This is a genomic window from Candidatus Pelagibacter communis (assembly GCF_012932795.1).
GTDB lineage: Bacteria > Pseudomonadota > Alphaproteobacteria > Pelagibacterales > Pelagibacteraceae > Pelagibacter > Pelagibacter ubique_S.
Map to the genome: position 1 here is coordinate 320313 of NZ_LANA01000001.1, position 57671 is coordinate 377983.

55 protein-coding genes and 2 tRNA genes (2 of these 57 cut by a window edge) are annotated in these 57671 nt (G+C 29.4%); 25 read left to right on the plus strand and 32 right to left on the minus strand.

Translation table 11 applies throughout. The features are described from left to right. Window positions 1–3840: the 5' portion of a glutamate synthase large subunit gene (gltB, locus tag VP91_RS01690; protein WP_169035711.1), read on the minus strand. 666 nt of this gene lie to the left of the window's left edge; 3840 of the gene's 4506 nt are visible here — the first part of the coding sequence; its start codon is at window positions 3838–3840; its stop codon lies beyond the left edge, outside the window. Further along, window positions 3840–5279: an NAD(P)-dependent oxidoreductase gene (locus tag VP91_RS01695; protein WP_169035712.1), complete on the minus strand. Its 1440-nt coding sequence runs from the start codon at window positions 5277–5279 to the stop codon at window positions 3840–3842. The genes gltB and VP91_RS01695 overlap by 1 nt, the downstream gene beginning before the upstream one ends. Window positions 5280–5463: 184 nt before the next feature. Here VP91_RS01695 and VP91_RS01700 point away from each other — a divergent pair, with 184 nt between their 5' ends. Continuing rightward, window positions 5464–6234 (plus strand): undecaprenyl-diphosphate phosphatase, encoded by a 771-nt coding sequence (locus tag VP91_RS01700; protein WP_169035713.1) that lies wholly within the window; start codon window positions 5464–5466, stop codon window positions 6232–6234. Here the strand turns inward: VP91_RS01700 and VP91_RS01705 are convergent. From VP91_RS01705 to VP91_RS01720, 4 genes are all read right to left on the minus strand, one after another. Beyond that, window positions 6231–7118 (minus strand): DMT family transporter, encoded by an 888-nt coding sequence (locus VP91_RS01705; protein WP_169035714.1) that lies wholly within the window; start codon window positions 7116–7118, stop codon window positions 6231–6233. The two genes, VP91_RS01700 and VP91_RS01705, sit on opposite strands and share 4 nt — an antisense overlap. Window positions 7119–7124: 6 nt before the next feature. Then, window positions 7125–8396 (minus strand): 2-oxo acid dehydrogenase subunit E2, encoded by a 1272-nt coding sequence (locus VP91_RS01710; RefSeq protein ID WP_169035715.1) that lies wholly within the window; start codon window positions 8394–8396, stop codon window positions 7125–7127. A gap of 1 nt (window position 8397) precedes the next feature. Beyond that, the gene (aceE, locus tag VP91_RS01715) at window positions 8398–11436 is read right to left on the minus strand and encodes a pyruvate dehydrogenase (acetyl-transferring), homodimeric type (protein WP_169035716.1); all 3039 of its coding nucleotides are present in this window, start codon (window positions 11434–11436) and stop codon (window positions 8398–8400) included. 208 nt (window positions 11437–11644) lie between these two features. Further along, a complete protein-coding gene (locus VP91_RS01720; protein ID WP_169035717.1) occupies window positions 11645–12835 on the minus strand; it encodes an acetyl-CoA C-acetyltransferase in 1191 nt (396 codons plus the stop codon). A 75-nt stretch (window positions 12836–12910) separates the two neighbouring features. Between VP91_RS01720 and VP91_RS01725 the strand changes: the two genes are divergently transcribed. The 6 genes from VP91_RS01725 (at window position 12911) to VP91_RS01750 (ending at window position 17812) form a co-directional block, all read left to right on the plus strand. Beyond that, a tRNA-Arg gene (locus tag VP91_RS01725) sits at window positions 12911–12987 on the plus strand. Between the two features lie 121 nt (window positions 12988–13108). Then, entirely contained in the window at window positions 13109–13504 is a 396-nt protein-coding gene (locus tag VP91_RS01730) for a PaaI family thioesterase (protein WP_248289195.1), read from the plus strand. A 266-nt stretch (window positions 13505–13770) separates the two neighbouring features. Then, a complete protein-coding gene (locus tag VP91_RS01735) occupies window positions 13771–16254 on the plus strand; it encodes a helicase-related protein (RefSeq protein WP_169035718.1) in 2484 nt (827 codons plus the stop codon). Continuing rightward, on the plus strand, window positions 16247–16675 hold the full coding sequence (locus VP91_RS01740; protein WP_169035719.1) for a TerB family tellurite resistance protein: 429 nt from the start codon (window positions 16247–16249) through the stop codon (window positions 16673–16675). The genes VP91_RS01735 and VP91_RS01740 overlap by 8 nt, the downstream gene beginning before the upstream one ends. Then, window positions 16672–16998, plus strand: a complete 327-nt coding sequence (gene fdxA / locus VP91_RS01745; RefSeq protein WP_169035720.1) for a ferredoxin FdxA — start codon at window positions 16672–16674, stop codon at window positions 16996–16998. The genes VP91_RS01740 and fdxA overlap by 4 nt, the downstream gene beginning before the upstream one ends. Then, window positions 16940–17812: a CarD family transcriptional regulator gene (locus VP91_RS01750; RefSeq protein WP_169035721.1), complete on the plus strand. Its 873-nt coding sequence runs from the start codon at window positions 16940–16942 to the stop codon at window positions 17810–17812. Before fdxA ends, VP91_RS01750 begins: the two co-directional genes overlap by 59 nt. A gap of 355 nt (window positions 17813–18167) precedes the next feature. Here the strand turns inward: VP91_RS01750 and VP91_RS01755 are convergent, their stop codons facing one another. Next, window positions 18168–19871, minus strand: a complete 1704-nt coding sequence (locus VP91_RS01755; protein ID WP_169035722.1) for an AMP-dependent synthetase/ligase — start codon at window positions 19869–19871, stop codon at window positions 18168–18170. A gap of 6 nt (window positions 19872–19877) precedes the next feature. Further along, a tRNA-Leu gene (locus tag VP91_RS01760) sits at window positions 19878–19962 on the minus strand. A gap of 67 nt (window positions 19963–20029) precedes the next feature. Here VP91_RS01760 and VP91_RS01765 point away from each other — a divergent pair. The 3 genes from VP91_RS01765 to VP91_RS01775 are packed head-to-tail and all read left to right on the plus strand — an operon-like array spanning window position 20030 to window position 21630. Further along, complete coding sequence (locus VP91_RS01765) at window positions 20030–20626, plus strand: YqaA family protein (protein WP_169035723.1); 597 nt, start codon at window positions 20030–20032, stop codon at window positions 20624–20626. 1 nt (window position 20627) lies between these two features. After that, on the plus strand, window positions 20628–21110 hold the full coding sequence (locus VP91_RS01770; RefSeq protein WP_169035724.1) for a disulfide bond formation protein B: 483 nt from the start codon (window positions 20628–20630) through the stop codon (window positions 21108–21110). Continuing rightward, window positions 21097–21630 (plus strand): demethoxyubiquinone hydroxylase family protein, encoded by a 534-nt coding sequence (locus tag VP91_RS01775; RefSeq protein ID WP_169035725.1) that lies wholly within the window; start codon window positions 21097–21099, stop codon window positions 21628–21630. Before VP91_RS01770 ends, VP91_RS01775 begins: the two co-directional genes overlap by 14 nt. Here the strand turns inward: VP91_RS01775 and VP91_RS01780 are convergent, their stop codons facing one another. Together VP91_RS01780 and VP91_RS01785 are read right to left on the minus strand one after the other, a co-directional pair. Beyond that, on the minus strand, window positions 21631–22197 hold the full coding sequence (locus tag VP91_RS01780) for an HNH endonuclease (RefSeq protein WP_169035726.1): 567 nt from the start codon (window positions 22195–22197) through the stop codon (window positions 21631–21633). A gap of 50 nt (window positions 22198–22247) precedes the next feature. Then, window positions 22248–22904, minus strand: coding sequence for an alpha/beta hydrolase (locus VP91_RS01785; RefSeq protein WP_169035727.1), 657 nt, complete (start codon window positions 22902–22904; stop codon window positions 22248–22250). A 50-nt stretch (window positions 22905–22954) separates the two neighbouring features. Here VP91_RS01785 and VP91_RS01790 point away from each other — a divergent pair, with 50 nt between their 5' ends. Next, window positions 22955–23158: a twin transmembrane helix small protein gene (locus VP91_RS01790; RefSeq protein WP_169035728.1), complete on the plus strand. Its 204-nt coding sequence runs from the start codon at window positions 22955–22957 to the stop codon at window positions 23156–23158. On the opposite strand, the gene VP91_RS01795 is transcribed toward VP91_RS01790, so the two are convergent. After that, entirely contained in the window at window positions 23155–23670 is a 516-nt protein-coding gene (locus VP91_RS01795; RefSeq protein ID WP_169035729.1) for a TlpA family protein disulfide reductase, read from the minus strand. The two genes, VP91_RS01790 and VP91_RS01795, sit on opposite strands and share 4 nt — an antisense overlap. Before the next feature lie 24 nt (window positions 23671–23694). Between VP91_RS01795 and argH the strand changes: the two genes are divergently transcribed. From argH to VP91_RS01810, 3 genes are all read left to right on the plus strand, one after another. Next, window positions 23695–25089 (plus strand): argininosuccinate lyase, encoded by a 1395-nt coding sequence (gene argH, locus VP91_RS01800; protein ID WP_169035730.1) that lies wholly within the window; start codon window positions 23695–23697, stop codon window positions 25087–25089. A 112-nt stretch (window positions 25090–25201) separates the two neighbouring features. Continuing rightward, complete coding sequence (lysA, locus tag VP91_RS01805; protein WP_169035731.1) at window positions 25202–26416, plus strand: diaminopimelate decarboxylase; 1215 nt, start codon at window positions 25202–25204, stop codon at window positions 26414–26416. 12 nt (window positions 26417–26428) lie between these two features. Continuing rightward, window positions 26429–27130, plus strand: a complete 702-nt coding sequence (locus VP91_RS01810; protein WP_169035732.1) for a lysophospholipid acyltransferase family protein — start codon at window positions 26429–26431, stop codon at window positions 27128–27130. Here the strand turns inward: VP91_RS01810 and dnaN are convergent. The 4 genes from dnaN to mutM all read right to left on the minus strand — a co-directional run bounded on the left by dnaN (window position 27127) and on the right by mutM (window position 31129). Further along, entirely contained in the window at window positions 27127–28239 is a 1113-nt protein-coding gene (gene dnaN / locus VP91_RS01815; RefSeq protein ID WP_169035733.1) for a DNA polymerase III subunit beta, read from the minus strand. The two genes, VP91_RS01810 and dnaN, sit on opposite strands and share 4 nt — an antisense overlap. Then, window positions 28229–29641: a chromosomal replication initiator protein DnaA gene (gene dnaA / locus VP91_RS01820; protein WP_169035734.1), complete on the minus strand. Its 1413-nt coding sequence runs from the start codon at window positions 29639–29641 to the stop codon at window positions 28229–28231. Before dnaA ends, dnaN begins: the two co-directional genes overlap by 11 nt. Before the next feature lie 313 nt (window positions 29642–29954). Next, window positions 29955–30215 carry a 30S ribosomal protein S20 gene (rpsT, locus tag VP91_RS01825; protein ID WP_169035735.1) on the minus strand — a complete coding sequence of 87 codons (261 nt, stop codon included), beginning with the start codon at window positions 30213–30215 and terminating at the stop codon, window positions 29955–29957. A 50-nt stretch (window positions 30216–30265) separates the two neighbouring features. Next, complete coding sequence (gene mutM, locus VP91_RS01830; RefSeq protein ID WP_169035736.1) at window positions 30266–31129, minus strand: bifunctional DNA-formamidopyrimidine glycosylase/DNA-(apurinic or apyrimidinic site) lyase; 864 nt, start codon at window positions 31127–31129, stop codon at window positions 30266–30268. 35 nt (window positions 31130–31164) lie between these two features. Here mutM and ubiE point away from each other — a divergent pair, with 35 nt between their 5' ends. The 6 genes from ubiE to VP91_RS01860 are packed head-to-tail and all read left to right on the plus strand — an operon-like array spanning window position 31165 to window position 36293. Next, on the plus strand, window positions 31165–31869 hold the full coding sequence (ubiE, locus tag VP91_RS01835) for a bifunctional demethylmenaquinone methyltransferase/2-methoxy-6-polyprenyl-1,4-benzoquinol methylase UbiE (protein ID WP_169035737.1): 705 nt from the start codon (window positions 31165–31167) through the stop codon (window positions 31867–31869). Continuing rightward, window positions 31869–33437 carry a 2-polyprenylphenol 6-hydroxylase gene (gene ubiB / locus VP91_RS01840; RefSeq protein WP_169035738.1) on the plus strand — a complete coding sequence of 523 codons (1569 nt, stop codon included), beginning with the start codon at window positions 31869–31871 and terminating at the stop codon, window positions 33435–33437. Before ubiE ends, ubiB begins: the two co-directional genes overlap by 1 nt. Before the next feature lie 8 nt (window positions 33438–33445). After that, on the plus strand, window positions 33446–34651 hold the full coding sequence (gene coaBC, locus VP91_RS01845) for a bifunctional phosphopantothenoylcysteine decarboxylase/phosphopantothenate--cysteine ligase CoaBC (protein WP_169035739.1): 1206 nt from the start codon (window positions 33446–33448) through the stop codon (window positions 34649–34651). 6 nt (window positions 34652–34657) lie between these two features. Then, window positions 34658–35095, plus strand: a complete 438-nt coding sequence (dut, locus tag VP91_RS01850) for a dUTP diphosphatase (protein WP_169035740.1) — start codon at window positions 34658–34660, stop codon at window positions 35093–35095. Further along, the gene (locus VP91_RS01855; protein WP_169035741.1) at window positions 35092–35847 is read left to right on the plus strand and encodes a HesA/MoeB/ThiF family protein; all 756 of its coding nucleotides are present in this window, start codon (window positions 35092–35094) and stop codon (window positions 35845–35847) included. The genes dut and VP91_RS01855 overlap by 4 nt, the downstream gene beginning before the upstream one ends. Continuing rightward, window positions 35844–36293, plus strand: coding sequence for an SH3 domain-containing protein (locus VP91_RS01860; RefSeq protein WP_169035742.1), 450 nt, complete (start codon window positions 35844–35846; stop codon window positions 36291–36293). Before VP91_RS01855 ends, VP91_RS01860 begins: the two co-directional genes overlap by 4 nt. Here the strand turns inward: VP91_RS01860 and VP91_RS01865 are convergent. The 4 genes from VP91_RS01865 to VP91_RS01880 all read right to left on the minus strand — a co-directional run bounded on the left by VP91_RS01865 (window position 36286) and on the right by VP91_RS01880 (window position 39219). After that, the gene (locus VP91_RS01865) at window positions 36286–36879 is read right to left on the minus strand and encodes a DUF3501 family protein (protein ID WP_169035743.1); all 594 of its coding nucleotides are present in this window, start codon (window positions 36877–36879) and stop codon (window positions 36286–36288) included. The genes VP91_RS01860 and VP91_RS01865 overlap by 8 nt on opposite strands. A 2-nt stretch (window positions 36880–36881) precedes the next feature. Then, a complete protein-coding gene (locus VP91_RS01870) occupies window positions 36882–38213 on the minus strand; it encodes a (Fe-S)-binding protein (RefSeq protein ID WP_169035744.1) in 1332 nt (443 codons plus the stop codon). A gap of 56 nt (window positions 38214–38269) precedes the next feature. Beyond that, on the minus strand, window positions 38270–38686 hold the full coding sequence (locus tag VP91_RS01875) for a rubrerythrin family protein (protein WP_006997509.1): 417 nt from the start codon (window positions 38684–38686) through the stop codon (window positions 38270–38272). A gap of 104 nt (window positions 38687–38790) precedes the next feature. Continuing rightward, window positions 38791–39219 (minus strand): Fur family transcriptional regulator, encoded by a 429-nt coding sequence (locus VP91_RS01880; protein ID WP_169035745.1) that lies wholly within the window; start codon window positions 39217–39219, stop codon window positions 38791–38793. A gap of 73 nt (window positions 39220–39292) precedes the next feature. Here VP91_RS01880 and fabA point away from each other — a divergent pair, with 73 nt between their 5' ends. The 4 genes from fabA to VP91_RS01900 are packed head-to-tail and all read left to right on the plus strand — an operon-like array spanning window position 39293 to window position 43425. Next, on the plus strand, window positions 39293–39793 hold the full coding sequence (gene fabA / locus VP91_RS01885) for a bifunctional 3-hydroxydecanoyl-ACP dehydratase/trans-2-decenoyl-ACP isomerase (protein ID WP_169035746.1): 501 nt from the start codon (window positions 39293–39295) through the stop codon (window positions 39791–39793). Further along, window positions 39793–41004, plus strand: coding sequence for a beta-ketoacyl-ACP synthase I (gene fabB / locus VP91_RS01890; protein ID WP_169035747.1), 1212 nt, complete (start codon window positions 39793–39795; stop codon window positions 41002–41004). Before fabA ends, fabB begins: the two co-directional genes overlap by 1 nt. After that, complete coding sequence (locus VP91_RS01895) at window positions 41005–41790, plus strand: enoyl-ACP reductase FabI (protein ID WP_169035748.1); 786 nt, start codon at window positions 41005–41007, stop codon at window positions 41788–41790. It abuts the gene before it with no gap. A 60-nt stretch (window positions 41791–41850) separates the two neighbouring features. Continuing rightward, a complete protein-coding gene (locus tag VP91_RS01900; protein WP_169036151.1) occupies window positions 41851–43425 on the plus strand; it encodes a SulP family inorganic anion transporter in 1575 nt (524 codons plus the stop codon). 50 nt (window positions 43426–43475) lie between these two features. On the opposite strand, the gene pnp is transcribed toward VP91_RS01900, so the two are convergent. The 12 genes from pnp to VP91_RS01960 all read right to left on the minus strand — a co-directional run bounded on the left by pnp (window position 43476) and on the right by VP91_RS01960 (window position 56391). Further along, window positions 43476–45548 (minus strand): polyribonucleotide nucleotidyltransferase, encoded by a 2073-nt coding sequence (pnp, locus tag VP91_RS01905; RefSeq protein WP_169035749.1) that lies wholly within the window; start codon window positions 45546–45548, stop codon window positions 43476–43478. Between the two features lie 21 nt (window positions 45549–45569). Beyond that, window positions 45570–45818, minus strand: coding sequence for a 30S ribosomal protein S15 (gene rpsO, locus VP91_RS01910; protein WP_169035750.1), 249 nt, complete (start codon window positions 45816–45818; stop codon window positions 45570–45572). A 13-nt stretch (window positions 45819–45831) separates the two neighbouring features. Then, window positions 45832–46200 carry a 30S ribosome-binding factor RbfA gene (gene rbfA / locus VP91_RS01915; RefSeq protein ID WP_169035751.1) on the minus strand — a complete coding sequence of 123 codons (369 nt, stop codon included), beginning with the start codon at window positions 46198–46200 and terminating at the stop codon, window positions 45832–45834. A 2-nt stretch (window positions 46201–46202) separates the two neighbouring features. Next, window positions 46203–48416 carry a translation initiation factor IF-2 gene (gene infB, locus VP91_RS01920; protein WP_169035752.1) on the minus strand — a complete coding sequence of 738 codons (2214 nt, stop codon included), beginning with the start codon at window positions 48414–48416 and terminating at the stop codon, window positions 46203–46205. Window positions 48417–48426: 10 nt separating this feature from the next. After that, the gene (gene nusA, locus VP91_RS01925) at window positions 48427–49980 is read right to left on the minus strand and encodes a transcription termination factor NusA (RefSeq protein ID WP_169035753.1); all 1554 of its coding nucleotides are present in this window, start codon (window positions 49978–49980) and stop codon (window positions 48427–48429) included. A 99-nt stretch (window positions 49981–50079) separates the two neighbouring features. Then, the gene (metK, locus tag VP91_RS01930) at window positions 50080–51249 is read right to left on the minus strand and encodes a methionine adenosyltransferase (protein ID WP_169035754.1); all 1170 of its coding nucleotides are present in this window, start codon (window positions 51247–51249) and stop codon (window positions 50080–50082) included. Further along, window positions 51242–52780 (minus strand): apolipoprotein N-acyltransferase, encoded by a 1539-nt coding sequence (gene lnt, locus VP91_RS01935; RefSeq protein ID WP_248289197.1) that lies wholly within the window; start codon window positions 52778–52780, stop codon window positions 51242–51244. Before lnt ends, metK begins: the two co-directional genes overlap by 8 nt. Beyond that, window positions 52773–53243 carry an rRNA maturation RNase YbeY gene (gene ybeY / locus VP91_RS01940; protein ID WP_169035755.1) on the minus strand — a complete coding sequence of 157 codons (471 nt, stop codon included), beginning with the start codon at window positions 53241–53243 and terminating at the stop codon, window positions 52773–52775. The genes lnt and ybeY overlap by 8 nt, the downstream gene beginning before the upstream one ends. Beyond that, window positions 53236–54237 (minus strand): PhoH family protein, encoded by a 1002-nt coding sequence (locus VP91_RS01945; RefSeq protein WP_169035756.1) that lies wholly within the window; start codon window positions 54235–54237, stop codon window positions 53236–53238. The genes ybeY and VP91_RS01945 overlap by 8 nt, the downstream gene beginning before the upstream one ends. 3 nt (window positions 54238–54240) lie before the next feature. Beyond that, window positions 54241–55608, minus strand: coding sequence for a tRNA (N6-isopentenyl adenosine(37)-C2)-methylthiotransferase MiaB (gene miaB / locus VP91_RS01950; protein WP_169035757.1), 1368 nt, complete (start codon window positions 55606–55608; stop codon window positions 54241–54243). Continuing rightward, window positions 55586–55996, minus strand: coding sequence for a Fur family transcriptional regulator (locus VP91_RS01955; protein ID WP_169035758.1), 411 nt, complete (start codon window positions 55994–55996; stop codon window positions 55586–55588). The genes miaB and VP91_RS01955 overlap by 23 nt, the downstream gene beginning before the upstream one ends. Before the next feature lie 8 nt (window positions 55997–56004). Further along, window positions 56005–56391, minus strand: a complete 387-nt coding sequence (locus VP91_RS01960; protein ID WP_169035759.1) for a peptidase M22 — start codon at window positions 56389–56391, stop codon at window positions 56005–56007. Between VP91_RS01960 and VP91_RS01965 the strand changes: the two genes are divergently transcribed. Then, window positions 56384–57400, plus strand: a complete 1017-nt coding sequence (locus VP91_RS01965; protein ID WP_248289198.1) for a polysaccharide deacetylase family protein — start codon at window positions 56384–56386, stop codon at window positions 57398–57400. The two genes, VP91_RS01960 and VP91_RS01965, sit on opposite strands and share 8 nt — an antisense overlap. Here VP91_RS01965 and VP91_RS01970 read toward each other — a convergent pair. Next, window positions 57397–57671: the 3' portion of a glucosaminidase domain-containing protein gene (locus tag VP91_RS01970; protein WP_169035760.1), read on the minus strand. The gene runs 895 nt beyond the window's last position; the window shows 275 of its 1170 coding nt (coding positions 896–1170); the start codon falls outside the window, past its right edge; the stop codon is at window positions 57397–57399. The genes VP91_RS01965 and VP91_RS01970 overlap by 4 nt on opposite strands.

Genomic DNA, 57671 nt, shown 5'->3' on the forward strand with positions numbered 1-57671 from the left:
TAATTTTTCAGATCCATATTTTTCATAAAGATGATTAGAAATTCTTGTACCAACAGTTCTATGAGTATTTTTAATAATATATTCTTTTTTAATAATTTTTACTTTTCCAATTTGCTCTTTAATTTCAGGTAAAATTTCTTGATCTAAAGTATCTGGAACAGAATTTATTTCTGGAACTGTGCAGTACCTTGTATTTTCTCCAGCATCTGTTTGAACAAACAAAGGATTTAGATCTAGATCATCTAAATTTGGTGATGCTTTACTTACCTGCCTTAATAAATCAGTTCTACCAATTATTTCATTCAGTGATTTAAAGCCTATAAGTGCTAAAATTTCTCTTACTTCCTCAGCTATGAATCTAAACAAGTTAACTACTTTTTCTGGTGTGCCAGAAAATTTTTCTCTTAATTTTTCATCTTGAGTACAAACTCCAACTGGACATGTATTTGAATGACACTGTCTAACCATAATGCATCCCATAGCTACTAAAGCCGTAGTTGCTACCCCATATTCTTCTGCTCCCATCATGGCTGCAATAACAACATCTCTTCCTGTCTTAATTCCACCATCTGTTCTTAGGGTAACCTTATGTCTTAAGTTATTTAAAGTTAAAACTTGATTAGCCTCAGTCAAACCCATCTCCCAAGGTATCCCAACATATTTAACACTTGTTTGTGGTGTTGCTCCTGTTCCTCCATTATGTCCAGAAATTAAAATTATATCTGCTTTAGCTTTGGCTACACCAGCAGCAATTGTGCCTATGCCAGATGATGCTACTAACTTTACTCCAACTCTAGCTTTTGGGTTTGCTTGTTTAAGGTCATAAATTAATTGTGCTAAATCCTCTATAGAATAAATATCATGATGGGGCGGAGGAGATATCAAAGTTACACCCTGTGTTGAATGTCTTAGCTTAGCAATTTCTTCTGTAACCTTAAAACCTGGTAATTGGCCTCCTTCTCCTGGTTTTGCCCCTTGTGCTATTTTAATTTCTATTTCGTTGCAGTTATTTAGATATTTAAGAGTTACTCCAAATCTTGCTGAAGCTATTTGCTTAACTCTAGAATTGGCACTGTCTCCATTTTCCATTTTTATAAATCTTTTTTCATCTTCACCCCCTTCACCACTACACGAAGCTCCTTTAATTCTATTCATTCCTATAGCTAAAGTTTCATGTGCTTCTTTCGATAATGCACCATGAGACATGCTTCCACTTCCAAATCTTGTTAAAATATTTTCAATTGGCTCTACCTCTAAAATATCTATAGATGGGTTTAAATTTCTATCTCTAAATCCAATCAAATCTCTAAGATGAATAGGTGGAAGATCATAAATACCTTCTGCATATTTTTTATAAGCTTCAAAAGAATTTGATGAAACTGCACTTTGTAAAAGATGAATAAGCTTACCTTGATATTGATGTGTTTCACCGTTTTTTCTATACCTATAAATTCCCCCAATTGGTAAAACTGTATCCACACCTTCAAATGCTTCTTTGTGAATAGTTCTTAGTTTTTTTTCTATTCCGTTTAAACCTATGCCTGAGATTTTTGATAAAATTCCTGGAAAATACTCTGATGCTACCGTTCTACTCAAACCAACTGTTTCAAAATTACATCCACCTCTATATGAGCTTATGACTGAAATTCCCATTTTTGACATTATTTTTAGAAGCCCATGATTTACTGATTGAATATATCTTTCTATACATTCATCGTACCCAAACTTTCCAAATAATTTTTTTTCAAACCTTTGATATAAACTATCCAGTGCTAAATAAGGATTAACAGTTGTAGCCCCAACACCTATAAGTGTTGCAAATGAATGTGTGTCTAATGCTTCACCAGTTTGAACATTGATTGATGCATAACCTCTTAATTTTTTTTTAATAAGATAAGTATTTATTGCACCAACACTTAATAACATTGGAATAGGTAGTCTTTTTTCAGAAATATTTTTATCACTTAAGACTAATTGAGTAAGACCTTGTCTAACTGCAATTTCAGACTCTTTTCTAATTCTCTCAATAGATGCTTCAAGATTTTCACTTTTATCAAAAGTACAGTCAATAGTTATCGATTTTTGGCCAAAGAAATTAATAAATTTTTCTAATTGAGAATTTGATAATATAGGGCTGTCTAAAACGTATATGTTTTCCTCTGTTAAATTAGTAAAATCTAAAATATTTCCTAGATTACCAAAACGAGTTTTTAAACTCATAACCTTGTTTTCTCTTAAAGAGTCAATTGGTGGATTTGTGACTTGACTAAAATTTTGTCTAAAAAAATGGTAAAGCGGCCTATAACGATCAGACAATACTGCAAGTGGAGTGTCATCACCCATAGAACCAATGGCCTCTTTTGCTTCCTCTGCCATAGGGTGAAGAATAAGCTCCAAATCCTCTAAACTATAACCAAATGTATGTTGTCTTTTTTTTAGTTCGTCCCCTGAAAAAGTAGATTTTTCATTTCTTATTGGAAATTTCTTTTCCAAATCTATTATTTGATTATTAAAATGTTTAAATTCTTTTGCTAGATAATCTTTAATTTCAACATTAGAAAATACTTTACCTTTTGCTATTCTTACTCCAAGAATTTCTCCAGGTCCCAACCTGCCTTTTTTAATAATTTGTTTCTCATCAATTTCAACCATTCCTGTTTCTGATCCTGCACACAATATTTTATCTTTTGAAATAGTGTATCTCATTGGGCGTAACCCATTTCTATCAGCAGCTACTATAGCCCATTCATTGTCAGTAGCAGCTATTGCAGCTGGCCCATCCCATGGCTCCATTGTACTATTCAAAAAATTAAATAGTTGTTGATGATCTTTTGATAATGTTTGACTTTTTTTAGACCACGCATCTGGAATTAACATTAGTTTTGCAAGAGGTGCTGATTGGCCAGAAATATTTAAAAGTTCAAAAACACTATCTAGTGCAGCAGAGTCTGATGATCCAGGTTGTATAACTGGTTTTAAATTTTCCATATTATCAAATAAAGGGCTGTCCATTTCTTGCTCATGAACTTTCATCCAGTTTGTGTTTCCTTTATATGTATTTATTTCTCCATTATGGGCCAAAGCCCTAAAAGGTTGTGCCAAATCCCAGCTTGGTGCTGTGTTTGTTGAAAACCTTTGATGAAATATTGCAAATCTAGATATAAATCTCTCATCCTTTAAATCTAAATAAAAATCTGCAATAGACTCTGCTAAAAACATTCCTTTATAAATAATTGACTTAGAACTTAGTGAACAAATATAAAAACCTTCTATCGCATCTTTAATAGCTTCTTTTTCAATTTTTCTTCTAGATTCATAAATTTTTCTTTCCAGTTCTTTTTCTGTTAAATCTTTATTATTGTGTTTGAATAGTACTTGAGTGATTTCTGGTCTCGTAAAATTTGCTTTTTCACCTAAAACTTTTGGATTTACTGGAACCTGTCTCCATCCATAAATACTAAAATTACTTTTTGTTAATTCACTTTCAACTAAAGTCCTTGCATTTTCTTGTGCTTGATAATTATTCCTTGGTAAAAAAATCATCCCTACACAAATCTCTGAATCATCATGGTCGTGACCTGTGAGTTCTATTTTTTCAGCAAAAAAATCTGAAGGAATTTCTAAATGTATTCCAGCTCCATCACCTGTTTTTCCATCTGCATCAACAGCTCCTCTATGCCAAACTGCTTTTAAGGCATCAATTCCATATTCAACTACTTTTCTTGATTTTTTTCCCTCTGTAGATGCAATTAACCCAACTCCACATGCATCATGTTCCATTTCTTTTGAATAAACATGACCTTCTTCAAGAATTTTAAGATTTTTTTTATAATTTTTCATTAAGCAACCTTCTCTTTACTGAGTTCTTTGATCTCTAAAAAATTTTTTATTGATGTTGCTACGTCTCTTCCATCTTTAATGGCCCAGACAACTAAAGATGCGCCTCTAATAATGTCCCCTGCTGCAAAGACACCTGGTAAATTTGTCTCCATTGTATCAAAATTAGTTTTTAATGTTCCCCATTTGGTAACCTGTAAATCTTCACAGCCAAATAGTTTTGGTAAATTTTCTGGATCAAAGCCAAGAGCCTTAATTACTATATCTGCTTTGATATTAAAGTTAGAATCATTTTGAATTTCAGGTTTACGTCTACCACTATCATCAGGTTCACCAAGTTTAATTTTATCTACTATCAAACCTTCAACTTTATTTGTTCCAATAAATTTCTTAGGACTAGATAACCATACAAATTCTACTCCTTCTTCTTCTGCATTAGCTACTTCTCTAGCTGATCCAGGCATATTCTCTTTATCTCTTCTATATAGACACTTAACTGATTTTGCTTTTTGTCTGATTGAAGTTCTAACACAATCCATTGCGGTGTCACCACCTCCAATTACAACAATATTTTTTCCTTCTGCATTTAAAGTTCCATTATCAAATAACTCTACCTTATCTCCTAATCCTTTTTTGTTTGAAGCTGTTAAAAATTCCATGGCTGGAAAAATATTTCCTAAATCTTTTCCTGGTAGATCTATTTCTCGAGCTTTATAAACCCCAGTTGCAATTAAAAGAGCATCATGTTTTTTTCTTAACTGCTCTAATGTAGCATCTTTTCCAACTTCAAAATTTTGAACAAATTTAATTCCACCTTCTTCCAATAATTTAGTTCTTCTTTCTACGACAAATTTTTCCAACTTAAAATTTGGGATCCCATAAATCATTAGACCACCAGCTCTATCATATCGATCGTATACTGTGATTTGATACCCTAACTTACGTAGCTGTTCGGCAGCAGCCAGACCAGCTGGACCAGCTCCTATAATCCCAATACTTTGACTTTTTTCATTTTTTACTTTTATAGGGTTTACCCAGCCTTGTTCCCAGGCATTATCAGTAATATATTTTTCAACTGAACCTATGGTTACTGTTCCATGTCCTGATTGTTCGATTACACAATTTCCTTCACACAATCTATCTTGTGGACATATTCTTCCACATACTTCTGGCATGTTGTTAGTGCTTTGGGATAATTCATATGCTTCTTTCAATCTACCCTCTGCAGTTAATTTTAACCAATCTGGAATATTGTTACTTAAAGGACAATGTACCTGACAAAAAGGAACTCCACATTGTGAGCATCTGCTGGATTGTTCGCTTGCTTTAATGTTAATAAACTCCTTATAAATTTCGTTAAAATCTTCTTTTCTGTTGCCAACTTCTCTTTTAGGTGGAGTTTGTTGACCTATTTTAACAAATTTAAGCATTTTTTCTGACATATATATCCTCTAATAAACTGAGCATATAACAAGGTTTTGTGTAATAAAAGACAAACAAGGTCAATATATATGACCTTAAATTTACAATAAATAACGTTAATTCTTTGTATTTTAATTTTTGCATATCTAATATGTTCAAATGGAATTGTTTAAATCATCGAATATTTAAGCTACGAAGCTTTAAATGTTCTCAAATATTATTGAAATTATAATCCTATCAATAGTTCAGGGCATATCAGAATTTTTGCCGATCAGTTCATCGGCTCATTTAAACATTGTTGAAATAATCTTTGAGTTTAATTCTAACTCACTAATGATTGATGTTAGTCTCCATCTTGGCTCTTTACTAGCAATAATCTTTTATTTTAGAAGAGAGCTACTAGACCTTAGAAATAATCAAACATTATTATCTTTATTAATTATTGGTTCTATACCAATTGTAATGGCTGGGTACATAATCAGCTCCATGGGTCTAGTTAGTCTATTAGAAAATAATTTAAAGATAATTGCTTGGACAACATTAATTTTTGGAATTATTTTATATCTAGCAGATAAAAGTAAATTTGATAAAAAAATATCATCCAATTTAAATTTTAAAACAATACTATATATTGGCTTGTTTCAAATACTTGCTTTAATACCCGGTGTGAGTAGGGCGGGAATTACAATAACAGCTGCAAGACTTTTTAGATTTAATAGATTTGATTCAAGTAAAATTTCTTTTTTATTAGCTATACCTGCTATAGCTGGAGCAAGTGTACTGCAGTTAAAAAATGCCATTGGACAAAGCTTTGAGTTCAGTTACCTTATTCTAATATCAATCTCTTTTTCTTTTTTATTTTCTTATTTTACAGTTAAGTTTTTCTTAGATTATATAAATAAATTTTCTTTGAATGTTTTTGTAATTTACAGAATTATTATTTCAATAATTTTATTTATAATAATATACAATTAATCTTTTTTTAATATTGGTGCTAATTGTGAAAATAAAACACCAAATAAAATAAATAAACATCCAAACAAATTATTTATATCTAAAATTTGATCTAATAAAATCCAAGCAGCAATTGTTGCAAAAACACCTTCTAGAGAAAAGATTATTGCTGAGGGAGCAGGGGATATGTTTTTTTGTGCATATATTTGTAAGACAAACGCAAGACCGCCAGATAAAACTCCAGCATATAAGATTTGAAATTTTTCTTTAAGAATATTAGACCAAATAAAATCTTCAAAAATTAACCCTATAATTAATGATAAAGAGGCAACAATTAAAGTTTGAATTGCACCAATTGTTAATGGAAGATTATAGTTTTCTATAATTTTACCAGTAAAGATAATGTGTGTGCTCCAGAAAAATGCACCCATTATTATAAGCGTATCACCAGTTCTAACCGTTGCGCTGTAAAAATTAGTTAGCAAATAGCCTCCCATCACACAAAGGAGAACTGAAGGCCAAATACTCCAGTGAATTGGCTTTTTATACATAAAAAAAATTATAAACGGGACCATTGGTACATAAAAAATAGTAAAGAACGCTGCATTAGCTACATCAGTATAAAGTAAAGCCACTTGTTGAAGTGCTGATCCTAAGAATAAAGATAGGCCTATTAAAAGAGCTAAGTTGGTAAATTCTTTTTGATTTCTTTTGACTGATTTTGAGATATTTTTTCTTTCAAAAATAAAAGCTAAAGGAGCTACCGCTAAAAAACCCACAAAAAACCTAACAGCATTAAAAGTGAAAGGGCCAATGTCATCCATACCCGTATCTTGAGCAATAAAAGTTGTTCCCCATATGAACGTACATAGTAAAGCACTAAATAATGAAGATATTTTTGACATTAAAATCTATATGGCCAATTTATAAGCAAAATTTTTGCCTAAATTTTCTTTTAAATCATTATTAAATCTAGCTGCTTCAGCTCCATCAATTATTCTATGATCATATGATAATGAAAGCGGTAACATTGTTCTTGTTTCAAATTTTCCATTAATCAAAATTTGTTTTTTTTGTGCTTTACCCACTCCTAGTATAGCAACTTCAGGATAGTTTATTATTGGTGTAAAAAATGAACCTCCAATTCCACCAAGACTTGTAATGGTCATAGATCCTCCAAAGAATTCTTTCTTATCTATTTTTAAATTTCTACATTGGTCGCTTACTGTTTTCAATTCATTGCTAATATATGAAATACTTTTATTGTCAGCATTTCTAATTTTTGGCACCATTAAGCCATGAGGAGTATCAACTGCAATTCCAACATGAAAATAATTTTTCATTGTTATTTTTCCATTTTCAATATCATCTATTGAAGAGTTAAAACTAGGAAACTTTTTTAAAGATGCAACTAAAGCTTTAACAATAAAAGCTAAGGGAGTAATTTTTTTTCTTTCACCTGTGTACATATCAGTAAGTGAAGTTCTAAAATCTTCCATTTCAGTTATATCTGCTTCATCATGATTTGTTACATGAGGTATTGTAGTCCAAGAATTAGCTAAATACGTAGAGGCTAATTTTTTAACCCTAGGCATATCTTTAACTTCAATTTCTCCAAAATCAGAGTGAGAAAATTCACTAACAATTTTTTTAGGTTGCGCCTCAGTTTTATCTGAGGCTTTATTAATTGTAGAGGATATGAAATTTTTTACATCATCTTCCACAATTCTTCCTCGTCTTTCACTACCAATTATTTCATTAATATTAACTCCAAGCTCTCGAGCAAATTTACGTACTTTTGGGCTTGCAGATGAAGCTTCTGAATTATCTTTTTTTATTAAATTTTGTGTTTGATTTATTTTTGCAACTTTTTCTACTTGATCTTTATTTGCAGCTGGTTCTTCTTCTTTAATAGTTTTTTGCTCTATATTCTTTTCTTCTTCTTCAGATTGTTCCACGGTTAATATTAAATCACCTTCTGAAACCCTATCTCCTACTTTAATTTTAACAGACTTAACCTTTCCATTAAAAGAAGCTGGTATTTCAACACTGGATTTGTCACTTTCAATTGTAATAAGTGGATCATTTATAGAAACTGGCTGACCATTTGAAACTAATACTTCTATTACCTCAACGTCTTTAAATTCGCCAATATTTGGTACTTTAATCTCTTTATCTGACATCTTATAGTTTAGTTGGCATTGGTTTGCTGCCATCAATATTATACTTCTTTATGGCTTCTTTAGCGTATTTAGAGGCTATCAATTGCTCTTTTGCTAATACGCTTAGTCCATAAGCAACAATATGTTCTTTATCAACTTCGAAAAAATTTCTAAGGTTTTTTCTGGTATCACTTCTTCCATAACCATCTGTCCCTAAAGAATAAAAACTTTTATTAGTATAGGGTCTAATTTGGTCAGAATTCATTCTCATATAATCTGAGGCTGCCATAATTGGACCTTCAGTTTTTCCCAAACATTGCTCTACAAATGAAATTTTTTGTTCTTTGTCAGGATTTAAAAGATTATGTCTCTCAACTTCCATACCATCTTTTCTCAACTCATTAAAACTAGTGACGCTCCAAATTTCACTATCTATCTGATATTCATTTTGAAGAATTTCTGCTGCAGCCATCATTTCTCTTAGTATTGTACCTGAGCCTAAAAGTTGAATTTTTGTTTTCCCATATCTATTAAACTCTTTAATCTTGTACATTCCCTTAAGAATTCCTTCTTCACAATTTTTATCTTTTGGCATGCTTGGGTGTGAATAATTTTCATTCATGGTTGTGATATAATAAAAAACATTTTCATTTTTTTCATGCATTCTTCGCAAGCCTTCTCTAAAAATAACAGCTAACTCATAATGAAAAGTTGGATCATATGTTACACAATTTGGTATTGTTGAAGCTATCAAGTGACTATGTCCATCTTGATGTTGTAGTCCTTCACCAGCTAAAGTTGTTCTTCCAGCTGTTGCTCCAATTAAAAATCCTCTGGCCTGACTATCTCCAGCAGCCCATGCAAGATCTCCTACTCGTTGAAATCCAAACATTGAGTAAAAAATATAAATAGGTATCATTTCAATATCATGATTTGTGTAAGCTGTTGCAGCCGCGATCCATGATGACATTGCTCCAGCTTCGTTAATTCCTTCTTCTAATACTTGTCCACTCTTATCTTCTCTGTAAGAACTTAACTGTGCAGAGTCTTCAGGTTCATATTTTTGACCTTCGTGTGCATATATTCCTATTTTTTGAAAAAACCCTTCCATACCAAAGGTTCTTGCTTCATCAGGAATGATTGGAACTAATCTTGGTGAAACATTCTTGTCTCTTAATAGATTTGTAAACATTCTAACTAATGCCATGGTTGTGGACATTTCTTTTTCACCCGTTGATTCTTTCATAAAATCAAAAATATTTTTTGCTGGTGCTTTAATTGGTTTTGAATAAGTTGTTCTCTCTGGCAAAGAGCCTCCAAGTTTCATTCTTCTTTCTTTAATATATCTTATTTCTGGAGATTTTTCATCTGGCTTGAAATACTCAACATTTTTTACTTGATTGTCAGTTAAAGGCACATCAAAACGATCTCTATAATATAGCAAATCATCTACGTCTAATTTCTTGGTTTGGTGGGTAGTATTAACGCTTTCACCTGTTTTTCCCATGCCATAACCCTTAATAGTTTTAGCAATTATAACCGTTGGGCTACCTTTTTTTTTTGATGCCTGATCATATGCTGCATAAACTTTATGGGGGTCATGGCCACCTCTGTTTAATCTCCAAATATCTTTATCGGATAAACTAGAAACTAGCTCTTGTGTCTCTGGGTATTTACCAAAAAATTTTTCTCTAACATAAGCTCCATCTCTAGCCTTCATTGCTTGATACTCACCGTCGACAGTTTCATTCATAACTTTAACTAGGTGACCTGTTTTGTCATTAGCAATCAGTGAGTCCCAGTAAGAACCCCAAATTACTTTAATTACATTCCAACCAGCTCCTCTAAAACTTCCTTCTAATTCTTGAATAATTTTTCCATTACCTCTAACAGGTCCATCTAATCTTTGAAGGTTACAATTTACAACAAATATTAAGTTATCTAATTTTTCCCTAGCAGCTAGTCCTATTGCACCTAAAGATTCTGGCTCATCCATTTCTCCATCACCAAGAAATGCCCAAACTTTTCTACCTTCATCCTTAATCAATCCCCTGTTAATTAAATATTTCATGTATCTTGCCTGATAAATTGCAAGCATAGGTCCTAACCCCATTGATACAGTTGGAAACTGCCAAAACTTTGGCATCAACCAAGGATGTGGATATGAAGAAAGTCCACCTGGTTTTACTTCTTGTCTAAAACTATCAAGTTGTTTTTCATTTAATCTGCCTTCTAGAAATGCTCTAGCATAGACACCTGGTGCACTATGACCTTGAAAATAAACTAAATCACCACCAAATTTATTATTCTTAGCTCTCCAAAAATGATTCATTCCTACATCATAAAGTGTTGCTGCTGATGCAAATGTACCTATGTGACCACCTAATTCTGGAAATTTTTTATTTGCTCTAACAACCATGGCTGCTGCATTCCATCTAATTAAAGATCTAATTCTTCTTTCAATATTCTGATCTCCATTAGACTTAACTTCTGCTTCTGGTGGGATTGTATTTATGTAAGGAGTGTGCTGTGTATAAGGAATATTTGCACCCTCTCGATATGCTTTGTTAATTAACTCTTTTATCAAAAAATGAGCTCTTTGATTTCCATCTTTTTCAACAACGGCGGATAAAGACTCTAACCAATCTTGAGTTTCTAATGGATCAATATCGTTGTTATTTGTAACCTGAATTATTGTTTGCTTTTTTTCTATAACTGGACTTTGTTCTATGACTACTTCCTTTTTTTCATTTTTCAAGACTGATTCTGCTTGTTTAATAATACTTTCTGTATCTTTAGGAATTAGTTTTTCTGAGGAACTTTCTTTTGAAGACTCAATACTTAATAATAAATCCCCTTTAGAAACTTTATCACCCACTTTAATATTTATAGATTCTACCTTTCCTGAAATTGTTGATGGAATTTCAACACTAGATTTATCACTCTCAATAGTAACAATAGGATGATTTAAGTTTATTTTATCTCCAACTTTTACTAAAAGCTCGATAACCTCAACTTTTTCGAATTCACCAATGTCTGGAACAAGTAATTTTTCACTCATTGTTTAAAAGGGTTTATATACCTAAAATACATATATTTTATATATTTTTAACACATTTAGCACAATTTTTAGACAACCTTAATTATTACTCATGTATAATGATCAAATTTATATTAAAAAAAATAAATAATTTCAAAAACGAACAAGATTTAGATGCAAGGTTTTGGATTCAAAAAGCTCTTTTAAGTAAGAATTTTAAGAAGATTTCTTAACAATCTTTTTCAATACAAATAGCAATACCCATGCCACCACCAATACATAATGCAGCACAACCTTTAGCTTTATTTTGTCTAATCATTTCATGAATAAGTGTTACAAGAATTCTAGTCCCTGAAGCTCCAATTGGATGCCCTAAAGCAATTGCACCACCGTTAACATTTGTAATTTCTTTAGAAATTTTAAGATCTCTAATCACAGCAATGCTTTGAGCTGCAAATGCTTCATTAATTTCAAATAAACCAACATCTTTACTTTTCCATCCTGCTTTTTCTAGAGCCATATTAACAGCCTTTATTGGGCCAAGTCCCATCAATGATGGCTCAACACCACAAGTTGCCCAAGAAACTACTTTAGTTAATGGCTCAACTCCTTTAGCTTCTGCTTCTCTTCTAGACATTAATATAGTTGCTGCAGCTCCATCATTTATTCCTGATGAATTTCCAGCAGTAACTGTTCCATTTTCTTTAAAAACTGTTTTTAATTTTTGTAAATCTTCTAAATTTATATTGCTTCTTGGATGTTCGTCTGTTTCAAAAATAAAGTTTTTATCATTATTATTTATTTGCAATTTTATTAATTCGTTTTTAAATTTTTTTTTATTTATAGCTTTTTGAGTTTTTTCTTGAGAATTAAATGCAAATAAATCTTGCTCGTCTCTTGAAATTTTATATTTTTCTGCAATATTTTCTGCAGTAACTCCCATATGATAATTATTGAATGAGTCTATCAAGCCATCATTGAGCATTGTATCAATTAATTTTTTTTCATCTAATTTTTTTTCATCTCTATAAAATATAGTGTGTGGTGCTCGAGACATATTTTCTTGTCCCCCGGCAACTATGATTCTATTTTCATTTAATTTAATAGATTGATAACCTGAAATTACAGATCGTAATCCAGATCCACAGACTTGATTAACGATATGTGCAGGTTTTGATACTGGGATTCCAGCATGAATAGATGCTTGTCTAGCAGGATTTTGTCCTAATCCAGATGTCAGTACATGGCCCATGATTACTTCATCAATATCTTCTGGCTTTAATTTAGATTCATAGACAACTTCTTTAATGACTAATGCTCCAAGTTTATCAGCACTAAGGTCTTTTAAAGATCCTTTATATGTACCTATAGGTGTTCTTAAAGCAGCTGTAATAACTACATCATTTGATTTTTTGCTCATTGATAACTTAACATAATATTTTATAAGTTAAATTACATTAAAAACTTTGATATGTTAGATAAATTATTTAATAAAGGACCGCTGGCCAAATTGGATAAGGCGCTCGGCTACGAACCGGGAGATTCCAGATTCGAGTTCTGGGCGGTCCACCAAAAAGGATAAATAAAAATGTTAGATTGGCTATTTAAATCATCACTACAAAAATCAGTTATATATTTTTTTATAATTGTTTTTATAATTTTATTAATTTTAACTTTCATACTATAAAGAACTATGAACAATGAGTTTGAACAAATAAGTATTAAGCCTGGCTTTATGAAACATAACGGAGGTGTTATGTTTAGGGCTATTTCTGAAACAGAATATGAATTTAAAACTACAATAAATGAGCTTCATTTAAATGCAGCTGGAATAACTCATGGTGGTTATTTATCAGCCTTAATTGATGCAGGAGCAGGAACAGCAGCTCACAGAGCATCTGGAAATGCACCTTGCGTAACTATTTCGTTAGATCTAAAATTTATTGGTGCCTCTAAAGAGGGTGATGTAGTTACTGGTTCTACAAGAATTCTTAAAAAAACTAATACACTGGTATTTTTATTTTGTGAACTCAAATGTAATAATAAAATTATAACTTCAGCATCGGGGATATGGAAAATTTTAAAATAAAATCATCTGATATTGGTCCTGGTGGATAATTATTCTTTATAAAAGAGAATTTCTTTTCTGACTAGATGATGCTTCCCACAATTTTTCTTTCATAACTTTGCTACAAAATATTAATACAGAATTATTTTTAATTATGTTAATCTATTTATAAATTAAGGATAAATGAGAACTTTTTCCTCTACGATTCGGTCATGTTTTAGTCTATTTTTGTTCTTTATGACCAACAACATGTGGTGGGGTAAAAATTAAAGGTACCATGAATAGAAATGTCAAAAAATAAAATTACAGCTGTTCTTGGCCCAACGAATACTGGCAAAACCTACCTAGCAATTGAAACTATGCTTTCTTTTGATTCAGGTATGATTGGTTTTCCTCTGAGGTTACTTGCCCGTGAGGTTTATGACAAAATTATTAAAAAAGTAAGCCTAGATAAAGTTGCTCTAATTACTGGTGAAGAAAAAATAATTCCTACAAATGCAAAATATTTTCTTTGTACTGTTGAGTCTATGCCAATTAATAAGCATTTAGACTTTGTAGGAATAGATGAAATACAAATGTGTGCAGATCACGAAAGAGGCCATATTTTTACCGATAGATTATTAAATCTTCGTGGAGAAAAATTAACTATGCTTATGGGCTCAAGTACTATTAAAAATTTAGTTAATAAGCTAGATGAAGATACTGAATTTATAAATAGAGAAAGACTATCTAAACTTTCTTATGTAGGTCATAAAAAAATTTCGCGTATTAATAGGAAAACAGCAATAATAGCTTTTTCAACTGAAGAAGTTTATGCAATTGCTGAACTTGTTCGAAGACAAAAAGGTGGAGCAGCTATTGTCATGGGCTCATTAAGCCCTAAAACAAGAAATGCCCAAGTTCAATTATACCAGTCAGGTGATGTTGATTTCCTTGTTGCGACTGATGCAATAGGAATGGGAATTAATATGGATTTAGAAAATGTTTTTTTTTCAAATCTAAAAAAATTTGATGGAAAAAAGTTAAGACGTCTTAACATGTCTGAAATTGGACAAATTGCAGGAAGGGCTGGCAGATATCTAAACGATGGAAGTTTTGGAATTACGGGTGATTGCAAAGAAATCTCTGCAGAAGAGGTGGAGCTACTTGAAAATCACAAATTTGAAGAAATTCAAATGCTTTTTTGGAGAAATTCTAATTTAAATTTTAATAACGCTTTAAGCTTAATTAAATCACTTGAAGAAAAACCTAATAAAAATTGGTTAAGAAAAATTCATGAATGTGGAGATGAAAAACTTTTAAAATATTTTTTAAAAGATATGGAGAGTCATAATATTGAAAATGACCGAGAAACATTAGAGCTTCTTTGGGAATGTTGTCAAATTCCTGATTTTGTAAAAAAGACCTATGGAAATCATCTCGAAGTAGTTAGTAAAGTTTTTAGCTTTTTAAATGGTAAAGAAGGCAAAATTACTAACGATTATATGAGGTTGCAGTTAATAAAGTTAGATAAATTAGAGGGAAATGTTGATTCTTTATCAAATAGAATTGCAAATGTTAGAACTTGGTCATATGTTTCAAATAAAATTAATTGGGTTGAAAGTCAAAATTACTGGATTGAAAAAACAAAATTATTAGAAGATAGATTGTCAGACAGATTGCATGAAGAACTTACTAGAACATTTATTGATAAAAGAGCCAGTGTGCTTGCTAGAGGATTAAAACAAGATATGGAATTCAAAACTGAAATAATGGAAGATGATAAAGTGATAATTGATGAACAATTTATTGGCGATTTAAAAGGTTTAAGGTTTGAGATGGACTTAAAAGCTGGTGCCCTTGAAACTGATATTAAATCTTTAAAAAAAGCAGCAAGACAAACTGTGGGCCCAGAACTACAAAAAAGAATACAATCTATTATAGACACAAGATTAATCGAAATTAAAGATGACTTTAAAATTTATTGGAAAAATTTTCCAATTGCTAAATTAATTCCTGGCAAAGATTACTTAAACCCAGACGTATTTTTAATAGTAGATGATATTTTAGAAAATGATGACAAACAAAAATTAACAGAATTTATTGAAAAATGGATTAAAGAAAAAGTAAACTTAATATTAAAAAGTTTGATTGATTTAAAAAATTTAAAAGAAAGCAACTCTTCAATTAAAGCTTTGGCTTATCAATTATATGAAAATAATGGAGTAATTAAGAGAGATGCAGTGACTGAATATTTAAAAAAACTTGGTCAAGATGAAAGAAAAACTTTAAGAGATTTGGGTGTAAAATTTGGCAGATATCATGTTTTTTTATTTAGATTATTAAAGCCTGAAGCTGTTTCCTTAAGAACTTTGCTGTGGAAAAATTTCAATCAGAAAGATTTTAATCTAACTCCACCTACTTTTGGCTTAAATTTTTTAGATAATAAAAATATAAAAAATAAAAACTTTATGCTTCTTTGTGGATTTGAAAATTTTGATAATTTTTTTGTTAGAATAGATATTTTAGAAAGATTATTTGTACAAATTATAAACTCTGATCCTGAAAAAGGTAAAGAAATCAAACTAGTCCCAGAGATGCTAAATTTATTAGGATGCAGTAAAGATAATTTTAAAAGATTAATTGAAAAAATGAATTATAAAACAACAGAAAAGGATAAAGACATCTACTTTAAATATAATCCAAAAAAAATTAAAAAAATTTTTAAAAAAATTAACCCTTCAAATAGTCCTTTTAAAATTTTAAAAAATTTAAATTTAGTTAATGATTAATTTTTTCAATAGTAAAAAAAATAATAAATTAGATGATAATAATTCTTATTCTAAAATTGCATCACTTTTAATTCATGCAGCAAAGATTGATGAAATCTATGAAGATAAAGAAAAAAATATAATTAAAAAAACCTTAATTGAACTAGGTGCAGATAGTTCAAGTATAAATAAACTAATCTCTGATGCAGAAATTATTGAAAAAAACTCAAATCAAATACTTAATTTTACTAAAGAAGTAAAAATTGCTTCTCTTTCGAGTAAGGTTAAAATTGTTGAATCTTTATGGAGAATTGTTTATTCAGATGATATTGCTGATACGTATGAGACAAACTTAATGAGGAGGTTGTCTGGTTTATTATACATTGATGCTAAAACAATGGGCAACATAAAAGAAAAGGTAAAAAAAGAATTAAAAAAATGACCTACGTCGTAAATGAAAAATGTATCAAATGTAAATTAATGGACTGTGTGGAAGTTTGTCCAGTCGACTGCTTTTATGAGGGAAAAAATATGCTTGTAATTAAACCCGAGGAGTGTATAGATTGTGGCGTTTGCGAACCAGAATGTCCAGTCGATGCTATCGTAGCAGATACTGAACCTGGAAGCGATAAATGGGTTGAATTGAATACCAAGTATTCAGAAATTTGGCCAAATATAACTACTAAAAAAGATCCTCCAGAGGACAATGAGAAATATAAAAATGAAGAAAAAAAGTTCGACAAATATTTTAGCGAAAATCTTTAAAAAAAATCCAAAAAAAAATCCAAAAAAAAAGAGTGTCACTAAAGCAACTAAAAAAGCTAAAATAAAAGTAGCTAAAAAAATTATTCCTATAAAAAAAACTAAAGTTAAAAAAAAAAATAAAAAAAATTTACACTCAGTTTTAAAACCTTCAGCTCCAAAAATACAAGCCAAAAATGATAATTTACGAATATCAAGAAATAATGAAGTAAAACCAGAAATAAAAAAAATTAAAAAACAAGAAACTGAAAAAAAAAATTATAAAGTTAAAGATTTTGTCGTTTACCCAAAACATGGGGTTGGACAAATTACTGAATTTAAAAAGATTCAAATCGGTGGCATAGATGTTGAAACATATGTTCTTAAATTTGAAAAAGATAAGGCTAATGGAATGATACCAGTCAATAAACAATCTTATCTTAGACCGCTAGCATCTATCAACCAAGTTAATAAATGTATATCTATTTTAAAAAGTAAACCAAAAATAAAAAGGTCTATGTGGAGCAGAAGAGCTCAAGAATATGAGGCTAAAATATCTTCGGGTAAGATTTATGAATTAGCTGAAGTAGTTAGAGACTTAAATAAAGGTGATGATTTATTAGTTGACCAATCTTATAGTGAGAGACAACTTTTTGAAAAGGCATATGAGAGAATTTTAACAGAATTTCAAATAGTCATGGATGTATCAATAGAGGATACACAAAAAAAACTGGATAAAGCCTTAAAAAGAAACATGAATGAACAGCCACAGGTAAAAACTAATGATGTTCAAAATAAAGAAGTCGATCCTCAACCAGTAACAGATCCAGAAGATTAAATATAAAAAAAACGCCTCTCACACAATATGTAATGAGAAGCGTTTTTTGAAAAGACTAAGATACTATCTTTTTCTTCTTTTAGCTTTTTTAGCTTTTTTAGCTTTTTTCTTAGTTTTTTTCTTAGCTTTTTTAGCTTTTCTTTTTGTAGCCATCTTTAGCTCCCTGTTTAAGTTAAACGAATCAAAGTGATTCGTTATTAACTTATTTTTATTTTTTTATACAAGTGATGTCAATTCTTTAATTAAAGAACATTTTTTAATATTTTTTTAAAAAAAAATTTTTCTATTAGTTTTTTTTATAAATAAAAAAAAGTTAGAGTTTATGCGATTAATAATCTATTTTTATTAGTATAAGTTAGTAAAGTTTTTCTATTTCTGATTTATAATTATTTATAATTTTATACCTTTTTAATTTTAAAGTTGGTGTCATTAAACCATTTTCAATTGTAAATTGATCTTTAATTATTAAAAATTTTTTTATTTTTTCTATTTTAGATAAATTTTTATTTATTTTTTCTATTTCTTTTCGAATTTCTTCTTCTGAAGTGTTGACTTTCTCTCCACTTAAAACGATCAGGCAAATTAAGTACTGCTTATTATCTCCATAAACTAAACTTTGTTCAATATAATCTGATTTATTTAAATCATTTTCAATTTTAATTGGTGAAATATTATCACCCCCAGGTGTAATAATTATATCTTTTTTTCTATCTGTTATTTTTAAAAATTCTCCATCAAATTCCCCAACATCACCTGTAAATAGCCAACCATTTTTTAAAACTTCATTTGTTTCTTTTTCTTTTTTCCAATAGCCCATCATTACATTTTCTCCCTTAACAAGTATTTCTCCATCATCTGCTATTTTAACCAGATTTCCCTTAAATGGAGGTCCTACTGTTTGAACTCTTATATCATCTATAGGGTTACAGCTTACGACTGGTGATGTTTCTGTAAGTCCATATCCTTGAAGTGTTGGTAGTCCAATAGCATTTAAAAATGATCCTACTTCTTGATCTAGAGCACCACCACCAGAAATAAATGCTTTTAGTTTTCCACCAAACTGATTTTTAATTTTTTTTCTAATTAATTTTTCACATATAAAATTCATCAAGTTTTCTATTAAAGAAAGATTTTTTTTATTCAATTTTTTTTTTCCTAATCTAACTGTTTGATTAATAAGTATCTTTTTAATCCCTGTTACTTTATTAAATGATGCATTAATTTTTTGATATAAATTTTGATAAAATCTTGGTACAGCTGTCATTATTTCTGGGGAACAGTCTTCCATATTCTTAATTAGCTTATCTATACTTTCAGCATAGTTTACTTTTGCTCCTACAACAATTTGAACAAATTGAACTGTGTGTTCATACGAATGTGATAAAGGAAGCCATGTTAAAAACTTTGGATTATTTGAAATAAATTTTTTTAGCAAGTTGTATGAACCTTCACAATTATTGAGTATCCCTCCATGACTCAACATTACTCCTTTTGGTTTTCCTTGTGTACCAGATGTATAAATAATGCAAGCAATATCCTGCCTAATAATATTTAAACTCATAAGATCTTTTTTATAATAGTTTACTTTTTTAAAAATGTTTTCTGTATTCAAAATAAAATCATTATCAAAATCTTTTATCTTTTCAAAAACAATAATCTTTTTTATAAAATCTTTTTTAAGAATAATATTTTTTATTTTTTCATATTGAGCTTGATTTGAAACAATAATTATTGATGGTGTACAATCATCAATAATGTAATCATAATCTCTTTCAACATATGTTGTGTAAGCAGGAACTGTTGTTCCTCTTGATAACATGATTGAAAGATCTGCAATCATCCACTCAGGTCTATTTTCTGAAATTAATAAACATCTATCACCCTTATTTATATATTTGGATATTTCTTCAGATAATTTCATTATGTTTTTATAAACATCACTCCAAGTATACTTTTTTTCAATATCTTTTAATGATTGTAAAAAAACATCTTCTTTGTTTTGTTTTTCATATTGTTGGTAAAACAATTCTAATAAATTATTAATTTTATCTATTTTCATAAATTATGGTGGGCGAAGAGAGAATCGAACTCTCACTTCTTGCGAAACACGATTTTGAGTCGTGCGCGTCTACCAGTTCCGCCACTCGCCCTGAATTTTACTATTATAACTATAAAATTAAATAGTATAAGAACTTAATTTATATTAAAACCAAAAAAATGATTAAATTTTTGTATCAAAAATCTTTAAAACTTGCTGCACACAAGAGTTCAAAAACTTTTTTAGCAATAATATCTTTTGTTGAAAGTTCTTTTTTTCCTATTCCACCTGATGTCATGATTGCGCCGATGGTCATTGCAAGAAAAAATGATTATATAAAAATTTTTTTAATAGCTACAATATTTTCTACATTAGGAGGTTTTTTAGGTTATTTTATAGGTTTATCCTTTTCAGATGTAGCTATGCTTGTTGTTGAGTTTTACGGTTATGAAAGTAAAGTCGATGATTTAAAAGATGATTTTTCTATTGGTGATGGTCGCTTCATTTGGATAGCAACATTATTTCTTGCTGGATTTACACCCTTGCCATTTAAAGTTTTCACTATAACTAGTGGCATGATCGGTTTTAATTTATTTATATTCTTTTTTATTTGTTTGATCTCTAGAGGTTTGAGGTTTTTTATAGTTTCTTATCTTTCATTTAAGTTTGGAAATACTTTTAATAAATTCATGGAAACAGAGGCTGCAAAATGGTTTGCAATTTTAGGTATTTTAATTGTAGCTATCTTTGGTCTAATATATTTTGTGATTAAATAATATGTCTATAATTAAATATCAAAAATCTTTAAGTCTAATATTGATTTTTAGTATTTTTGCACTTTTTTCAGCTTACTTCATTCAATATATATTAGGTCATCAACCATGTAATTTATGTTTAATTCAAAGAATACCTTACATCTCTTCAGTAATAATTATTTTATTATGTTTTTATTTAAAAAAATTTGAGAAAGTATTTTTGATTTTTCTTAGTTTAATATTTCTTTTAGCTTCAGTAATATCTTTCTACCATTTTGGTATTGAACAAGGTTTTTTTAAAGAGTCACTGGTGTGTGATTTAGATGATGCAGACAAAATTCTTAACCCAGATGAACTATTAAAAAAATTGAAAGAAAAAGCTGTAAGTTGTACTGATGTTACTTTTAAAATTTTTGGACTATCTCTTGCGACTATAAACATCATTATTTCTTTAATATTATGTATTATAACTACAAGACTTTTTTTAAATTATGAAAAAAACTGATAAAAATAAAGTAATAGAATTTATTAGAGTAGACCATGCTGGAGAACGTGGTGCAATAAAAATTTATGAGGGACAACTATTAGCACTCAACACCTTTTTAAAAAATGATGAACTAAAAAAAAAAATTGAAGAAATGAAAGTACATGAAAAAGAACATTGTGATTATTTTGAAAATGAAATTAAAAAAAGGAATATTGAGCCTACTAAGTTTTTACCTTTGTGGGATATACTTGGTGTTGGACTTGGGTTTGGTTCAACAATTTTGGGAAAAAAAGCTGCTATGCTATGTACTGCTTCAGTCGAAGAAGTAATAGATGAACACTACTCAAATCAAATCAATGCATTAGAAAATGATGAAAAAAAATTAAGAGATAAAATTATTAAATTTAGAAAAGATGAATTACAACACAAAGATATAGCCTACAAAGAAGGGGCAACAAAAAAAGGTATGTATTCAATTTTAGACAAATTAATTAAAACTGGTTCTAAAATTGCCATTAATATATCTGAAAAGATATAATTAAGCCTCTAACTCAACATCCCAATATAAATAATCCATCCAACTTTTATGAAGAAAATTGGGTGGAAAGTTTTTACCATTTTTATGTAGATCTTCTGTTGATGGTTGATAAGGCTTTTGATTAAGTGTCATTTCTGAATTTTTTAATAGTCTGCCACCTTTTTTTACATTACATGAAGAGCAAGCTGTAACTACGTTTCCCCAATTTGTCTCCCCACCTTTAGATCTTGGGAGCAAATGATCAAATGTTAATTCTTGATTACTACCACAATATTGACATGAAAACTTATCTCTTAAAAAAACATTAAACCTTGTAAAGCTAGGATTTGACTGAGGCTTAATAAAACTTTTTAAAGCAATTACACTTGGCAATTTCATGTTAAATGATGGACTTCTAATAACTCTATCGTAATTACTAACTATGGTTACTCTGTTTAAAAATACGGATTTTACTGAGTCTTGCCAACTCCACAAGGACAGCGGATAATAGCTCAACGGTCTATAATCGGCATTCAAAACTAATGCAGGACATTTTTCTAAAGAAAGATTTTGATCAGCAAAAAACATATTAAAATTCTAACTGAAAAAAATTATTATATCAATAAATAGAATCTTAATTAAATTTGGAAATTATTTTTTATATAATTTAATGCGACACTTGAGGCTTCAATTGGAATATGGTGTGCACTATCTTTTATCATTTTTGTCTCTATTTCAACATTATTTCTAATTAAAAAGTCTTTTGCTTCCAATAAAAAAGTTGGTGAAACAACTTCATCTTTATCTCCATGAAGCAATAATATTTTTGTTGAAGAAGTTTTTCTTTTAATTAGATCCTCTTGATTTATTACTTTTCCAGAAAAACCAACAATGCAATTATAGTTTTTGGTACTTGTTAGTCCTAAATTTATAGACATCATGCATCCTTGGCTAAAGCCTGATAAACAAATTTGTGAATTTTCTAAATTATATTCATTTTTTATTTCTTCAATAAATTGATTAAGCTTTATTTCAGCTTTTTTTGACTGTTCTAAAATATATTCAAGATTATCACTGGTTAAGTCAAACCATTGGTATCCAGCTGGATTGATTGCACATCTTTCATGTCCATCAGGACATATAAAAATAGTATTTGGTAAAAACCTTTTCCAATTTAAGGTTAACATACCTATGTCTTTTCCATCACCACCATATCCGTGAAGTAAAATAACCGCATTCTTAATTGGTATATTTTTTTCTGGCTTTATAATCGAAGCTGTCAGACAAAGTGTCATAGATGTTTTTATTATGTTTTTTTATATAAAAAAGACACTACAATATAATTATGATTTCTGGAACATTAGTTAAAATTTTTGGTATAGCCCTTTTAATAGTCGTTGCCGTTGTATTAATTTTAGGAATTGGCACACTATTTAAAGGTGGAGAGACTAGTAAAAAATACTCAAATAAATTAATGCAGTTTAGAGTACTTTTTCAGTTTATAGCTATAATAGTCTTAGTCTGTTTTGCTTATTTTTTTAAAAATTAATCATAATTTTTCAACCAATCAATAAACTCCTCATTATCGAAATCAGTGGAGCCCACAATTCTTGCAAACTCCTTGCCTTCTTTGTTAAATAGAATTGTAGTGGGTATTCCTCTTAACGAAAATTTTTTTGCTAAAGTAGCAGGCGCATCTATAAAAATATCTAAATTTCGAACATTCAATTCTTTAAAAAAAAGTTCCATCTTAGAAACATTTTCTTTACCCATATTTATAGGAAAAATTTTTAAATCTTTGAAATCACTATTTGATTGAAGATTGTCTAAAGATGGCATCTCGTCTTTACATGGAACACACCAAGTTGCCCAAAAGTTAAATAAGACTAATTTTCCTCTAAAATCATCTAAATTAATGTTTTTTTGATTTGTGTCTCTAAAAGTCACATCATCATATGTCTCTGGGTTTTTAATTAAAATTAAATTTCTTATATTAGGCTTTTCTGAAGCATAACTAAAATTTGTGATTATTAGATAAATAAATATTATTAATAATTTCATACTAAATATGTATAATTAATTATCATGAACAAAAATAAAAACAATAAGGCAATATGGAATTCAAGAATAAAGGAAGATGCTTCTATACTATTTCAAAAAGTAGGTAATTCGATAGACATTGATAAAAAGCTTTTTAAAGAAGATATTTTAGGATCGATTGTGCATGTTGAAATGCTATTTAGGCAGAAAATTATTTCTTTTAAGATTAAGAATAAGATAATCTATGGACTAAACAAAATTGAAAAAGAAATTTTAAAAAATAAATTTGAATATAATAAAAAATATGAAGATATTCATATGAATATTGAAAAAAGATTGTTTCAAATTATAGGTGAAGATGCAGGATATATCCATACTGCTAGATCTAGAAATGATCAAGTCATTACTGATTTTAAAATGTGGACTAGTTCTGCAACCAAAGAAATTATTAAAAATTTAAATGATATTATAAAAACAATTCTTAAAGTTTCTGAAAAAAATATTGAAACAATAATGCCAGGATTTACACATTTAAAAAATGCTCAAGCTGTATCGTTTGCACATTATTTAATGGCCTATGTAGAAATGTTTAATAGAGATAAAAATAGATTTTTATATAACATAAAAAGTTTATCAGAATGTCCTCTTGGTGCTGCAGCATTAACTGGCACTTCTTTTAATATTGATAGAAATTTCACTGCAAAAAAATTAGGCTTTGAAAAGCCAACTAATAACTCCATAGATACTGTTGCTGATAGAGATTTTGTTCTAGATTTTTTGTATAGTGTATCAGTTTGTTCCATGCATATTTCAAGAATTGCAGAGGAATTAATTATTTGGAATTCTGATGGTTTTAATTTGATCACCCTTTCAGACAAAGTTGTTACGGGATCCTCTATAATGCCTCAAAAGAAAAACCCTGACTTATTAGAATATCTAAGAGGAAAAACTGGAACAACTTATGGAAACTTATTTTCAATGTTAACTATACTCAAGGGCTTACCAATTTCCTATTTTAAAGATTTACAAGATGATAAGGAAATATTATTTAAATCTAATGAAATTCTAAATAATTGTATTTCAATTCTTAATGAAGTCTTAAAAAATTTAAGGCCTAACAAGCAACAAATGTTAAATCTTGCAAATTCTGGCTATATTACAGCTACAGATTTAGCTGATTATCTTGTTAAAAACCATTCAATGCCTTTTAGGAAAGCATATCAAATTACAGCCATGATTGTTAATTTTGCAGAAAAGAAAAATAAAAAATTAAATGAGCTTAGTGCTGAGGAATTAAAAAAAATTGAACCAAAGCTTACAACTGAAGTATTAAAGGTTTTTAATGTAAAAAACTCTGTAAACTCCAAAAAATCTTATGGTGGAACATCTTTTGATAATATTAAAAAAATGATAATGAAATATAAAAAAGACATAAAATGATAAAAAAAATAATTTTAATTTCTATATTTGGTATTTTATTATTATCTTGTGGAAAAAAGGGAGATCCTGAATATAAGGCTAACAAAAATAATATCCTTACATTTCAGATTTAATGAAATATATTAATAAAAGTCTCTCTATCGAAAGGGTTAAAGTTCAAGATATTGCTAAAAAATTTGGCACCCCAACATATTGTTACTCATTTGGCCAATTAAAAGAAAATATCGATAATTTTAAAAAGAGTTTTAAATCATTTTCACCCTTAATATGTTTTGCAGTTAAATCTAATACAAATATAACTTTAATTAGAGAAATTAAAAAGTTTGGACTTGGGGCTGATGTAGTTTCTATTGGTGAATTAATGATAGCACTTAAAGCTGGCATAAATCCAAAAAAAATTGTTTTTTCTGGAGTTGGAAAAACTTCAAATGAAATAAACTATGCAATCGATAAAAAAATTTTGTTGATAAATGCTGAGTCTGAAAGTGAGATTAGTGAAATTGAAAGGATTGCTAAATACAAAAATAAAATTGTAAACATTGGTATTAGACTTAATCCAAATATTGACGCCAAAACATTAAAGCAAATTTCAACAGGGAAAAAAGAAAATAAATTTGGCGTAGATGAGAAAACATTTTTCAAAGTAGTAAAATATGTTGGACTCTCAAAAAATATCAATCTTAAATGTTTAAGTGTTCATTTGGGAAGCCAGATCTTAGATCATAAACCGTATGAAAAAATGCTTAAAGTAATAGATAAAATTATTAAAAAAAGTAATCATGATTTTGAATTTATCGATCTTGGTGGTGGCATGGGAATATCTTATGAAAAAAATACTAAGAAACTTAATTACCAAAAATATAATATTGCTATAAAAAAATTTTTAAGAAATCATAATTCTAAAATTATATTTGAACCTGGAAGATCAATAGTTGGTAACATAGGCTCACTTATTTCAAAAGTTATTTACATAAAGGGAAATGAAAAAAAAGACTTTGTTATACTCGATGCTGCTATGAATGACCTTATGAGACCAGCATTATATGGTGCAAATCATAGAACTATACCTGTAACAAAAACAAACCAAACTTCAAAGAAGACTTATGAGTTTGTTGGTCCGATTTGTGAAAGTACAGATAAATTTACGACATTAAAAAAATTTCAGAAATTAAAAGAAAAAGATCTTGTGCTTATGTGTGATGTTGGAGCATATGGCATGTCGTTAAGCTCAAATTATAACATGAGACCTAAACCAACAGAAATACTCATTAAAGGATCTAAAATTAATGTTATTAAAAAAAGACAAAAGCTGAAAGATTTAATCTAGTTTTTGATTCAAATGATAAGAAATCTTTTATTTTCTCTTTTCTTCTTTTCAGGAATTATTATTATTTCTATTATATTTATTCCTGCATTTTTTCTTCCTCAAAAAATAACCTTATTCGGAGGAAAAATTATGGGGTATTGGACCTCATTTTGTTTGCGTGTTTTTTTATCAACAAAGATAATAATTAAAGGTAGGGAAAATATAATTAAAGATAAAAAGTTTTTTATAGCATCCTCTCATCAGTCAATGTTTGAAACTTTTTTTTTACAAACAATTTTTAATTCTCCAGTTTTTATTTTAAAAAAAGAGTTACTTTTGCTCCCAATATTTGGTTGGCATCTTAAAAAAATTGGCTCAATATCAATAAAAAGAAATAAAATATCAAAAGAAAACCTTAGTTTTTTTAATGATATATCAAAACAAATAAATTTATCAGATAGACCACTAATTATTTTTCCACAGGGTACAAGATTATTACCTAAAGACAGAACACCTTTTAAAAAAGGTTCTAGTAGAATTTATGAAGAACTAAAAATTTCATGCCAACCAATAGCAATTAACTCTGGAAATACTTGGCCAAAAAAAGGTTTAAAAAAAATTAATACAATTTTAACTATCTCAATTTTGAAAGCAATTGAACCTGGGCTACAAAAAGAAATTTTTTTAAAAAAATTAGAGAGCGTTATATACTCTGAACTAGACTTTCTAAATTAACCTTTCATAGGCATTACAACAAAAATACTATCAAAATCATCTGGATCTTTAATTAAAGCTGGAGAAGCAGTATCATTAAAAAAAATTTCAATTTTATTTCCATCTAATTGTGAAGCAACATCAATCAAATATCTTGAATTAAAACTAATTTCTAAATCATGCTCAAACTTTACACTTAGACTTTCTTTTCCATCACCACTGTTTGTATTATTTACAGACAAATTTAAAACATCTTTTGATAGATCAAATTTTACTCCATCTTTTTTATCTAATGAAACTGATGCAACTCTGTCAACAGAGTCTAAAAATAACTTTAAGTCTATTTCTAATTTCTTTTGATTATTTTTTGGTATCACCTGAACATAGTTAGGAAATTTACCATCAATTAACTTTGAGATTAAAATACTATTATTTAATTCAAATTTAATTTTAGATTTAACATTTGAAATCTTCACATCTCCATTATAATTCTCTAATAGAGAACACAGTTGAAAGATTGTTTTTTTAGGCAATATAACAGCTTCAAAATCTACTTTTTGATCTAATCGTATTTTGGAAATAGACATTCTGTGACTATCTGTTGCTGCTGCTGTTAGAAAATTTTTATCCTCAATTTCAGTTTGATGAAGGAAAATTCCACTTAGATAATGTCTTGTTTCATCATTAGAAACTGAAAATTTACATTTATTCAACAGTTTTAATAGTTGTTTAGATTTTATAGAGAACTCATTTTGATTAAAATTTTCATCAGTTAATGGAAATTCAGATGCACCAATACAATTTAAATTAAAAACAGATTTTTCTGACTCAACTTGCAGTTTGCTAACATCCGTTAAAGACAGGTTAATTTTTTTTCCAGTGGAAAACTTTCTTATAATATCATACATGATTGATGAAGTGGTAGTTGTATTTCCTTCTTCAATAACCTCTACATTATTTATTTGATGAATAAATATTAAGTCTAAATCTGTTGCAGTAATTGTTAAACTTGACTTATCAGCGTTTAATAAAACATTTGATAAAATTGGAAGTGTACTTCTTTTTTCTATTACACCCTGACAATAATTCAAAGCTTGTTGCAAATCTTGCTGGTTAACGTTAAATTTCATTTTCTTTAGTATACAATATTTGATTTTTTAAGTTGTTAATATTGTCATTCATTTCTGGATCTCTTTCTTTTAATTTTTCAATTGTTTTAACAGAATGTATAATTGTTGTATGGTCTCGATTGGAGAACTCCCTTCCTATTTCTGGTAAAGATTTAGATGTCAATATTTTAGTTAAATAAATAGCTGCTTGTCTTGGTCTGACCAAATATCTTGATCTTCTTGAAGACAACATTTCATTTTTGCTAATTTTAAAGAATTTACAAACAGTAGATTGGATTAAATCAATTGTTACTTTATTCTCACCTATATTCAACAGGTCTTTTAAAACAATTTTTACTTCTGATAAATTTGGAACTTTGTTATATATCCTTGAGAAAGAAACAACTCTATTGATTGCGCCGACTAATTCTCTAATACTTCCTGTAATTTCAGTGCTAATAAATTTTTGTATTTCTTCAGAGATATTTATTTGATTTGAATAAAAAATATTAAGTTCCTCTGTTTTTTGTTTAAGAATTTTACTTCTAAGTTCATAATCAGGTTTTTGAATATCAACGACCAAACCTCCTGCAAATCTTGATTTAATTCTATCTTGGATTCTTGGTAGTTTGTTTGGGGCTCTGTCCGCAGAAATTATTATCTGCGAATTTTTATCAAGTAATGCATTGAAAGTATGAAAAAATTCTTCCTGCATTGCTTCTTTGCCATTCATAAACTGAATATCATCAATTAATAAAATGTCAGTATTTCTAAAATATTCCTTAAATTTTACCATATCATTAGATTTAATAGATTTGACAAATTGATACATAAATCTCTCTGCAGAAATAAACATCACTTTATTTTTGTCTTTCAATGAAAGGCCAATAGAATTCAATAAATGAGTTTTGCCCATTCCAACACCCCCATAAATGTAAAGTGGATTATAATGAGAGATATTTTCTGAAACTTTTAATGATGCTTCGTAGGCTAATTTATTGCTAGTTCCAGTAATAAAGTTTTCAAATCGTTTGTTGGGATCAATTCTATTATATTGTAAGTATGTGTCTTTAATAAATGATACATTTTCGTTATTTACACTTGGCAGAGTTTTATTTTGAAGATCATTTTCGTAGTTTTTTTCAATAATTTTAAATTCAATTCTTGTTAAATCTTTTTTATAGACTTTTACAATTTGTAAAATTTGATCTAAATATCTTGAAGTTATCCAATCTCTTATAAATCTAGTCGAGACAGAAAGTAAAATGTAATTACTCATTTCTTCAACAAAATCTATTTTTCTAAGCCAGCTTTCATATATATCGCTACCTAGTTTACTCTTCATATCTTTTTGAATAAGAGCCCAGTCTAATGCTTCTGGGGAGTTTTTTTTTAAATTTTGAATAGTATTTTTGTTAGACATAAATTTGTAGGAATGAACTCAGTTAGAAGCAAAACAAACATTTTGCAATAATTAATTTAAAAAAATAAAAAAAAAATAAACTTTTAAGGGGAATCGTTTGTAGCGCGAATAGATATTTCTAAATAATTAATGTCGTAATGTTCACTTTTTTGTAAAAACTGTTTTACAAATTTTAAATCTGTGAGTGTGTGTTTTAAGAAAAAAATTTTCCTTTTTTTTACTAAATCTATATATAGTAAATATTTAAAAATTCTTTTTATATTTTGTGTTTATAATAATATATGAATGGCTAAAAGTAACCATGTGTTGTAATTTAAAGGGACGCAATTTTTTTAGTAATTCTTGAGACGTTTCTTGATGCATTAGCTTTTTTAATTATTCCAGTTTTTGCTACTTTCATCAATTCAGAATTCAACTTAGGTAAGAATTTCAAGGCTTCAGCTTTTTTCTTATCTTCAATTAGAAGGTTAATTTTTTTTATAGCATTTCTGTATTTGCTCTTACGAGCCTTATTTACAAGGGTTTGTGTAGTAATTTTTCTAATTCTTTTAATTGCTGATTTTGTGTTTGCCATAAGCGCAGTGGTATAGCTCGAGAATTTATACTGGTCAATAGAATAATTGTTTATTTTTGACATATATTGCAAAAGAAAGTCGATCTATTAGAGATAGATATTTTCTTTACTTTACCTGCACATTCATTTCCTAGACAATTTAAATTTTCTCTTTGATAAACTTTAAATTCTTTTTGAAAATTCCCACTTTTTCCAGAAACATTTTTAAAATCACGAATACTTGATCCACCTTTTTGAATCGCTTTATTGAGAACACTTCTTGAAAAAAAAATAATTTTTTTACAATCTTCTTTGGATAATTTCATTGCCTGCCGTGTTGGTTTAATTTTACTTAAAAATAAAATTTCACTAGCATAAATATTACCTATCCCAGATACAAATTTTTGATCTATTAAAAAATTTTTAATGTTTTTTTTTTTATTAAAAAAATATTTTAATAAATACTTTAAATTAAAGTTCTCAAAAAATGGTTCTGGCCCTAGATGACTAAATTTATTCATTAATTCTTGTTTATTATATATGAATTTAAAAAATCCGAATCTTCTAGGATCATTATAAATAACTTTTAAATCTTGGAATTGTATTTCAACATGATTATGTTTTTTTGGTAAGTTTGGAGAATTATAAAAGCTGGTATTAGTAACCTCATTCAAATTATTTTTTTTAATTAAATAGATAGTGCCTGACATTCCTAAATGAATTAAACAAAATGAACCCTCAGAAAAATTTAAAATTAAATATTTAGAAAACCTAGTTACTTTTTTAATAATTTTTTTTTGTAATAATTTTTCAAATTTTAGAGGAATTCTAAACCTTAAATTCCTGTTTTTAATTATTACTTTCTTAATTTTTTTTTGTTGTATTTTTTTAGCTAGCGATTGTTTAACTATTTCTACTTCTGGTAATTCTGGCATTTGACGTTATATTATCAGTAAATAATAAATTTTACATGCAGCAATATCTTCAAAATAAAAAAGGGCTTGTTCAAGACGTCTTTGACAATGTTTACAATAAATATGATTTAATGAATGACTTTATGTCTCTAGGTGTTCATAGAATTTGGAAAAAAGATTTAATAAGTTGGATGAATCCTTCAAAGAAAAAGGTTTTAATTGATGTTGCTTGTGGTACGGGTGATCTAGGTAAACTTTTTTTAGATTTAACAAATAAAGATGGAAAAATTTTTTGTGTAGACCCTAATAAAGGAATGATTGGTAAAGGAAAAACAAAACTAACCACTTATAAAAATATTAACTGGCTCATTGCTCCTGCAGAAAAATTACCTATTAAAAATAATTCTTGTGACTATTATACAATTAGTTTTGGTTTACGTAACACCAAGGATCTTAATAAAGCTCTTTCAGAAGCTTATCGTGTTTTAAAACCAGGTGGTCGCTACCTATGTTTAGAATTTTCGAAAATTCAAAACTCTAATCTGAATTTTATCTATAAAAATTATTCAAAACTTATTCCTTTAATTGGTAAAGCAATAGTGGGTAAAAAAGAACCCTATGAGTATTTAGTAAAAAGCATTGAAGAGTTTATTAATCAAGAAGAGTTGATTGATCTCATGAAAATTAATAAATTTGAAAATTGTAGTTACAGAAATTTATCTGGTGGAATTGTAGCAATTCACTCTGGTTGGAAAATATAATGATTAAAAAACTTTTAACTTTGTTTAAATTAGGAAGGAAGTTAGCTAAATCTGACATTTTAAATATCGTTTCTAAATTTAAAAAACCTCCTTTAGCGATCAAGATTATCTTTCAAATACTTTCATTTTCTTTTTCAGCTCCTAACAAAACTAATTTAAACGAAAATGAAGGGGCAAGGCTTTCTAAATCGATACAATCAATGGGAACTACATTTATTAAATTAGGACAATTTTTAGTTACTAGACCTGATATTATTGGAGATCATTTGGCAAAACAGCTAGAAGGCTTACAAGATAGATTACCAGCCTTTACCTTATCTGAAGCAAAAGCAATAATTAAAAAAGACTTGGGGGACGACACCTTCAATTCTATCATTGATTTAAGTGAGCCAGTTGCAGCAGCTTCAATAGCACAAGTTCATAAAGCAAAAATAAATGATAATGGAACCATAAAAGATGTTGCTATTAAAATTTTGAGACCAGATATTAAGAAAGTATTTAATGAAGAAATAGATGCGTTAATGCTTTTTGCTTTTATAGTTGAGTCATTTATAAAAAAAACTAAAAGATTAAAATTAGTAGAAGTTGTTTTTCTCCTTAAAGAAATAACTAATTTAGAAATGGATTTAAGATTTGAAGCAGCAGCTGCAAATGAATATGCCGAAAATACAAAAAATGATGCAGGTTTTAGGGTTCCTGCTATCTATTGGAATTTTACAAGCGAAAATGTAATGACACTTGATTGGGTTGACGGTGTTTCTATTCGAGAAACAGAGGATTTACAAAAAAGAAATATAGATACTAAAAGAATAGCCTCTGATGTTATTCAACATTTTTTAAGACATGCTGTCAGAGATGGTTTTTTTCATGCTGATATGCATCAAGGAAATATATTTATTGATGATAATGGACAAATTGTTCCTATAGATTTTGGTATAATGGGAAGATTAGACAACCTTAGTAAAAGATTTTTAGCTGAAATTTTATTTGGATTTATTCAAAGAGACTACAAAAAAGTTGCTGAAGTACATTTGGTTGCTGGTCTAGTTCCTAAAGATGTACCTGTAAATGATTTAGCGCAAGCATTGAGATCTATTGGTGAGCCAATCTTTGGGCAATCCGTAAAAGATATTTCTGGGGGGAAATTGTTAAAACAGCTTTTTGAAGTTACTGAAAAATTTAACATGCAAACCCAACCACAATTATTGATGTTACAAAAAACAATGGTAGTTGTTGAGGGGGTGGCCAGAAAACTTAACCCTAATACCAATATATGGGAGACTTCAAAACCAGTTTTAGAAAATTGGTTAAGAGAAACAAAAGATCCAATCAATGCGTTAAATGAAAGTTTAAAAACTACCACTGAAGTAATTAAAAGATTGCCTGATTTTCCAGAGATTATGGATAAAGCCAATCAAGCTTTATCATTTTTAGCAAGTGGACAGATCCCCCAAAATTCAAATTCATTTACCGCCTTAAATGAAAAGAGATCTGAAATGACTGCCTTTAGAAATCAGTCTATTATTGGTTTATTACTGCTTGTAATTTTTGGCCTAGTAGTATTTTAATTTGTTCAATGAATAATTTATCTGAAAGAAAAATACTTTTAATAATATGTGGTGGCATATCTGCTTATAAAAGTTTGGAGCTAATTAGATCTTTAAAAAAATTAGGTGCAAAAGTTAAAACTATTCTTACTAAAAGTGCCAAAGAATTTGTAACTCCTTTATCTATTGCCTCACTATCTCAAGAAAAAGTTTATGAAGACTTATTTAATCCTGAAAATCAGGCTGAAATGGATCATATTTCACTATCTAGATGGGCAGACCTAATTGTTGTGGCTCCAGCTACAGCTAATACAATTTCAAAATTGAGTGCAGGGTCTTCTGAAGATCTGGCTTCAACTGTAATTTTAGCTTCTGATAAAGATATTTTTTTAACACCAGCTATGAATGTTAGAATGTGGGAACACCCATCAACTAAAGAAAATCTTAAAAAACTAAAATCATTTGGTTATAAAATTATAGGTCCTGAAGTTGGTGATATGGCCTGTGGAGAATTTGGCGAAGGAAAAATGACTGAACCAGATAATATTGTTCAAGAAATTAATTCATACTTTAGTGAATTAAATAAGAATTATAAACTAAAAGCTTTAGTAACGGCTGGACCAACTAATGAGTATATTGATCCTGTAAGATTTATAACAAATAAATCTTCTGGAAAACAAGGCCATGCTTTAGCAAAAGCATTCGCTAAAAGAGGTTTTCAAACTACTTTAATTTCTGGGCCTACAAATTTAGAGGTGGGAAACAGTATAAACTTAATTAAAGTAGAAACTGCAGATGAGATGCTTAAAGCTACAAAAGATAATCTACCAGCAGATGTAGCAATTTTTTCAGCAGCTGTTGCTGACTTTAAGGTTAAAGAAATAAATAATAGTAAAATAAAAAAGCAGGAAAAATTACATTTAGAACTAGAAAAAAATATTGATATTTTAAATTATGTATCAAAGCATAATTCTCTAAGACCAAAGTTGGTAATTGGATTTGCTGCAGAAACTAATAATGTAGAAGAAAATGCAAAAAAAAAACTAGAAGAAAAAAATTGTGACTGGATAATAGCAAATGATGTTTCTAATAAAGCAATTGGATTTGACTCTAGTTTTAATGAAGTTTCAATTTATTATAGAGATAAAAATATGAATGATGAAAAGCTTACAATAAAAAATAAATTTGAAATTTCTGATGAAATAGTAGATAGAGTTATAAAAAAATTAAATTAAAATTTAGTGGCTAAAGTATTAATCAAAAAATTAAATCCTAAAGTAGAATTACCTGCTTACAAAACAGATGGTGCTTCAGGTATGGATTTAATGGCTTTTATAGAAGAGCCTATTAGAATAGCCCCTAATAGCTCATATTTAGTTCCTACAGGCCTTACAATGGCATTTTCAGAGGATTATGAAGTCCAAATTCGTCCTAGATCTGGTTTGGCTGCTAAAAAGAGTATTACAGTTTTAAATACTCCAGGAACGATTGATAGCGATTATAGAGGAGAAATTAAAGTTATACTTTTTAATCATGGTAAAGAAGACTTTCTAATCAATAATAAAGATAGAATAGCACAAATGATCTTAATGCCTGTAATTAAAATGGAGCTTGAAGAAATAGATAATTTGCCTGATACATTAAGAGGTGATAGTGGATTTGGCTCAACAGGTAAATGAATAACCAATTAAGAAAAGCATCAATAGAGAGATACTCAAGACAAATAGTACTAAAGGAAATTGGCGCTGTAGGACAAAAAAAAATTATATCTGCAAAAGTTTTAATTGTTGGAATGGGTGGCTTAGGGTCTCCTGTTGCTGAATTTCTTGCAAGAGCTGGTGTTGGTTCGATAGGAATAGTTGATGATGATAAAATTAGTTTATCCAATCTACACAGACAAAGTCTTTATAATGCCAGTGATATAGGAAAATTTAAAGTTCAAGTAGCAAGGGGTAAAATTAAAAAAATAAACCCAAGTATTAAAATTAAGATTTACAAAATAAGACTAAATAAAAATAATTTTAAGAAAATTATAAAAGATTATGATTATATAGTTGATGGCTCTGATAATTTTTCCACAAAATTTTTATTAAATGATTTTTGTTATAAATTTAAAAAAATACTTGTAACTGGAGCTATAAGTAAATTTGACGGTCATATATTTACTTTTAATTTTAAGAATAAAAAGATCCCGTGTTTAAGATGTTTTTTTCAAGACTCTGATATTTCAGATGATCTATTAAATTGTGAGTCAGAAGGTATTCTTGGTACTGTTGCTGGTATAATTGGAACTATACAAGCAAACGAAGTTTTAAAGAAAATACTTGATATTGGAAAGAGTCTTGATGGATATATTTTTATCTTAGATTTATTACAATTAAATTTTAGAAAAGTTAAGCTTAAAAAAAGAAAAAACTGTTTTTGTAAATGATAAAAAAAATAGTTATTTATGTTTTGTGTCTATCAGTTTTATTTGGTCAATGTTTAATAGCAGAAGAAAAGTTTCTTTCTTTAAAAAAGAGCAAAGTAAATGTTCGATATGGGCCAAGTTTTGATTCCAAAATTAAATATATTTATAAAAAAATAAATTTACCTATAAAACAAATAGATCAAAAAGAGAATTTTAGAAGAATTGTAGACTTAAAAAATAATAGTGGATGGATCCATGTTTCTCAGGTTAAAAAATCAAACTCTATTATCATTTTAGAGGACAAAATTTTGTATAAAAAACCATCTAACTTTTCAAAACCGATAGCCAAACTAGAAAAAGGAAGGTTATTAGTTTTAAAAAAATGTGAAAATATATGGTGTAATATAAAGACTGCTGACTATTCAGGTTGGGTCAAAACTGAAAATATTTGGGGTTCTATTAAATAAAGTCAGCACATAGTGATTTAACACTATCTTCAGCTAGTTTTGTGGTGTGAGTGTATTCTTTATGATCAATTCCGAGTTCAATTGTTGCACCATCTGACTTAAATTTAAAAATTTGATTATCATTTAATTTGAAATGGATAAACTGAACTGAAGAAGCTTTTCCCTCTGCTGATGTTCTATCAACATCTCCTTCTGGAACAGCTTTAACAACTTCATTATTAATTTTGATGAATATTTTTTCTTCAATTCCTCCAACTTTACCTAAAAATGCAGCTCTTGAAATTGGATTATCAATTTCAAACATTAGTGTAGCTGTAAGTTCTTTTCCGTTTGGAACCAAAGGGTTGTAAGCTATTAACTCATCTTTTAATTGCTCATCTCCACCTTTTTCAATGTGTAGCATCTCTTGAACTTGAGCAACCATAGTTTCAAAACTTTCAAAATAAAAAGTAGCATAAGGACCAAGCGCTATTCTTCTATCTTTTTTAAACTCAACTAAATCTTTTCTGATTTGCTTTCTACTTTTTACATAAACATCAGATGGTAATAAATCTTCTTTTTCTATTTGTCTTTTTTCTTTACTCATAATTATAGCCTATAACTTTTTGCCATTAATTCGATAGGATGAAGTGCCTCATCATTTGCAATATTTGTGTCTGTTTCTAGTTGCTTTAAATGTTTGCCCGCCAAAGGACAATCTGAAGCCATATATTTATTATTTTTATTTTTAATTTGTCTTGCTGTTGGAGTTCCAACTTTTACAGCTAAATCGTGAGTTTCCTTCATCACACCAAAAGTTCCCCCATGACCAGCACATCTTTCAACAACATCCATTTTTATATTAGGAATAAATTTCAACATATCTCTAGATTTAATACCCATGTTTTGTGCTCTTGCATGACATGCGTTGTGAACAGTAACTCCACCATCAATTTCTTGTAAACCTTCTGCTAGTCCCTCTTTTTGAGCTATATCAACGATATATTCGTCTATATCACTAACACTTTTTGAAAGTCTTTTAATGTTTTCGTCATTTGGCAATAGTAAAGGCCATTCAAATTTTAGCATTAGGCCACAGCTAGCTGTTAAAGTAATAATTTGATAACCCTTGTCTACCCATTCCATCAAATCTTTGGAAACTTTTTTGGCTTGCTCTACAACTTTTGGTAAATCTGCCTGTTCAAGATAAGGCATTCCACAACAACCTGGATAAGCTTCTTGAACTTCTACTCCATTTTTTTTTAAAACTTTTAATGCAGCTACGCCTGTATCTTTTTTATTAAAATTAACAAAGCATGTTGAATAAATTACAACTTTTCTGTCTTTAGACGGGGCTTCACTATTTGTTGGAATATTATTTTTTTTAAAATAATTTGTAAATGTTTCTGAATTATAGGTGGGAAGCTTAACTCTCACATCAATTCCAGCAACTAACTCTAATATTTTTCTAAAGAATTTATTTTTAATATTTGACGCCCAATTTATTAGTGATGATAGCATTACACCAACTTTTCCATTTCTATCAATTTGGGCTAATTGTGCTGGCACTGCAGGTAATTTATTTAATTTTTTCTGAGCTGTTCTATATCTCAACATTAAATGAGGAAAGTCTAAATCAAAATCATGGGGCGGAACATAAGGACACTTAGTCATAAAGCACATGTCACATAAAGTACAAGCGTCTACTACAGGTTCAAATTGTTCACTCTTTAAACTTTCTACATCTTCATTTTCAGACTCATCTATCATGTCAAATAATTTTGGAAACGAGTCGCATAAATTAAAACACCTTCTGCATCCATGACAGATATCAAATGCTCTTCTCATTTCGTCATCTAATTTTTTAGGGTCTAAAAAATCAGGATGCTCAAAATTTATTGGATGTCTAATGGGTGCATCTATGCTGCCTTCTTTACTCATATTTAAAATTTTAGGATTAATGGTGGGGAAGACCCCCACCATAAATTAAATCTTATTTACGCAATAGATTCTAATGTTTTTTGGAATTTACCTGCGTGTGATTTTTCAGCTTTTGCTAAAGTTTCAAACCAATCAGCAATTTCTGGAAAGCCTTCTTCTCTAGCTGTTTTTGCCATACCTGGGTACATGTCTGTATACTCATGTGTTTCACCTTGTACTGCTGAAGCTAAATTTGCTTTAGTCTCACCAATTGGTAGTCCCGTTGCTGGGTCTCCAACTTCTTCAAGATACTCAAGGTGTCCATGTGCATGACCTGTTTCACCTTCAGCTGTAGATCTAAATACAGATGCTACATCGTTATACCCTTCAATATCTGCTTTTTGAGCAAAATATAGATAACGTCTGTTTGCCTGACTTTCGCCTGCAAATGCGTCTTTTAAGTTTTCTTCTGTTTTACTACCTTTTAATGACATATTTTTCTCCTTAATGATTATGATAGATATATAATCATTCGAGGGTGAATGTCAACAGTTTAGAATTGTTTTAATGTGAACGTTAAGTTATTGAAAATATTAAATTAATTTTGATTTTGATTATCACTCGCAACTTTAATCAATACTTCCACTGATTTTATTTTTTTTCCAGTGATATTTTTTTTTATATTTACAGAATCAATTTCTTCATTACTACAATCAATTAACTCATTAGTGTCTTCGTCAAAAAAATGATGGTGCTCGGTTACGTTAGTGTCAAAATAACTTTTATCTGAGTTGATAGAAATTTCTTTTAAATATCCTTTTTTTTTAAATGCATGAATTGTATTGTAAACTGTTGCTAGAGAAATTTTTTCACTCAACTTATTCTCAATAATTTTAGTCAAATCATTTATTGTAAAGTGAAAGGTTTTTTCAGGTGTGAACAATACTTCACAAATTTTTAGTCTCTGTCTTGTTGGTCTTAAGCCAGATTCTCTTAATTTTTCCTTGTATATACTTATATTGCTCATTACTGTTTATAATAATTCTAAACTATTTCTATATTATATTGATGATAAATCAAGTATTAAGAAACTGAAATTTATGAAAAAAAACTCATTCACATACAATGAGCTAATAAGTTGCGGTAATGGCGAACTTTTTGGCCCAGGCAATGCAAAATTACCTCTTCCACCAATGTTAATGTTTGATAGGATAACAGAAATCAATGATGCTGGTGGGGCTTTTAACAAGGGCATTATAAAGGCTGAACTAGATATTAAGGATGACCTTTGGTTCTTTGATTGCCACTTTAAAGGAGATCCAGTTATGCCAGGTTGTCTTGGCTTAGATGCTATGTGGCAACTAGTTGGGTTTTATCTTGGATGGCTTGGTAATCCTGGAAAAGGAAGAGCTTTAGGAGTGAGTACAGTAAAATTCACTGGTGAAGTTTTAAAAAGTGTTAAAAAAGCAACCTATATAATTGATATGAAAAAAATTATGTCACCTGGAGGAACATCAGTTGGTCTTGCAAATGGTTTATTGTTTGCAGGTGATAAAAAAATATATTCAGCAGAAAATTTAAAGGTGGGGTTATTTAAATAATGAGAAGAGTAGTAGTTACAGGTTTAGGAATTGTATCTTGTTTGGGGAATAATCAAGAGGAAGTTTATCAGTCTCTTTTAAATTCAAAATCTGGAATATCTTTTTGTGAAGAATACAAAGAACATAATTTAAGAAGTCATATTCATGGAAAACCAAATATCAAACTTGAAGATCATGTTGATAGAAAAACTATCAGATTTATGGGCTCTGGGTCTGCATATAATTATATTGCGATGAAAGAGGCTATTAAGGATTCAGGTTTAGAGGATAAAGATGTAAGTAATTTTAGAACTGGAATAGTTATGGGTTCTGGTGGTCCTTCAATAGAAAATGTTGTTTTATCAGTTGATAAGACTAGAGCTAAAACACCAAAATTAATGGGACCATTTATTGTTCCAAGAACTATGGCTAGTACATCTTCAGCAACTCTTGCTGTGCCTTTTAAAATTAAAGGAGTTAATTATACGATGAGTTCTGCTTGCGCAACTAGTGGACACTGTATTGGTCATGCAAGTGAACTCATTCAAATGGGCAAACAAGATGTTGTTTTTGCAGGTGGAAGTGAAGAATTACACTGGGCTATGACTGCAATGTTTGATGCTATGACAGCATTGTCTTCTAAATACAATGATGCACCTGAAGCTGCTTCAAGAGCTTATGATAAGACTAGAGATGGCTTTGTAATAGCGGGTGGTGGTGGAGTTTTAGTGCTTGAAGAGTATGAACATGCAAAAGCAAGAGGTGCAAACATATATGCTGAATTAACAGGGTATGGTGCGACTTCTGACGGGTATGATATGGTGGCCCCATCAGGTGAAGGTGCTGTTAGATGCATGAAGATGGCTTTAGCAACTGCTAAAAGTAAAATGGATTACCTAAACACACACGGAACTTCAACTCCAGTAGGAGATATTACAGAGTTAAGAGGTGTAGGAGAAGCGTTTGGTGCTGAGGTGCCAAAAATTAGTTCTACTAAATCACTTTCAGGTCACCCATTAGGTGCTGCTTCAGTTCATGAGGCAATTTATAGTTTAATCATGATGAAAAATGGCTTCATCACAGCTTCTGTTAACATCACTGACATGGATGATGAGGCTAAAAAATTTCCGATCGTTACTAAAACTGAAACAGATGTTAAATTAAACTCTGTTATGTCAAACAGTTTTGGTTTTGGTGGAACAAATGCAACTTTAATTTTTGAAAAGGTCTAGATGAGTTTAATGAAGGGAAAAAAAGGATTAATCATGGGTGTTGCAAATGAAAGATCTATTGCTTGGGGAATTTCACAAAAACTTGCAGAAGCAGGTGCTGAACTTGCATTCACTTACTTAGGTGATGCTTTAAAAAAAAGAGTTATTCCTTTAGCTGAAAAATTAAATTCAAAAGCAACATTTAGTTGTGATGTTGAAAACAAAGAAGAAGTAATAAAACTTTTTGAAGATATTAAATCTCAGTGGGAACAAATTGATTTTGTAGTTCACGCTGTTGCTTTTTCAGATAAATCAGAATTATCAGGTGAGTATTTAAACACAACTAGAGAAAATTTTTTAAGAAGTATGTTAATTTCATGTTTTTCATTTACAGAAGTTGCAAAAGAAGCTTCTAAGATAATGAAAGAGGGTGGCAGTATGTTAACTTTAACTTACGAATCTACTAAAGCTATTCCAAATTATAATGTAATGGGTGTTTGTAAGTCTGCTCTTGAGGCAAGTGTTAAGTATCTTGCAAGAGACTTGGGTGCTAAAGGCATGAGAGTAAACGCAATAAGCGCTGGACCTATTAAAACGTTAGCAGCTTCTGCTATTGGGGATGCAAAATTCTTATATAAATGGAATGAAGACCATTCTTTCCTTAAAAGAAACGTAGATATTCATGATGTTGGAAATTCAGCATTATATCTACTAAGCGACCTTGCAAACGGTGTTACTGGTGAAATTCACTACGTTGATGCTGGATATAATAAGGTTGGGATGCCAGATCCTAAAAATATTACCTGAAAATTTAATATTTTGAAAAAAACAAGACATGCTGATGCACTCCTAGCTTTTGTAAAATCTATTAGAGTAACTACTCAAAATTATATACCAAAAGAGAAGGCTTCTTTTTCTTTATTTCGTATTGAAATTTTATCAGGATTGACTGTTGCTTTAGCTTTGGTTCCAGAAGCTATTGCATTTGCATTTGTTGCTGGAGTTGCACCCTTGTCAGGTCTTTATGCAGCTTTTATCGTTGGTTTAATTACAGCTTTGCTTGGAGGACGACCTGGAATGATATCTGGAGCTACCGGGGCTTTAGCGGTAGTTATGGTCGCTCTTGTTATGGATCACGGAACCCAATATTTATTTGCTACTGTAGTTTTAATGGGAATATTACAACTAATTGCTGGTGTATTTAAGCTTGGTAAATTTATTAGAATGGTTCCTGAACCTGTAATGCTTGGTTTTGTTAATGGATTAGCAATAGTAATTGCTATTTCTCAACTTGGTCAATTTAAAACAATCAATACATTTGGACAATCAGTTTGGATTACGGGCGATACATTACTTTATTCAATTATATTTGTTGCATTTACGATGTTTATTATTTGGTTTTTACCTAAAATAACAAAGGCATTACCATCTACGCTAGTAGCTATTTTATTTACAACTATTTTAGTTTTAATTTTAAAAATCGATATACCTAATGTTGGTGATCTTGCCAGTGTTAAAGGAGGCCTTCCAAACTTTTCTATTCCAAGTGTTTCTCTTAACATTGAAACATTAAAGATTATTTTCCCCTATGCTTTTATTTTAGCTTCAATTGGATTGATAGAAAGTTTACTAACTTTGAATTTAGTAGGAGAGATAACAAATAAAAGAGGGGGTGCTAGCCAAGAATGTTTAGCACAAGGATTAGCCAACACTGTCACTGGTTTTTTTGGGGGAATGGGTGGTTGTGCTATGATAGGACAATCAATGATTAACGTAAGATCTGGTGGAAGGACACGTATTGCTGGAATAGCAGCTGCCGTATTTTTATTAATTTTTATTTTGTACACTTCTACTTTTATTGAGATGATTCCTATTGCTGCTTTAGTTGGTGTTATGTTCATGGTTGTAATAGGAACATTTGCCTGGAATTCTTTAAAGATTTTATTTTTTGTTCCAAGGAGCGATGCACTAGTTACAGTGCTTGTAACAGTAGTAACTGTTTTAGAAGACCTAGCAGTTGCAGTAGTAGTAGGAGTGATTGTTTCTGCATTAGTTTTTGCATGGAAATCTGCATCAAAAATTAGAGCAACTGAAAGACCCTCTAAAACAGAAAAAGGTGCAAAAGTTTATGAGATAGAAGGACCTCTTTTTTTTAGTTCAACTAATAGTTTTTTAGAACTTTTTAACCCATCTGAAGATCCAGATATCATTATTATTGATTTTGTAAGATCTAAAGTAATTGATCAATCAGCTTTAAAAGCAATTGAAGATATTGCTGATAAATATAATAGCTTTGGAAAAAAAGTTAAACTCAGGCATTTAACTAAAGACTGTCATAAATTGTTAAGCAGGTCTGGTCAACTTGTTGTTGATAGCGATGATGATCCTGATTACGGTGTTGCAGTTGATTATGGAGTAAAATTAGGAATATTTGGTAAATAAAAAACCCCCAAAACTTTCACTCCAGGGGTTTAGAACTTTAATTCAAAGTATTATTCAGCAGCTTGTTTCATAGAGAGTTTAACTTTTCCTCTATCAAAACCAATCACTTTAACTTTTACTTCGTCACCTTCTTTAACAACGTCAGTAACTTTTTCTACTCTTTTAGGAGCAAGTTCTGAAATGTGAACAAGACCATCTTGTTTACCTAAGAAGTTAACAAATGCACCAAACTCCATAATCTTCATTACTTTACCTGAATAAATCTTATTTAGTTCAGCTTTTGCAGTGATGTCTTTAATCATTTGCATAGCGATGTTTCTAGACTCTTCATCTGGAGCAGCAACTGTTACAACTCCTTCATCATTAACATCTAGTTTAGCTCCTGATTTTTCAACAATCTCTCTAATCGTTGCACCACCTTTTCCAATTACAGCTGCGATATCTTTTTTATCAACAGTTATCTGTTCCATTTTTGGAGTATGTTGTCCAACATCAGCTCTCGATTCACTTAAAGCTTTATTCATTTCACCTAAGATATGAACTCTTCCTTCTTTAGCCTGCTTTAAAGCCTGCTCCATGATTTCAAATGTAATACCAGTAATTTTGATATCCATTTGAAGTGAAGTAATTCCATCTTTGGTACCAGCAACTTTAAAGTCCATATCTCCTAAGTGATCTTCATCACCTAAAATATCTGATAAAACACTAAAATCATCGCCTTCTTTAATTAGTCCCATTGCAATACCTGCAACTGGCTCTTTAATTGGTACGCCTGCATCCATTAATGCAAGAGATGTTCCACAAACTGTAGCCATTGAAGAAGAACCATTTGATTCTGTAATCTCTGACACTACTCTAAAAGTGTAAGGAAATGATTCTTTTGGAGGAAGTGAAGAATTGATTGCTCTCCATGCTAACTTTCCATGTCCAACTTCACGTCTTCCTGTTCCAATTCTTCCAGTTTCACCGACTGAAAAAGGAGGAAAGTTATAATGAAGCATAAACCTTTCTCTGGACTGACCATCTAGACTTTCTATTCTTTGTTCATCATCAGATGTCCCTAAGGTAGTAACAACAATTGCTTGTGTTTCTCCTCTAGTAAATAATGCTGAACCATGAGTTCTTGGTAAAACACCAACTTCACACTCAATAGCTCTTACATCTGCTAAACCTCTACCATCAATTCTTTTTTTGTTTTTAAGAATATCAGTTCTAACAATTTTCTTTTCAAGATTTTTTAATTCATCATTAATATTAAAATCAGAATAACTTTCATTGTCCGCAAAAAGCTGCTTGGCTTTTTCAGAAATTTCTGAAATTTGATTTGACCTATCTTGTTTATCTATTGTCCCAAAAGCTTTAGTTAAATCTTTAGTAAATTCACTCTCAAGTTTTTTCTTAACTTCAGATAAATCTTTCTTTTCAACAATCCATTCTGGCTTTCTACATTCTTTAGCTAACTCCTCAATCATCTTAATTACTGGAACAAAGCCCTCATGACCAAATTTAACTGCAGCTAACATTATTTCTTCAGATAAACCTGATGTTTCTGACTCAACCATTAGCACAGCGTCTTTAGTTCCTGCTACTACTAAATCTAAAGTAGAGTTTTCTAATTCAGCTTTTGATGGGTTAAGAATATATTTACCATCAACATAACCAACTCTTGAAGCCCCTACAGGACCCATAAATGGCATTCCTGAAATAGCTAATGCTGCTGATGAAGCAGTGATTGCTAAGATATCTGGTTGGTTTTCTTTATCATATGAGATTACTGTTGGTAACAACTGAACCTCATTTTTAAATTCACCAGGGAACAAGGGTCTGATAGGTCTATCAATTAATCTTGATATTAATTGTTCACTTTCAGTTGGTCTGGCTTCTCTCTTAAAAAATCCACCTGGTATTTTACCACCTGCATAGTATTTTTCTTGGTAATTTACAGATAGTGGAAAATAATCCATATCTGGATTTACTTTTTTTGCTCCTACTACTGTTGCCAAAACAACTGTTTCACCACATGAAGCAACGATTGCTCCGTCTGCTTGTCTTGCTACTTTGCCTGTTTCTAAGCTTATTTTCTTTCCTGCTACTTCAATTTCCTTCTTATATACTTTGAACATCTAATTTCCGTTTCCTTCTATCTATTTTCTTAAATTTAATTGTGTTAATACATTTTTGTAAGAATCGAATTTATTTTTCTTCAAATATTCTAACAATTTTTTTCTTCTATTTACTGCTTTTAATAATCCAACTGAAGAATGTTTATCCTTTTTAAATTGTTTAATATGTGCTGAAAGAGTTTCAATTTTTCCTGTTAATAATGCAATTTGTACTTCTGAAGAACCAGTGTCCTTCTCATGCATTTTTAATTCTCCTGCTTTTTTCGTCATACTTTTTATTTTCCTATTTGTTTGTTTGTTTTATTAAGTTTTCTATTTTTTCTGCATATTCAAAAGAGTCATCTTTAGCAAAAAGTATTTTTGGCATATATTTCATAATTACTTTTTGAGACAATGCTTTTCTAATTAAAAAAGAATATTCTCTTAATTTTTTAATAACTTTTTCTGTATCTTTTCCTCCTAGAGGTAATACATAAGCTTTTGCAATTTTAAGGTCTTGGCTCATTTTTACTTCTGTGACTGTAACAGTATTAGTTTCTAAATCCGGAACCTTAGCCTCATTTCTTGCAAAAATCATACCTAAAGATTGCTTAATCATCTCACCGACACGTAATTGTCTTTGTGATACAGGTTTTCCTATTCTATCAGCCATTATTATATCGTTCTCTCCGTAGAAGTCGTGCTATAAGCTTCTATTGTATCGTTTTTTTGAAAATCAATAAAGTCTTTCAGTGTTATTCCACATTCTTGACCATTACTGACCTGTTTCGCCTGATCTTTTTCTCTAAAAATTGTACTAATTTTTCCAGTATAAATGATTGCCCCGTCTCTAATTACTCTAGCGCTTGCACCGCTTGCTATTTCTCCATCTGTAACTTTAGAACCTGCAACTTTTCCAGTTCCTGAAACTTTAAAAATTTCTAAAATTTGAGCTGTACCATTAATAGTTTCTTGAACATCTGGAGCAAGAAGTCCTGACATTCTTAATTTAATATAATCTAAAACTTCATAAATAATATTATATGAAGAAATTTTTATTTTTTCATTTTCTGCTAGTTTTTTAGCTTCTTTACTAGGTTTAACGTTAAATGCTATTAGAGTAGCATTAGACGCTTTTGCCAACGTCACGTCAGTTTCTGTTACCATTCCAATATCTGATAAAATAATTTTAGGTTTAACTTCAGCATGTATAATTTGATTGATCGCACCTTTAATTGCTTCAGCAGATCCATGAACATCTGATTTTATAATAATGTTTAATTCCACAGCAGATTGGTCCGCAAAGGCAGAATCTTGAGTTGCAAATGTTAAAGGATTTCCTGCGACTTTAGTTTCTTCTGCTCTATTCTCACTTAGTGTTTTTGCTTCCTTTTCAGAGTCGAGAACTATAAAATCATCTCCAGATTTAGCTGCTCCATTGATTCCTAAAATTTCAACAGGTGTTGAGGGTGGTGCTTCATTAACACTTTTTCCTTTATCATTAATTAAAGCTCTTACTTTTCCCCATTTTAACCCACTTACAAAAAAATCACCTTTTTTAATTGTTCCTGACGTAACTACCACGGTCGCTACTGCTCCTCTACCCACATCAATTTTTGATTCCAATACAATTCCTGTTGCCTTAGACTCAAAATCAGTTTTAAGGTCTAAAATTTCTGCTTGTAGTACAACAGCATCTACTAATTTATCTAAATTTTTTTTTGTTTTTGCAGAGATTTCTACCATCAAAGTGTCTCCTGATAAATCTTCTGCAATAAGCTCATATTCTAAAAGTTGATTTTTTATTTTTTGTGGATCTGCCTCTGGCAAATCACATTTATTTATTGCAACAACAATTGGAACATTTGCAGCTTTAGCATGTTTTATAGACTCGATTGTTTGAGGTTTAACACCATCGTCTGCTGCAACAACTAACACTACAACATCTGTCAGCTTTGAGCCTCTTGCCCTCATCTCTGTAAAGGCTGCATGACCAGGTGTATCTATAAAAGTTATTTTATTTTTCTGATGTTCAATTTGATAAGCACCAATATGTTGTGTAATCCCACCAAATTCTCCTAACACTACATTTGCACTTCTTAATACATCTAACACTGAAGTTTTACCATGATCAACGTGGCCCATTACAGTTATAATTGGTGGTCTATTTTTTAAGTTTTCAGTTCTAGATTCTTTTATCTTTTGAATAATTTCTTCAGCTTTTGTTTCTCTAATGGGGTTATGTCCAAATTCTTTTACTAAATATTCTGCAGTATCTGCTGCCAATGTTTGATTGATTGTAACTGTTACTCCCATCCCAAATAAATGTTTTATTACATTACTTGATTGTTCAGCCATTCTATTAGATAGCTCTCTAACAGTAATTGACTCAGGAATATTTACATCTCTCTTAATTGGTTTTAAATTGTCTTGAATTTCTTCCTTGGTAAGTTCTCTATTTTCTTTCAACTTAGCTCTTTTAAGTGAGGCCATACTTCTTGATCTTGCTTCAATCTCATCGCTTAAAGCTCTTGAAACTGTAAGTTTTAATTCTCTTTTTTTTGTGTCAGGTTTTCCTTTATCACCAGCATCACCTTTAAGTCTTCTAGTTGCTCTTTGCTCAGCTAGTTTTCGCTTTTCATAATCATTTGTAATTGGTGAAGATGGCTTTATTGTTGAAGTTGCTCTTGTTGTAAAACTTCCCTCGGAACTTAAGGCTGGCTTTGATCTTACACCAGTAGATCTGTTAAAATTACCCTTAGAAGCAAATTTGTTGTTTTTTTTTGCAATTACAACAGAGTTTTTACTCTGGGTTTTTGCTAATTCTATGTTCTCTATAGATTTCTTGGCTATTCCTGAAAGTGTTAATTTTGTTTTTTTGTTGTCCATATTTCATTACTCAATCTTTATAAATTATGTTTCTTGCTGACATAATTAGTTCGTCTGCTTCAGTTTTTGATAAAGCGAAATCTTCTAAATATCCTTGAATTTTAATTCTTTCACCTTTCACGATATCATAGCCACCTGTTAATTCATCAGATGCAAGGTCTGCAAAATCTTCTAATTTTAAAATTTTTTGCTCCCCAAGTGTAACCAGCATGCCTGGCGTTAATCCTTTATGATTTATAAGATCATCTTGAAGCCCCAAATCTTTAATTCTTTTGGTGATATCTTCTTGATCTTTTTGGTAAAAATCTTTTGCTCTCTCTATTAAAGCTTTTGCAGTTTCTTCTTCTATGCCTTCTGTTTTCATAAGCTTTTCGATTGTAGAGTCCTTAATATCTGTAATTGAAGAAAAACCCTCTGCCACAAGTAATTGTCCTAAGGTTTCATCTAGTTCTAAATTTTTAACAAAATTTTCAGTCTTTTCTTTAAATTCTAACTGTCTTCTTTCTGAATCTTCTGCATCAGTCATTATATTAATCTCGTAATTTAATAATTTTGTAGCAAGTCTTACATTTTGGCCCCTACGACCAATCGCTTTACTTAAATTTTCTTCCGTTAAAATTACATCTAATTTTCTTGCAACACTATCGACGTTTACTCTTTGAACCTCTGCTGGTGATAATGCATTAGAAACTACTATTGCTGGATCTTCTGACCAATTAACAATATCTATTTTTTCACCTTGAAGTTCATTGACAACTGCTTGAACTCTTGATCCTCTCATACCAACACAAGCACCTACTGGATCCAACGAAGTATCAACTGCTTTTACACAAATTTTCGCCCTACTTCCTGGATCTCTTGCTGAGGATTTAATTTCTATTAGACCATCATAAATTTCAGGAACTTCTTGAACAAATAATTTTTCCATAAATTTTGGGTGGGCTCTTGATAAAAATATCTGTTGTCCTCTCGGTTCTCTTCTAACATCGTAACAGTAAGCTTTAATTCTATCACCAGCTTTAATATTTTCTCTAGGAATTATTTCATTTTTTTGTATAATTGCTTCTGCTCTTGCAAGGTCAACTATGACGTTTCCAAACTCTAAACGTTTGACAATACCACTTAATATTAGATCTTTTTTATCTATAAAATCATTATATTGTCTTTCACGTTCTGCTTCTCTTACATTAAAACTAATAACTTGTTTTGCAGTTTGCGCTGCAATTCTCCCAAAATCAAATGAGGGTAGTGTTTGCAAAATTTCATCTCCAATTTTTTTGTCCTTATTTGCTTCATTCAAAATAATTGCATCTTGAAGATTAATTTCAGTATTTATATTTTCAGTTTTTTCTACAACTATTAGCTTTCTAAAAATTCCTATATTTCCATTTTCTCTATCAATTAAAACTTTAATTTCGTTTTCCTGCCCAAATTTAGATTTGGCTGCTTTTGCAATTCCTGTTTCCATGGAATCAATAATTAATTCTTTATCTATAGATTTCTCTAAAGCTACTGCCTCAGCAATTCTTAATAACTCTAATTTATCAGATCTTCTATTTAACATATTTTTTATTAGCTCCAAAAAAAAATGGGCTTAAGCCCATCTTGTAATATCAATAATGTAAGGGCAATATATAAAGAATTTTTTTAAATTCAATAGGAACTATTTAGAAAAAATGTCCTTTTTATCACTCTTTTCCCATGAAAATGATCCGTTGGCTTCTGGCATTCTTCCAAAATGACCATAGGCAGATGTTTTTTCATAAATTGGTTTATTTAAACCTAACATTTCTCTAATCCCTCTTGGACTTAAATCAAAATTTTGTGAAATTTTCTCAGTAATAAATTTGTTTTTTTCTAAATCATTATCAAATAAATCAACATAAATAGATAGTGGTTTGGAAACTCCAATTGCATAAGCTAACTGAATTAAGCATTTTTCAGAAATTTTAGACGCTACAATATTTTTTGCAATGTATCGAGCTGCATAAGCTGCTGATCTGTCTACTTTAGTTGGATCCTTACCAGAAAAAGCTCCTCCTCCATGGGGTGCTGCTCCACCATAAGTATCAACAATAATCTTTCTGCCTGTTAAACCACAATCTCCATCCGGCCCACCAATTACAAAATTTCCGGTTGGGTTTACATAAAATTCTTTTTCATCAAAATCTTTTAAAAAATGTTCTGGGATAGATTTTAACATATAGGGTGTTAATAATTTTCTTACTTTGGCTTGATCTAAATCTTCTGAGTGTTGAGACGATATAACAACTGATTTGACTTTAGTTGGTTTGCCATCAACATATTCAAAAGTAACTTGGCTTTTTGAATCTGGTTCTATACCTTTTAATATTCCAGACTTTCTATCTTTTGCCATAAGACTTAAAATTTTATGAGAATAATGAATAGGTGCTGGCATTAACTCCTCTGTTTCGTTACATGCGTATCCAAACATTATTCCTTGGTCTCCAGCACCTTCATCCTTATTACCTGATGAATCTACACCCATTGCTATATCTGAAGATTGGGAGTGAAGGTGACTTTCTATTTTTGTCGCTTCTCTCCATGTAAAACCATCTTGGTCGTAACCAATATCTTTAATACAATTTCTGACTTTTTGAATAAGGTCTTCTTTTTTAATATCTGGACCTCGTACTTCTCCTGCAAGAACAACTTTATTTGTTGTTGTTAGTGTTTCACATGCCACTCTAGAAAAAGGATCCTCAGTAAGATAACTATCTACTACCATGTCCGAAATTCGATCAGACACTTTATCAGGATGTCCTTCAGAAACTGACTCACTAGTGAATAAAAAGTTTTTTAAATTACTCATATTTAATTCTATTAAATGAAAAAATTAAAAAAATATATATTAAAATTAACATTAAAAAGATTTTGTTCCCATATAACATAAAAGTTGTCGATTTAACCAGCTTACTTTCAGACAGTTCGACAATTCCTGTTGATCCAAATTTTACTTCTTGTTCAACCATTCCTATGGGATTAATAACAGCAGAAATTCCATTGTTTGCAGATCTAACTATATATTTGCCACTCTCTATAGATCTAAATATACTGTGTGAAAAGTGTTGTTTGGGTCCTATCGAATCTCCAAACCAACCATCTTCTGAAATATTAATTATATAATCAAAATTATCATCTTTAGATAACTTACCCGTATAAATTATTTCATAACAAATTAAAGGAAGTAAGTTTAAATTTATCTTATCATTTTTAACATTGATAGGAGCCCTTGTCTCTCCACTCGAAAAAGATTGTAAATTATTAGTTATAGTTTTAAGTCCTACTAGCCTAAAGGTATCTTCAAAGGGTACAAACTCTCCAAATGGCACTAGATCAACCTTATTGTAACTTGTAATCAGATCTAATTTATTGTTAAAAATAGCCATTGAATTAAAAAATAAATATTTATCATTTTTAATTTTTTTACTATTTAAACCCATAATAATTAAATCATCTTCACCAAAACTATTAAAAAATAAATCTTTATAAATACTTATCTCTTTTAAGTAACTGTCTGGAATAATTCCTTCTGGCCATAAAAAAATTGTTGGTTTAGTTTTTGTTGGAGCACTTAAATCTATAAGCTCATTTATTATCTTTAATTCATCTTGCTTTGAATAAAATCTATCAAGACTGATATTTGATGATACTGCTTTAATTGTGTAGGGTTTTTTAACACTTTCTAAAGAATTAAAATTATTATTTCTTATATAACCAAATATTAAAAACATAGCAGCTACCAAAACAAATAAAAAAGATACTAAAAATTTTTTTTTAGAGCCTCTTAAAAAAAATAAAGCGGGAACTGTAAATAGAGAAATACAAATTAAATTAAAAGAATAAGTGCCAATAATTGAAAGAGCTTGAATAAAATAATTGCTTTTTGAAAAACTAAATGAGATTAAATTCCAAGGAAAACCGGTAAGTATTGAACCTCTGATAAATTCTAATATACCGAATAAAATTGAAAAAATAAAAAAAGAAGTAATAACATTTTTTGAAAAAAAAATTGAAAAAAAATAAGTTATTAAACCATAAAATATAGCTAAAAAAGCTGGCAATAAAATTATAACAATTGGGATTAAAAACTTAAAGTCCTGATCAAAAGTTAATGAAATTGTTACCCAATATAGACTAAATAAAAAATATCCAAATCCAAAATACCACCCATATTGAAAGAAAAATTTATCACTGACTGTTCTTTTTTTAAAAATAAAAATAAAAAATAAAGAAAAGGTAATGAAATTAATAATAAAATAATTATATGGTGGTAGGCTATAAGAACTAATTGCCCCTAAAAAAATAATATAAAAATAATTTAAAAATTTTTTTTTAAACAAGTTTGGCAATCTTTGTTTCAATAGTTTTATAAATCTTTTTTTCTTCAATTAACATTTTTTTAAAATCTTTTAATTTAGTATGGTCATAGCCTAATAAATGAAGAAAACCATGAATGAAAATCTTAGTTAATTTATTTTTAAATTCAAAAGCTCTTAAAGTTTTTGGTTTATTCAAAAACTCATAACTAACAATAATGTCTCCAATGTATGGGGTTTTTTTTATATTTAATTTTTTTTCAGATGGGAAAGAAAGAATATCTGTTGTTCTATTTTTTTTTCTAAATTTTTTATTTATTTTTTTTATATTTTTGTTATTTGAAAGTAAGATAGTTAGGCTTACCTTTTTTCCGATAAATCTATACTTTCTAGGAAAGGCCCGAGCCAAAGCATTGAAAAAAATATCAGTTCTTTTAATTTTTTTATTCCAAAATTTGCACTCTGAAACTACGTCAATGTTAATCATTTTCTTGATCTGAGTACGCTTTTACAATCTTAGAAACTAGAGGATGTCTAACAACATCAGAATGGTCAAAATCTACTACAGAGATTTCACTTAAGTGTCCGAGTAATTTTTTAGACCTATTTAATCCAGACATGTTCTTGTGAGGTAAATCAATTTGAGATGGATCTCCATTAATAACAATTTTTGAATTTTCCCCTATTCGTGTTAAGAACATTTTGATCTGTGTATCTGTTGCATTTTGTGCTTCATCTAAAATTGCAAAACAATTTTTTAAAGTTCTACCCCTCATAAATGCTAGTGGAGCTATTTCAATATCACCGATCTCAATCATTCTTTGAATTTTTTCGAAATCAAAAAGATCATATAAGGAATCGTATAGCGGTCTTAAATAAGGGTCTACTTTTTCTTTCATGTCTCCTGGTAAAAAACCCAATCTTTCTCCAGCTTCCACTGCTGGTCTTGATAGAATAATTCTTTCTATCTTCTTATCAAGTAATAATGTCAAACCAACTGCCACAGCCAAAAATGTTTTCCCCGTTCCTGCTGGACCTGCCGAAATAACAATATCACTTTGTCTTAAAGCTCTTACGTATTCTTTTTGTTTTTCTGACCTCGGTATAACTGATTTTTTAGGAGTTTTAATAATATCAGATATATTTTTATTTTTTATTTTTTCATTTATCATAAATTTGTCTATTGATGAGATTATATCTTTTTTTTCTATCCCACCATTATTTATAAACTGGTTAACTAAAAACTGAATAGCATTTTTAGTGATTTCATTTTGTTCTGGTGTAGATTTTATTAAAATAGAATTGCCTCTAGAATATAGATTTGTTTTTGTAATTTTTTCTAGTTCCTTAAGATTTTCATTAAACTCTCCAACTACACCCATTAATAAATCATTGTCTTGAAATATTACGCTCAGAGAATTGTTTTCAGAATAAACAAATTTTAGAGTAGGATTAATTTTTTTTTGAGTAGCGTTTTTCAAATTTCAGGCTACCTTTTTTTTATAGTTATCTTTTAGTACTCCAAACAAGCTATTTTGGTTACTGCTAGTTATTTCAATCTGTACAATTTTTCCTATATTGTCAGTATTACCATCAAAAATTACAGATGTCATATACTCTGTTCTACCAAATAATTTAATGCCATCTTTCATTTTATTTTCAACTAAAACATTTAAAGTCTTGCCTTCTAAAGATTTATTTTTTTTTATCTGATTTTGAGATAATTTTTGTTGTATTGTTTCTAATCTTTTTTTAGATTTTTTTGCATCAACTAATTCTAGACTAGCTGCAACAGTTCCAGGTCTTGGGCTAAAAATAAAAGAATAGGAGTTAATAAATTTTATTTTTTCAATCAACTCCATTGTGTATTTAAAATCTTCTTCATTTTCTTCTGGATAGCCAATTATAAAATCACTTGAAAACTCAATTTTTGAATTAATCTCTTTTAATTTTTTATAAATCTTCAAATATTCTTCAATAGTATGTTTTCTGTTCATTAATTTTAAAATTTTGTTTGACCCGCTCTGTACAGGTAAATGTACTAATGGCATTAATTTATTTGATACTTTATAAATTTCTATTAAGTCATTAGTCATATCTTTTGGGTGGGATGTGGTATATCTAATTCTCTTCAGCTCTTTAAAATTTTCTAATTCTAATAGCAAATCTGATAATCTAAATTCTTTATTTCCACCTTTGTAATTATATGCATTAACATTTTGCCCTAAAAGAATAATTTCTTTAGCACCATCTTTTATTATTTCCTTAGCCTCATTAATAATTTGGTCAAATGGCCTAGAATATTCAGGACCACGCGTATATGGCACAACACAAAAATGGCAAAATTTATCGCAACCCTCTTGAATTGTTAAAAAAGAAGATACTTTACTATGCTTATTCTTAATTTTACTTAAATAATTAAATTTTGAAATTGTATCAAACTCAGTCTCTTCCTGTTTTTTTTTTTTATCTATATATCCTTGTATCGTCTGATTAATTTTATGATATGATTGAGGGCCAATGACTATATCAATGTAAGGCTCTCTCTTTAACATCTCTTGATTTTCTGCTTGTGCTACACACCCAGCAACAACCACAATTGGTTTTTTTTTTGATCTAAAAATTTTCTTAACTCTTCCAATTTCATGATAAACTTTTTCTTTTGCTTTGTCTCTTATATGACACGTATTCAAAAGATAACAATTTGCATCTTCATAATTATCTGTTTTTTCAAATCCTATTTTTTTTACTGTATCAATTATACGATTAGAGTCATATTCATTCATTTGACAACCAAAAGTTTTTATAAAAATTTTTTTTAACATTAGCTTAGGGTTTTTTTTTAACTCCATATAACTCTAATTTGTGATCTACCAAACGGTAGCCTAATTTATCTGCAATTTTTTCTTGTAAGTTTTCAATCTCTTCATCAACAAACTCTATGATTTCACCTGACTTGAGATCTATTAAGTGATCATGGTGACCTTCATTTAATTCTTCATATCTTGCTTTTCCTCCTTTAAATTCATGTTTTGTTAAAATTCCACACTCTTCAAATAATTTTACTGTTCTGTACACAGTTGCGATGCTAATCTTTGAATCAACTTTTGAAACTCTGTTATAGAGCTCATCTACATCGGGATGGTCATTTGACTCTGACATTATTTTAGCAATAATTTTTCTTTGATCTGTAAGTTTAACTCCTTTGGCTAAACACTTTTGTTCAATATTTTCTGACATAACTAATTTTAACTTAAATAAATAGGATTAATCAAATTCTTTTTAAGTTTATATTTTACACATAACTTGGGCACATCGACATATTTAACAACCTTAGATTCTTCAAAATCACTAAAACTAAAGCAATAATAGTCTATTTTTTTTGTAATATATAAGGCTTTAATCATTGATAGTGAATTTCTAATGCCTGCAAAGCTGCCAGGACCTCTATTAACATACACAACATCTATATCATCTAAAGATTTTTTGTTATTCCTTAAAAATTTATCAATTAAAAGCATCAACCTTTCATAATTGATTTTACTATTTTTGTGACTAGAAGTATAAACACTTTCATTAATAATGATTGTAAAAAAAATTTTATCATTAGCCGCATCTATAATTAAGTTGTTCATTATAATATTATTATTTAGCTCTAACACTAAAGCAGCAGAAAAGAATATCAAATATTATTCTAACGATAAGGGTATTCTTTCATTGATGTATCATAGGTTTAATGAGGATAAATACCCCTCAACTAACATTCAAATGAATGTTTTTAAGCAACAAATAGAAATAATCAAAAGCTTAAACTATAACTTTTATGATCCTAAAGATTTAGAAAAAAACTTTAATACTGTAAAAACAGAAAAAAAAATCCTCATCACTATAGATGACGCTTTTTCTTCATTTTATGATGTTGCGTGGCCTTATTTAAAAAAAGAAAAAATCCCTTTTATCCTTTTTGTTTCGACAGAAACTATTGGAAAAAATGGATATATGACCTGGAGTCAAATAAAAGAATTAGAAAAAGAAAATAAAGCATATATAGGTAATCATTCACATACACATGACTATTTAGTAGATTTTAAAAATGAGGAATTTATAAATGATATCCAAACTGCCTCTACAATTTTTAATAATGAGCTAGGATATAATCCTATTTTTTTTTCATATCCTTTTGGAGAATATAGTGGATTTATAAAAGAATATATTTCTAAAAATTTTAAGTTTTCTTTTGGTCAGCATTCTGGTGTTATAGATATTAATAAAGACCGTCATGAATTACCCAGATTTCCAATAAATGAAAAATATGGTAATATGAAAAGATTCAAATTTTTAATCAATCTTAATCCACTTGAATATAAATTCTTATATCCAGAAGAAAAATATTTAACAAAAAATGATAATCCTCCAAAATTTGTAGTAGAATTTTTTAAAGAACAAAAAAATTTAAATAATATAAATTGTTTTTCAGATGAAGGTGGAAAATGGGAAAAATCAAATATTAGTTTTTATCAAAATAGTTTGAAATTAAATTTCAGAGAAAAATATAATTTTAGGAGAGGTAGAATAAACTGCTCACTCAATGATGATGGTGTTTGGAGATGGTTTGGTATCCAATTCTCTGTTGAACAAAATTAAATTAAGCTTTCTAGGTCAATACTTGAAGGCATTAATTTAGCATCATCAAAATCTGTTAGATTATTTTGTTTTATGATTTGTTGCAAAACTTTGACATATTCTTTTCCTGTTTCTGCATATTTATCTAAATGTTCAGAAAGAGTTATACTATTTAGCTTTTTTCCTTCCTCTCTTAATTCTGCTCTTGCACTTCTAAAGTTCTTGTAAGAAGAGTGAGTATTTAAATTTCTTTGATATGCTCTTACCGAAGCTTGTAATACTTTAAATTTCA

What these genes read in the sequence shown, in the direction of transcription:
- VP91_RS01860 (WP_169035742.1), top strand. Translation starts at nt 35,844, where the DNA reads ATGATAAAAAAAATAGTTATTTATGTTTTGTGTCTATCAGTTTTATTT.
- VP91_RS01755 (WP_169035722.1), bottom strand. Translation starts at nt 19,871, where the DNA reads ATGAAAATAGATAAAATTAATAATTTATTAGAATTGTTTTACCAACAA.
- VP91_RS01710 (WP_169035715.1), bottom strand. Translation starts at nt 8,396, where the DNA reads ATGTCAGATAAAGAGATTAAAGTACCAAATATTGGCGAATTTAAAGAC.
- VP91_RS01740 (WP_169035719.1), top strand. Translation starts at nt 16,247, where the DNA reads ATGATTAATTTTTTCAATAGTAAAAAAAATAATAAATTAGATGATAAT.
- VP91_RS01695 (WP_169035712.1), bottom strand. Translation starts at nt 5,279, where the DNA reads ATGTCAGAAAAAATGCTTAAATTTGTTAAAATAGGTCAACAAACTCCA.
- miaB (WP_169035757.1), bottom strand. Translation starts at nt 55,608, where the DNA reads ATGGAGTTAAAAAAAAACCCTAAGCTAATGTTAAAAAAAATTTTTATA.
- ubiB (WP_169035738.1), top strand. Translation starts at nt 31,869, where the DNA reads ATGATTAAAAAACTTTTAACTTTGTTTAAATTAGGAAGGAAGTTAGCT.
- VP91_RS01700 (WP_169035713.1), top strand. Translation starts at nt 5,464, where the DNA reads ATGTTCTCAAATATTATTGAAATTATAATCCTATCAATAGTTCAGGGC.
- VP91_RS01955 (WP_169035758.1), bottom strand. Translation starts at nt 55,996, where the DNA reads ATGTCAGAAAATATTGAACAAAAGTGTTTAGCCAAAGGAGTTAAACTT.
- VP91_RS01870 (WP_169035744.1), bottom strand. Translation starts at nt 38,213, where the DNA reads ATGAGTAAAGAAGGCAGCATAGATGCACCCATTAGACATCCAATAAAT.
- aceE (WP_169035716.1), bottom strand. Translation starts at nt 11,436, where the DNA reads ATGAGTGAAAAATTACTTGTTCCAGACATTGGTGAATTCGAAAAAGTT.
- VP91_RS01895 (WP_169035748.1), top strand. Translation starts at nt 41,005, where the DNA reads ATGAGTTTAATGAAGGGAAAAAAAGGATTAATCATGGGTGTTGCAAAT.
- mutM (WP_169035736.1), bottom strand. Translation starts at nt 31,129, where the DNA reads ATGCCAGAATTACCAGAAGTAGAAATAGTTAAACAATCGCTAGCTAAA.
- VP91_RS01790 (WP_169035728.1), top strand. Translation starts at nt 22,955, where the DNA reads ATGATTTCTGGAACATTAGTTAAAATTTTTGGTATAGCCCTTTTAATA.
- rpsO (WP_169035750.1), bottom strand. Translation starts at nt 45,818, where the DNA reads ATGACGAAAAAAGCAGGAGAATTAAAAATGCATGAGAAGGACACTGGT.
- VP91_RS01750 (WP_169035721.1), top strand. Translation starts at nt 16,940, where the DNA reads ATGAGAAATATAAAAATGAAGAAAAAAAGTTCGACAAATATTTTAGCG.
- argH (WP_169035730.1), top strand. Translation starts at nt 23,695, where the DNA reads ATGAACAAAAATAAAAACAATAAGGCAATATGGAATTCAAGAATAAAG.
- fabA (WP_169035746.1), top strand. Translation starts at nt 39,293, where the DNA reads ATGAAAAAAAACTCATTCACATACAATGAGCTAATAAGTTGCGGTAAT.
- VP91_RS01795 (WP_169035729.1), bottom strand. Translation starts at nt 23,670, where the DNA reads ATGAAATTATTAATAATATTTATTTATCTAATAATCACAAATTTTAGT.
- infB (WP_169035752.1), bottom strand. Translation starts at nt 48,416, where the DNA reads ATGGACAACAAAAAAACAAAATTAACACTTTCAGGAATAGCCAAGAAA.
- VP91_RS01785 (WP_169035727.1), bottom strand. Translation starts at nt 22,904, where the DNA reads ATGACACTTTGTCTGACAGCTTCGATTATAAAGCCAGAAAAAAATATA.
- VP91_RS01865 (WP_169035743.1), bottom strand. Translation starts at nt 36,879, where the DNA reads ATGAGTAAAGAAAAAAGACAAATAGAAAAAGAAGATTTATTACCATCT.
- VP91_RS01875 (WP_006997509.1), bottom strand. Translation starts at nt 38,686, where the DNA reads ATGTCATTAAAAGGTAGTAAAACAGAAGAAAACTTAAAAGACGCATTT.
- dnaN (WP_169035733.1), bottom strand. Translation starts at nt 28,239, where the DNA reads ATGAAATTTAACGTTAACCAGCAAGATTTGCAACAAGCTTTGAATTAT.
- rpsT (WP_169035735.1), bottom strand. Translation starts at nt 30,215, where the DNA reads ATGGCAAACACAAAATCAGCAATTAAAAGAATTAGAAAAATTACTACA.
- VP91_RS01780 (WP_169035726.1), bottom strand. Translation starts at nt 22,197, where the DNA reads ATGTTTTTTGCTGATCAAAATCTTTCTTTAGAAAAATGTCCTGCATTA.
- coaBC (WP_169035739.1), top strand. Translation starts at nt 33,446, where the DNA reads ATGAATAATTTATCTGAAAGAAAAATACTTTTAATAATATGTGGTGGC.
- VP91_RS01770 (WP_169035724.1), top strand. Translation starts at nt 20,628, where the DNA reads ATGTCTATAATTAAATATCAAAAATCTTTAAGTCTAATATTGATTTTT.
- fdxA (WP_169035720.1), top strand. Translation starts at nt 16,672, where the DNA reads ATGACCTACGTCGTAAATGAAAAATGTATCAAATGTAAATTAATGGAC.
- VP91_RS01880 (WP_169035745.1), bottom strand. Translation starts at nt 39,219, where the DNA reads ATGAGCAATATAAGTATATACAAGGAAAAATTAAGAGAATCTGGCTTA.
- VP91_RS01855 (WP_169035741.1), top strand. Translation starts at nt 35,092, where the DNA reads ATGAATAACCAATTAAGAAAAGCATCAATAGAGAGATACTCAAGACAA.
- VP91_RS01720 (WP_169035717.1), bottom strand. Translation starts at nt 12,835, where the DNA reads ATGAGCAAAAAATCAAATGATGTAGTTATTACAGCTGCTTTAAGAACA.
- VP91_RS01705 (WP_169035714.1), bottom strand. Translation starts at nt 7,118, where the DNA reads ATGTCAAAAATATCTTCATTATTTAGTGCTTTACTATGTACGTTCATA.
- lysA (WP_169035731.1), top strand. Translation starts at nt 25,202, where the DNA reads ATGAAATATATTAATAAAAGTCTCTCTATCGAAAGGGTTAAAGTTCAA.
- ubiE (WP_169035737.1), top strand. Translation starts at nt 31,165, where the DNA reads ATGCAGCAATATCTTCAAAATAAAAAAGGGCTTGTTCAAGACGTCTTT.
- dnaA (WP_169035734.1), bottom strand. Translation starts at nt 29,641, where the DNA reads ATGTCTAACAAAAATACTATTCAAAATTTAAAAAAAAACTCCCCAGAA.
- pnp (WP_169035749.1), bottom strand. Translation starts at nt 45,548, where the DNA reads ATGTTCAAAGTATATAAGAAGGAAATTGAAGTAGCAGGAAAGAAAATA.
- VP91_RS01735 (WP_169035718.1), top strand. Translation starts at nt 13,771, where the DNA reads ATGTCAAAAAATAAAATTACAGCTGTTCTTGGCCCAACGAATACTGGC.
- nusA (WP_169035753.1), bottom strand. Translation starts at nt 49,980, where the DNA reads ATGTTAAATAGAAGATCTGATAAATTAGAGTTATTAAGAATTGCTGAG.
- VP91_RS01810 (WP_169035732.1), top strand. Translation starts at nt 26,429, where the DNA reads ATGATAAGAAATCTTTTATTTTCTCTTTTCTTCTTTTCAGGAATTATT.
- VP91_RS01960 (WP_169035759.1), bottom strand. Translation starts at nt 56,391, where the DNA reads ATGAACAACTTAATTATAGATGCGGCTAATGATAAAATTTTTTTTACA.
- metK (WP_169035754.1), bottom strand. Translation starts at nt 51,249, where the DNA reads ATGAGTAATTTAAAAAACTTTTTATTCACTAGTGAGTCAGTTTCTGAA.
- VP91_RS01730 (WP_248289195.1), top strand. Translation starts at nt 13,109, where the DNA reads ATGAACAATGAGTTTGAACAAATAAGTATTAAGCCTGGCTTTATGAAA.
- rbfA (WP_169035751.1), bottom strand. Translation starts at nt 46,200, where the DNA reads ATGGCTGATAGAATAGGAAAACCTGTATCACAAAGACAATTACGTGTC.
- VP91_RS01765 (WP_169035723.1), top strand. Translation starts at nt 20,030, where the DNA reads ATGATTAAATTTTTGTATCAAAAATCTTTAAAACTTGCTGCACACAAG.
- fabB (WP_169035747.1), top strand. Translation starts at nt 39,793, where the DNA reads ATGAGAAGAGTAGTAGTTACAGGTTTAGGAATTGTATCTTGTTTGGGG.
- VP91_RS01775 (WP_169035725.1), top strand. Translation starts at nt 21,097, where the DNA reads ATGAAAAAAACTGATAAAAATAAAGTAATAGAATTTATTAGAGTAGAC.
- ybeY (WP_169035755.1), bottom strand. Translation starts at nt 53,243, where the DNA reads ATGATTAACATTGACGTAGTTTCAGAGTGCAAATTTTGGAATAAAAAA.